General features: G+C 72.6%; 52 protein-coding genes (1 of these 52 running past the window's edge). 18 read left to right on the forward strand and 34 right to left on the reverse strand.

The features are described 5' to 3' along the window. Nucleotides 1-211 precede the first annotated feature (211 nt). The 4 genes from PSQ21_RS19555 to PSQ21_RS19570 all read right to left on the reverse strand — a co-directional run bounded on the left by PSQ21_RS19555 (nucleotide 212) and on the right by PSQ21_RS19570 (nucleotide 5287). Nucleotides 212-1636, reverse strand: a complete 1425-nt coding sequence (locus PSQ21_RS19555) for a GH1 family beta-glucosidase (protein ID WP_274031916.1) — start codon at nucleotides 1634-1636, stop codon at nucleotides 212-214. Between the two features lie 230 nt (nucleotides 1637-1866). After that, nucleotides 1867-2778 (reverse strand): carbohydrate ABC transporter permease, encoded by a 912-nt coding sequence (locus PSQ21_RS19560; RefSeq protein WP_274031917.1) that lies wholly within the window; start codon nucleotides 2776-2778, stop codon nucleotides 1867-1869. Next, the gene (locus PSQ21_RS19565; protein WP_274031918.1) at nucleotides 2775-3752 is read right to left on the reverse strand and encodes a carbohydrate ABC transporter permease; all 978 of its coding nucleotides are present in this window, start codon (nucleotides 3750-3752) and stop codon (nucleotides 2775-2777) included. Before PSQ21_RS19565 ends, PSQ21_RS19560 begins: the two co-directional genes overlap by 4 nt. 230 nt (nucleotides 3753-3982) lie before the next feature. Further along, nucleotides 3983-5287, reverse strand: a complete 1305-nt coding sequence (locus tag PSQ21_RS19570; protein WP_274031919.1) for an ABC transporter substrate-binding protein — start codon at nucleotides 5285-5287, stop codon at nucleotides 3983-3985. Between the two features lie 232 nt (nucleotides 5288-5519). On the opposite strand from PSQ21_RS19570, the gene PSQ21_RS19575 reads away from it, so the two are divergent. Beyond that, nucleotides 5520-8333: a glycosyl hydrolase gene (locus PSQ21_RS19575; protein ID WP_274031920.1), complete on the forward strand. Its 2814-nt coding sequence runs from the start codon at nucleotides 5520-5522 to the stop codon at nucleotides 8331-8333. A 247-nt stretch (nucleotides 8334-8580) separates the two neighbouring features. Here the strand turns inward: PSQ21_RS19575 and PSQ21_RS19580 are convergent, their stop codons facing one another. Beyond that, on the reverse strand, nucleotides 8581-9624 hold the full coding sequence (locus PSQ21_RS19580) for a LacI family DNA-binding transcriptional regulator (protein ID WP_274031921.1): 1044 nt from the start codon (nucleotides 9622-9624) through the stop codon (nucleotides 8581-8583). Between the two features lie 270 nt (nucleotides 9625-9894). On the opposite strand from PSQ21_RS19580, the gene PSQ21_RS19585 reads away from it, so the two are divergent. Both PSQ21_RS19585 and PSQ21_RS19590 read left to right on the forward strand, forming a co-directional pair. Beyond that, complete coding sequence (locus tag PSQ21_RS19585; RefSeq protein WP_274031922.1) at nucleotides 9895-10137, forward strand: hypothetical protein; 243 nt, start codon at nucleotides 9895-9897, stop codon at nucleotides 10135-10137. Beyond that, entirely contained in the window at nucleotides 10127-10360 is a 234-nt protein-coding gene (locus PSQ21_RS19590) for a hypothetical protein (RefSeq protein WP_274031923.1), read from the forward strand. The genes PSQ21_RS19585 and PSQ21_RS19590 overlap by 11 nt, the downstream gene beginning before the upstream one ends. A gap of 166 nt (nucleotides 10361-10526) precedes the next feature. On the opposite strand, the gene PSQ21_RS19595 is transcribed toward PSQ21_RS19590, so the two are convergent. Together PSQ21_RS19595 and PSQ21_RS19600 are read right to left on the reverse strand one after the other, a co-directional pair. Next, nucleotides 10527-10880, reverse strand: a complete 354-nt coding sequence (locus tag PSQ21_RS19595; RefSeq protein ID WP_274031924.1) for a PRC-barrel domain-containing protein — start codon at nucleotides 10878-10880, stop codon at nucleotides 10527-10529. Between the two features lie 220 nt (nucleotides 10881-11100). After that, nucleotides 11101-11271 (reverse strand): DUF5670 family protein, encoded by a 171-nt coding sequence (locus tag PSQ21_RS19600; RefSeq protein WP_097966984.1) that lies wholly within the window; start codon nucleotides 11269-11271, stop codon nucleotides 11101-11103. Between the two features lie 248 nt (nucleotides 11272-11519). On the opposite strand from PSQ21_RS19600, the gene PSQ21_RS19605 reads away from it, so the two are divergent. Then, nucleotides 11520-12134 carry a Uma2 family endonuclease gene (locus PSQ21_RS19605; protein WP_274031925.1) on the forward strand — a complete coding sequence of 205 codons (615 nt, stop codon included), beginning with the start codon at nucleotides 11520-11522 and terminating at the stop codon, nucleotides 12132-12134. Between the two features lie 39 nt (nucleotides 12135-12173). On the opposite strand, the gene PSQ21_RS19610 is transcribed toward PSQ21_RS19605, so the two are convergent. The 4 genes from PSQ21_RS19610 to PSQ21_RS19625 form a co-directional block, all read right to left on the reverse strand. Beyond that, nucleotides 12174-12794, reverse strand: coding sequence for an NADPH-dependent F420 reductase (locus PSQ21_RS19610; protein ID WP_274031926.1), 621 nt, complete (start codon nucleotides 12792-12794; stop codon nucleotides 12174-12176). A gap of 319 nt (nucleotides 12795-13113) precedes the next feature. Continuing rightward, a complete protein-coding gene (locus PSQ21_RS19615) occupies nucleotides 13114-14721 on the reverse strand; it encodes a PTS transporter subunit EIIC (RefSeq protein WP_274031927.1) in 1608 nt (535 codons plus the stop codon). Nucleotides 14722-14771: 50 nt separating this feature from the next. Next, on the reverse strand, nucleotides 14772-15743 hold the full coding sequence (murQ, locus tag PSQ21_RS19620) for an N-acetylmuramic acid 6-phosphate etherase (protein ID WP_274031928.1): 972 nt from the start codon (nucleotides 15741-15743) through the stop codon (nucleotides 14772-14774). A 68-nt stretch (nucleotides 15744-15811) separates the two neighbouring features. Next, nucleotides 15812-16729, reverse strand: a complete 918-nt coding sequence (locus PSQ21_RS19625; protein WP_274031929.1) for a MurR/RpiR family transcriptional regulator — start codon at nucleotides 16727-16729, stop codon at nucleotides 15812-15814. Between the two features lie 106 nt (nucleotides 16730-16835). Between PSQ21_RS19625 and PSQ21_RS19630 the strand changes: the two genes are divergently transcribed. Further along, nucleotides 16836-17201 (forward strand): hypothetical protein, encoded by a 366-nt coding sequence (locus tag PSQ21_RS19630; protein WP_274031930.1) that lies wholly within the window; start codon nucleotides 16836-16838, stop codon nucleotides 17199-17201. Continuing rightward, the gene (locus PSQ21_RS19635) at nucleotides 17198-17479 is read left to right on the forward strand and encodes a DUF4031 domain-containing protein (protein WP_274031931.1); all 282 of its coding nucleotides are present in this window, start codon (nucleotides 17198-17200) and stop codon (nucleotides 17477-17479) included. The genes PSQ21_RS19630 and PSQ21_RS19635 overlap by 4 nt, the downstream gene beginning before the upstream one ends. On the opposite strand, the gene PSQ21_RS19640 is transcribed toward PSQ21_RS19635, so the two are convergent. The 3 genes from PSQ21_RS19640 to PSQ21_RS19650 form a co-directional block, all read right to left on the reverse strand. Then, nucleotides 17421-18689, reverse strand: coding sequence for a Cmx/CmrA family chloramphenicol efflux MFS transporter (locus PSQ21_RS19640; RefSeq protein ID WP_274035842.1), 1269 nt, complete (start codon nucleotides 18687-18689; stop codon nucleotides 17421-17423). The two genes, PSQ21_RS19635 and PSQ21_RS19640, sit on opposite strands and share 59 nt — an antisense overlap. A 203-nt stretch (nucleotides 18690-18892) precedes the next feature. Further along, complete coding sequence (locus PSQ21_RS19645) at nucleotides 18893-20128, reverse strand: outer membrane protein assembly factor BamB family protein (protein ID WP_274031932.1); 1236 nt, start codon at nucleotides 20126-20128, stop codon at nucleotides 18893-18895. A gap of 302 nt (nucleotides 20129-20430) precedes the next feature. After that, on the reverse strand, nucleotides 20431-21216 hold the full coding sequence (locus PSQ21_RS19650) for an HD domain-containing protein (RefSeq protein WP_274031933.1): 786 nt from the start codon (nucleotides 21214-21216) through the stop codon (nucleotides 20431-20433). A gap of 189 nt (nucleotides 21217-21405) precedes the next feature. Here PSQ21_RS19650 and PSQ21_RS19655 point away from each other — a divergent pair, with 189 nt between their 5' ends. The 4 genes from PSQ21_RS19655 (at nucleotide 21406) to PSQ21_RS19670 (ending at nucleotide 24591) form a co-directional block, all read left to right on the forward strand. Then, on the forward strand, nucleotides 21406-22155 hold the full coding sequence (locus tag PSQ21_RS19655; RefSeq protein WP_274035845.1) for a LamB/YcsF family protein: 750 nt from the start codon (nucleotides 21406-21408) through the stop codon (nucleotides 22153-22155). Next, complete coding sequence (locus PSQ21_RS19660) at nucleotides 22152-22859, forward strand: 5-oxoprolinase subunit B family protein (protein ID WP_274031934.1); 708 nt, start codon at nucleotides 22152-22154, stop codon at nucleotides 22857-22859. The genes PSQ21_RS19655 and PSQ21_RS19660 overlap by 4 nt, the downstream gene beginning before the upstream one ends. Then, complete coding sequence (locus tag PSQ21_RS19665) at nucleotides 22856-23728, forward strand: biotin-dependent carboxyltransferase family protein (RefSeq protein WP_274031935.1); 873 nt, start codon at nucleotides 22856-22858, stop codon at nucleotides 23726-23728. Before PSQ21_RS19660 ends, PSQ21_RS19665 begins: the two co-directional genes overlap by 4 nt. 461 nt (nucleotides 23729-24189) lie before the next feature. Continuing rightward, entirely contained in the window at nucleotides 24190-24591 is a 402-nt protein-coding gene (locus PSQ21_RS19670) for a hypothetical protein (protein WP_274031936.1), read from the forward strand. 307 nt (nucleotides 24592-24898) lie between these two features. Here PSQ21_RS19670 and PSQ21_RS19675 read toward each other — a convergent pair whose 3' ends face one another. Beyond that, nucleotides 24899-27226 carry a heavy metal translocating P-type ATPase gene (locus tag PSQ21_RS19675; protein ID WP_274031937.1) on the reverse strand — a complete coding sequence of 776 codons (2328 nt, stop codon included), beginning with the start codon at nucleotides 27224-27226 and terminating at the stop codon, nucleotides 24899-24901. 273 nt (nucleotides 27227-27499) lie between these two features. Between PSQ21_RS19675 and PSQ21_RS19680 the strand changes: the two genes are divergently transcribed. Then, complete coding sequence (locus PSQ21_RS19680) at nucleotides 27500-28189, forward strand: copper homeostasis protein CutC (RefSeq protein WP_274031938.1); 690 nt, start codon at nucleotides 27500-27502, stop codon at nucleotides 28187-28189. Nucleotides 28190-28249: 60 nt separating this feature from the next. Here the strand turns inward: PSQ21_RS19680 and PSQ21_RS19685 are convergent, their stop codons facing one another. Then, nucleotides 28250-30340 (reverse strand): HelD family protein, encoded by a 2091-nt coding sequence (locus tag PSQ21_RS19685; protein ID WP_274031939.1) that lies wholly within the window; start codon nucleotides 30338-30340, stop codon nucleotides 28250-28252. A gap of 373 nt (nucleotides 30341-30713) precedes the next feature. Here PSQ21_RS19685 and PSQ21_RS19690 point away from each other — a divergent pair, with 373 nt between their 5' ends. Next, nucleotides 30714-30905: a hypothetical protein gene (locus PSQ21_RS19690; protein ID WP_069757591.1), complete on the forward strand. Its 192-nt coding sequence runs from the start codon at nucleotides 30714-30716 to the stop codon at nucleotides 30903-30905. 21 nt (nucleotides 30906-30926) lie between these two features. On the opposite strand, the gene PSQ21_RS19695 is transcribed toward PSQ21_RS19690, so the two are convergent. From PSQ21_RS19695 to PSQ21_RS19710, 4 genes are all read right to left on the reverse strand, one after another. After that, on the reverse strand, nucleotides 30927-32570 hold the full coding sequence (locus PSQ21_RS19695; RefSeq protein ID WP_274031940.1) for a DNA repair helicase XPB: 1644 nt from the start codon (nucleotides 32568-32570) through the stop codon (nucleotides 30927-30929). Between the two features lie 91 nt (nucleotides 32571-32661). Further along, nucleotides 32662-33438, reverse strand: coding sequence for a YqjF family protein (locus tag PSQ21_RS19700; protein ID WP_274031941.1), 777 nt, complete (start codon nucleotides 33436-33438; stop codon nucleotides 32662-32664). A gap of 65 nt (nucleotides 33439-33503) precedes the next feature. Further along, nucleotides 33504-33974, reverse strand: coding sequence for an NUDIX domain-containing protein (locus PSQ21_RS19705; RefSeq protein ID WP_274031942.1), 471 nt, complete (start codon nucleotides 33972-33974; stop codon nucleotides 33504-33506). 4 nt (nucleotides 33975-33978) lie between these two features. After that, a complete protein-coding gene (locus PSQ21_RS19710; protein WP_274031943.1) occupies nucleotides 33979-34719 on the reverse strand; it encodes an XRE family transcriptional regulator in 741 nt (246 codons plus the stop codon). A gap of 118 nt (nucleotides 34720-34837) precedes the next feature. Between PSQ21_RS19710 and PSQ21_RS19715 the strand changes: the two genes are divergently transcribed. Next, a complete protein-coding gene (locus PSQ21_RS19715; protein ID WP_274031944.1) occupies nucleotides 34838-35038 on the forward strand; it encodes a hypothetical protein in 201 nt (66 codons plus the stop codon). A 43-nt stretch (nucleotides 35039-35081) separates the two neighbouring features. Here PSQ21_RS19715 and PSQ21_RS19720 read toward each other — a convergent pair whose 3' ends face one another. Continuing rightward, entirely contained in the window at nucleotides 35082-37553 is a 2472-nt protein-coding gene (locus PSQ21_RS19720; RefSeq protein ID WP_274031945.1) for a helicase C-terminal domain-containing protein, read from the reverse strand. Between the two features lie 54 nt (nucleotides 37554-37607). Here PSQ21_RS19720 and PSQ21_RS19725 point away from each other — a divergent pair, with 54 nt between their 5' ends. Then, nucleotides 37608-39080, forward strand: coding sequence for a hypothetical protein (locus PSQ21_RS19725; protein WP_274031946.1), 1473 nt, complete (start codon nucleotides 37608-37610; stop codon nucleotides 39078-39080). A 110-nt stretch (nucleotides 39081-39190) separates the two neighbouring features. On the opposite strand, the gene PSQ21_RS19730 is transcribed toward PSQ21_RS19725, so the two are convergent. From PSQ21_RS19730 to PSQ21_RS19745, 4 genes are read right to left on the reverse strand one after another with little or no spacing between them, the layout of a single operon-like run. After that, nucleotides 39191-40165, reverse strand: coding sequence for an ABC transporter substrate-binding protein (locus PSQ21_RS19730; RefSeq protein WP_274031947.1), 975 nt, complete (start codon nucleotides 40163-40165; stop codon nucleotides 39191-39193). Nucleotide 40166: 1 nt separating this feature from the next. Next, a complete protein-coding gene (locus PSQ21_RS19735) occupies nucleotides 40167-41039 on the reverse strand; it encodes an ABC transporter ATP-binding protein (protein WP_274031948.1) in 873 nt (290 codons plus the stop codon). Then, nucleotides 41036-42112, reverse strand: coding sequence for a FecCD family ABC transporter permease (locus PSQ21_RS19740; RefSeq protein ID WP_274031949.1), 1077 nt, complete (start codon nucleotides 42110-42112; stop codon nucleotides 41036-41038). Before PSQ21_RS19740 ends, PSQ21_RS19735 begins: the two co-directional genes overlap by 4 nt. Beyond that, complete coding sequence (locus PSQ21_RS19745) at nucleotides 42109-43149, reverse strand: FecCD family ABC transporter permease (RefSeq protein ID WP_274031950.1); 1041 nt, start codon at nucleotides 43147-43149, stop codon at nucleotides 42109-42111. The genes PSQ21_RS19740 and PSQ21_RS19745 overlap by 4 nt, the downstream gene beginning before the upstream one ends. 212 nt (nucleotides 43150-43361) lie before the next feature. On the opposite strand from PSQ21_RS19745, the gene PSQ21_RS19750 reads away from it, so the two are divergent. Continuing rightward, nucleotides 43362-44036: an HAD family hydrolase gene (locus PSQ21_RS19750; RefSeq protein ID WP_274035846.1), complete on the forward strand. Its 675-nt coding sequence runs from the start codon at nucleotides 43362-43364 to the stop codon at nucleotides 44034-44036. A gap of 12 nt (nucleotides 44037-44048) precedes the next feature. Here PSQ21_RS19750 and PSQ21_RS19755 read toward each other — a convergent pair whose 3' ends face one another. Continuing rightward, the gene (locus PSQ21_RS19755; RefSeq protein ID WP_097868492.1) at nucleotides 44049-44288 is read right to left on the reverse strand and encodes a hypothetical protein; all 240 of its coding nucleotides are present in this window, start codon (nucleotides 44286-44288) and stop codon (nucleotides 44049-44051) included. A 186-nt stretch (nucleotides 44289-44474) separates the two neighbouring features. Here PSQ21_RS19755 and PSQ21_RS19760 point away from each other — a divergent pair, with 186 nt between their 5' ends. Further along, nucleotides 44475-44858: a cold-shock protein gene (locus PSQ21_RS19760; protein WP_015610403.1), complete on the forward strand. Its 384-nt coding sequence runs from the start codon at nucleotides 44475-44477 to the stop codon at nucleotides 44856-44858. Nucleotides 44859-45081: 223 nt separating this feature from the next. Here PSQ21_RS19760 and PSQ21_RS19765 read toward each other — a convergent pair whose 3' ends face one another. The 8 genes from PSQ21_RS19765 to PSQ21_RS19800 form a co-directional block, all read right to left on the reverse strand. Further along, on the reverse strand, nucleotides 45082-45921 hold the full coding sequence (locus tag PSQ21_RS19765; protein ID WP_274031951.1) for a histidine kinase: 840 nt from the start codon (nucleotides 45919-45921) through the stop codon (nucleotides 45082-45084). Nucleotides 45922-46101: 180 nt separating this feature from the next. Next, the gene (locus PSQ21_RS19770; RefSeq protein ID WP_274031952.1) at nucleotides 46102-46713 is read right to left on the reverse strand and encodes a hypothetical protein; all 612 of its coding nucleotides are present in this window, start codon (nucleotides 46711-46713) and stop codon (nucleotides 46102-46104) included. 9 nt (nucleotides 46714-46722) lie between these two features. Further along, nucleotides 46723-48174 carry a hypothetical protein gene (locus tag PSQ21_RS19775; protein ID WP_274031953.1) on the reverse strand — a complete coding sequence of 484 codons (1452 nt, stop codon included), beginning with the start codon at nucleotides 48172-48174 and terminating at the stop codon, nucleotides 46723-46725. Nucleotides 48175-48231: 57 nt separating this feature from the next. Next, nucleotides 48232-48675, reverse strand: coding sequence for a hypothetical protein (locus tag PSQ21_RS19780; RefSeq protein WP_274031954.1), 444 nt, complete (start codon nucleotides 48673-48675; stop codon nucleotides 48232-48234). A 149-nt stretch (nucleotides 48676-48824) separates the two neighbouring features. Continuing rightward, a complete protein-coding gene (locus PSQ21_RS19785; protein WP_274031955.1) occupies nucleotides 48825-49694 on the reverse strand; it encodes a 1,4-dihydroxy-6-naphthoate synthase in 870 nt (289 codons plus the stop codon). Beyond that, the gene (locus PSQ21_RS19790) at nucleotides 49684-50379 is read right to left on the reverse strand and encodes a futalosine hydrolase (RefSeq protein ID WP_274031956.1); all 696 of its coding nucleotides are present in this window, start codon (nucleotides 50377-50379) and stop codon (nucleotides 49684-49686) included. Before PSQ21_RS19790 ends, PSQ21_RS19785 begins: the two co-directional genes overlap by 11 nt. 52 nt (nucleotides 50380-50431) lie before the next feature. Continuing rightward, nucleotides 50432-50908 (reverse strand): DUF2771 domain-containing protein, encoded by a 477-nt coding sequence (locus PSQ21_RS19795; RefSeq protein ID WP_274031957.1) that lies wholly within the window; start codon nucleotides 50906-50908, stop codon nucleotides 50432-50434. A gap of 27 nt (nucleotides 50909-50935) precedes the next feature. Further along, entirely contained in the window at nucleotides 50936-52372 is a 1437-nt protein-coding gene (locus tag PSQ21_RS19800; RefSeq protein ID WP_274031958.1) for an MFS transporter, read from the reverse strand. A 474-nt stretch (nucleotides 52373-52846) separates the two neighbouring features. Here PSQ21_RS19800 and PSQ21_RS19805 point away from each other — a divergent pair, with 474 nt between their 5' ends. Then, complete coding sequence (locus tag PSQ21_RS19805; RefSeq protein WP_397990227.1) at nucleotides 52847-53722, forward strand: DUF3027 domain-containing protein; 876 nt, start codon at nucleotides 52847-52849, stop codon at nucleotides 53720-53722. 463 nt (nucleotides 53723-54185) lie between these two features. After that, a protein-coding gene (locus PSQ21_RS19810; RefSeq protein WP_274035849.1) for a sacsin N-terminal ATP-binding-like domain-containing protein crosses the window boundary here: on the forward strand, nucleotides 54186-55995 show its 5' portion. 1409 nt of this gene lie beyond the right edge of the window; only the first 1810 of its 3219 coding nucleotides appear in the window; it begins with the start codon at nucleotides 54186-54188; its stop codon lies off the right edge, out of view.

Here is a 55995-nt window from a genome sequence, read left to right on the forward strand (position 1 = left end):
GGCCGACCGGGCACTAGCGGGTGCTAGGCGGGCATCCCGTCGGGCGCGTCCCTGACACGCGTCGGGGCCCGGAGCGCGTGCCGCCCCGAGCCCCTGCGTAGCCCGTAGTCCGTAGCCGGTAGCCCGTAGTCCGTAGTCCGTAGCCGGTCATCCGTGACGTGCGACCGGCAGCCGGTACCGGTTTCCGGCAATCAGCCGCCCCGCCCCCGGTTCAGCGCTCCAGCCCGCCCCGCGCGATCACCTCCGCGTACCAGCGCGCGCTGTCCTTCGCCGTGCGGCGCTGGGACGCGAAGTCGACGTGCACGATGCCGAACCGCTTGCTGTAGCCGTACGCCCACTCGAAGTTGTCCAGCAGCGACCACAGGAAGTACCCGCGTACGTCCACCCCGTCCGCGATCGCCCGGTGCACGGCCGCCAGGTGGGCGTCCAGGTACGCCACCCGCTCCGGGTCGTGGACCGCGCCCTCCGGGTCGGCGTAGTCGTCGTACGCCGCCCCGTTCTCCGTCACCAGCAGCGGAACGGCGGGGAGTTCGTCGCGGAGGCGGGCCAGCAGCTCGTAGAGGCCGTTCGCGTCGACCGGCCAGTCCATCGCGGTGCGCGGACCGGCCGCCGGGGTGAACGCCACATGCCGCTCCGCGCCCGCCCACGGGGACGGGGACTCCGACGCGCCCGCCGAAACCACGCTGGGGGAGTAGTAGTTGATGCCCAGCGAGTCGATCGGCGTCGACGTCACCTCCAGGTCGCCGTCCCTCACGAACGACCAGTCCGTCACCTCCGCCGTGTCCTCGACCAGGTCCTGCGGCAGCCGGCCGTGGAAGACCGGGTCCAGGAAGATCCGGTTCGCCACCGCGTCGATCCGGCGCACCGCGTCCCGGTCCGCCTCCGTGTCCGCCAGCGGGCGCAGCGCGTGCAGGTTCAGGGTGAGGGAGATCTCGGCGGTGTCCGGCAGGAGGCCGCGCAGGACGCGGGCGCCCGCGCCGTGCGCCAGGTTCAGGTGGTGGGCGGCGCGCAGGGCCGCGAGGTCGCTGGTCCGGCCGGGGGCGTGGACCCCGTTCCCGTACCCGAGAAACGCCGCGCACCAGGGCTCGTTGAGCGTCGTCCAGGTCTCCACCCGGTCGCCCAGCGCCCCGGCCACCAGGCCCGCGTACTCCGCGAACCGGTGCGCCGTGTCCCGCTCCGGCCAGCCGCCCGCGTCCTCCAGCTCCTGCGGCAGGTCCCAGTGGTAGAGCGTGGCGACCGGTCTGACGCCGGCCGTCAGCAGCTCGTCCACCAGGCGGCGGTAGAAGTCCAGGCCGCGCTCCACGGCCGGGCCCCGGCCGGTCGGCTGGACCCGGGGCCAGGAGACGGAGAACCGGTAGTCGGTGACGCCCAGTTCCTTCATCAGGCGTACGTCGTCCGGCATCCGGTGCAGATGGTCGGCGGCGATGTCGCCGGTGTCGCCGTTGCGCACCTTGCCGGGTGTCCGGCTGAAGGTGTCCCAGATGGACGGCGTACGGCCGTCCTCGGTGGCGCCGCCCTCGATCTGATAGGCGGCGGTGGCGGTACCCCAGCGGAACGCGGTGGGGAAGCGGAGTTCCCCCACGGTCTCGGGGCGGGGCTCCGTGGAGTTCGCCGGACGGGCATCGACAGCGGTCATGAGACTGACACTCCAGAGGTGAGGGAGGGGCGGGACGGGGGCCCGTGGAAGGGGCGGGGCAGAGTCCGAGTCCCGCAGGGCGGGGCGGGAAGGGCGGTTCCCGCAGGTGGTCCCCGCAGGGAGGTTCCGCAGGGCGGGCGAGGGAGGGCGGTCCCTGCAGGTGGTTCCCACAGGGGGTCCCGCAGGCGGTCCCCGCCGGGGGTTCCCGCGGGGCGCTGCGGCGTACGGCGTCAGCCCTTGACCGCGCCCTGCATGATGCCGCCGACGATCTGCCGGCCCAGCAGGCCGAAGACCAGCAGCACGGGCAGCGTGCCGAGCAGCGTGCCGGCCATGATCACCGACTGGTCGTTGACGTAACCGCCGCCGAGCTGACGCAACGCGACCTGCACGGTCGGTTCCTGGGAGGACAGCGCGATGATCGGCCAGAAGAAGTCGTTCCACGCCGTCATGAACGTGAGCATCCCGAGCACCGCCATCCCGGGCCGCGCGATCGGGATCACGATCGACCAGAAGATCCGGGCCGTCGACGCCCCGTCGACCCGGGCCGCCTCGATCAGCTCGTCCGGCAGCGACTGCACCAGGTACTGGCGCATGAAGAACACCCCGAACGCCGAGACCAGACCCGGCAGGATCACCGCCTGGAGCTGGTTCACCCACTGGAGCTCGGCGATCAGCATGAAGAGCGGGATCACCCCGAGCTGCGGCGGGATCATCATCGTCCCGATCGTCAGCGTCAGCAGCGCGCCCCGGCCCCGGAACTTCAGCTTGGCGAAGGCGAATCCGGCCAGCGTGCAGCACAGGACCGTGCCGATCGTGATCGAGCCGGACACGATCAGCGAGTTCAGCAGGGCCTTGCCGATGTCGGCCTCTTCGAGGACCGCGTCGAAGTTCTTGATGAGGTTCGGCCCGGGCAGCAGGCTCGGCGGGACCTGCGCCAGGTCCGCGTTGGACCGGCTGGCCGCGACGATCGTCCAGTAGAACGGGAACGCGGAGATCAGCAGCGCGACACCGAGGATGAGGTAGGAGAGCCAGCCGCCCTTCATCGTCCGGCCCGCGCCCCCTTTACGTATCCGCTTGCGCGGGGGGTCCTGTGGCGGGCGGCCCTTGCCGGGCGAGGTCGGCGGTGCGGCGAGCGCGGTCATCGGCCGGCCTCCTTGCGTGCGCGGCGGCGCACGATCAGGGCGTTGACCCCGACGAGCACCACGATCAGGACGAACATCACCCAGGCGATGGCCGCGGCCCGGCCCAGGTGGAAGAAGCCCCAGCCCTGTTCGTACATGTACAGGCCGAGGGTCTGGTACTGGTGCGAGATGCCGCCGGAGATCGATCCCTCGAACAGCAGCGGCTCGCCGAAGAGCTGGGTCGCGCCGATCGTCGAGATGATCACCGTGAAGACGATCGTGGGGCGGAGGCCGGGCAGCGTCACGTGGATGAACTGCCGCCAGCGCGAAGCCCCGTCCATCTCCGCCGCCTCGTACAGCTCGTGCGGGATCGACTGCATGCCCGCCAGATAGATCAGCGCGTTGTATCCGGTCCAGCGCCAGATCACGATGGTGGAGACCGCGATCTGCGAGGCGACCGTGCCCGTCTGCCAGTCCACCGGGTCGAAGCCGACCAGCCCGATCACGTAGTTGATCAGCCCGAAGTCGCGGCCGAAGAGCTGCGCGAAGACGAGCGTGGCGGCGGCCACCGACGTCGCGTACGGGAGCAGGATCGCCGTCCGGATGAAGGTCCGGCCGCGCAGCTTGTAGTTGAGCAGGTGCGCGAGGCCGAGTGCCATCGCGAGCTGCGGGACCGTGGACAACACGCCGATCGTGAACGTGTTGCGCAGCGAGATCCAGAAGTACTCGTCGGTGAACAGCGCCGTGTAGTTGGCGATGCCCCGCCACTCCATCTCGCCGCTCGTCTGGAGCTCGACCCGGTAGAGCGAGACGAACGCCGTGTAGAGGAGCGGGAAGAGCCCGAAGGCCAGGAAGAGGGTGAAGAAGGGGGCGATATAGGCGTACGGGGAGGCCTTGCGCCAGGTGCGCCGGAGGGCGGCGGCCCGGCCGTCGTCGGGTCCGGGCCCGGTTCCGGACGGGCGGGGCCCGGCCTTCGCGGTGGCGGTGAGGGACACGGTGCGGCCCTTCGGGATCGGGAGCGGGATCGGGAGCGGGCAGGGTGCGCGGGAGAGGGCGCGGGAGAGGCGGAGGAGAGGGCGCGGGAGAGGCGGAGAAGGGAGGGGCAACGGGGGTGGGGTGACGGGGTGAGGTACGGGGGTGGGGCCGGACCGCCGCTGTGCGCGGGGCGGGCCGGCCCCGGGGAGGGAGGCGCGGGAGGAGGAGAGGGGGACAGTGGTGGGCGGCGTCAGCCGATCACGTTGTCCACGCCCTTCTTCGCCGTCTGCCACGCCTTGTCCGACGACGTCCCCTTGCGCTCGACCTCGCTCAGCGCGTTCGTGATCTGCTGCATCACGTTCTGGTCGTGCACACCCAGCACCTGGACCGGGGACTCCTTGGCCGCCTCACCGAAGATCTGGCCGATCGGGGCGCCCGAGAAATACTCGTCCTTGGCGTCCGCGATGGTCTCGATGGCGCCCGTCGAGGACGGGAAATTGCCCTGCTTCTGGAAGACCTTCGCCTGCTGCTCGGGGGCGGTCAGCCACTCGATCAGCTTGTACGCCTCCTCCTTGTGCTTGGCCGCACGCGGGATGGAGAGGTACGAGCCGCCCCAGTTGCCCGCGCCGCCGGGGAGCTTGGCGATGTCCCACTTGCCCTTGCCCGCGTCGCCGGCCTGACCCTTGACGTAGCCGAGCATCCAGGCCGGGCACGGGATCGTCGCGAACGAACCGGCCGCGAACGCCTGGTTCCACTGCGGGGACCACTGGTCGAGCTTGGCGCTCAGGCCCGCCTCGGCCGCCTCCACGGAGGTGTCCCAGGCCTTCTTGACCGCCGGGTTCTTCTCGTAGATCAGCTCGCCGGAGGCGTCGTAGTACCGCTCCTTCTCCTGGCCGATCATGATCCCGTAGAGCGAGCCGACGCTGTCCAGCCAGGCGCTCTTGGCGGGGGCCTTCTTCTTGTACTGCTTGCCCAGCTCCAGGTAGCCGTCCCAGGTGGCCCACCTCGCAGCGAGCTCCTCGCGGTCCGTGGGGAGGCCCGCCTGCTCGAAGAGGTCGGTGCGGTAGCACATCGCCTCGGGGCCGACGTCCGTGCCGAGGCCGAGGATCTTGCCGTCCTTCGTGGTCGCCGCCGACCACTTGGCCTCGGCGAACTCGTCCTTGAGCTTGTCGGCCCCGAACTCCTTCAGGTCCTGGAACTTGTCGGCCTGCTGCTGGGTGACCGACGCGATGCGGCCCACCTCGACGCCTTGCACGTCCGCGAGACCGCCGCCGCCCGCGAGGCGGGTCTGCAGCGACTTCCAGTAGTCCGCCTCGTCCTGGGTGTCGCTCTGCTTGATCGTGATGCCGGGGTTGAGCTTCTGGTACTCCTCGTACAGCCCGGCCTCCTTGAAGCCGAAGGACCCGAAGAGGTCGACGTTGAGGGTGACCTTTCCGCCCGCGCTGTCGGAGGAGTCCGACGAGTCGCTTGATCCACAGGCGGCGAGGAGGGCCCCGGCGAGGACGACCGCGCCGAGGCGGGCGGTGGCTCTCTTGGCGGCTCGGGCGATGGGCATGGGAAGCTCCCTTGGCTTCGGGATGAACCGAGCGCTTTGAGAGCGCTCTCAAAACCTGCGTCTGGAGCGTCCCCCACCACCCCCGTCCCGTCAAGACTCGAACACATAACGGCTTGGGGTCGCCCTGGGAGTCGCCCAACTGCCGTCTGTGTGCGATCTCTTGACACTTACGTTTCAGGAGTTTTACGTTCCTTGGCACTTGAGAGCGCTCTCGAAAGCGCTCTTCCCCCCCATGATCGAGGTGCTGCTCGTGCGAACCTCCCTCCCCAGACTCGCCTCCAGACCCGCCGCGGCGACGCTCCTCGCCATCGCCGTGGCCGCTGTGGGCCTGGGTCCCGCCGCTTCCCCCGCTGCCGCCGCCACCATCCCCGCCGGTGCCGGCAGCTACTCCGACTCCCGCCCCGCCGGTACCTCGGGCCCGACGACCAACACCGGCGCGCCCGTGACCCCGAAGGTCACCGCCGCCGCGCGGGACAAGCCGGTCCCCACCAACGACTGGTGGTCCTCGCTGGCCTTCCAGCGCTACGGCGACAACCCGTACAGCACCCCCATGTACGGTCACCCGCTCACGTACCAGGCCAAGGCCTCCGGGCTGGAGGTCGGCTATCCGACCACGCCCGCGATCGTCGGCGACGGCCGCCAGTACGAGTACGCCCACAAGGCCGACCTCACCGTCGGGCTCTCCGGCCTGAACTCGCCCGACACCAAGGCCGACGCCTGGTCCGACTGGACGGTCACGCCCTACTGGGCCGACGGCTCCCGCACCTTCCGGGCCACCATCGGCCACGGCATGCCCTTCGTGTACGCCAAGGGCTCCGGCGGCGACGCCCGCATCACCACCGCCTCCACGCCCACGGTCTTCTCCGACCAGGGCAACGTCCTCGGCATCACCGTCGCCGGGCACCACTACGCCCTCTTCGCCCCGACCGGCAGCGACTGGAACGTCTCCGGCACCGCGATCACCGCAGGTCTCGGCGGGAAGGACTACTTCTCGCTCGCCGTGCTGCCCTCCACGGACGCGCTCGCGACCTACCGGAAGTACGCCTTCAGCTTCGTCACCGGCTCCCAGGTGGCCTGGCAGTCCACCGGCGGCAACGTGCGGGCGACCTACAGCCTGACCACCGAGGCCAAGGAGGGCACCGAGCGCGGCACCCTCCAGGCCCTCTACCGCCACCAGTGGCTGCACACCACCGACGCGCTGACCCCGTACACGTACGTCTCACCGCGCGGCACGATGAAGGTGCGCGAGTCCGCCTCCTTCACCACCAGCCAGAAGAACAACGGCGTCGTGCCCGCGCTGCCCGCCTCCACCGGGGTCGACAAGGCCCGGCTGGCCGGCTATCTCAACGAGGTCGCGAACGCCTCCGACCCGTTCTCCGGAGCTGCCGACACCTACTGGACCGGCAAGGCGCTCGGCCGCCTCGCCCAGCTGGTGCCCGTCGCCGACCAGATCGGCCAGACCGCCACCCGCGACAAGCTCCTCGGCCTGATGAAGGGCCGGCTCCAGGAGTGGTTCACGGCGGGCGGGGCCAGTGAGTTCAGCTACGACAAGGACTGGAAGACCCTCACCGGCTACCCGGCCTCGTACGGCAGCGACACCGAGCTCAACGACCACCACTTCCACTACAGCTACTACGTCTACGCGGCGGCGGTCATCGCCCAGTACGACCAGGCCTGGGCCGCGGACTCCGCGTGGGGCACGATGGTCAAGCACCTGATCCGCGACACCGCCAACGCCAGCCGCACCGACTCCGCCTACCCGTTCCTGCGCGGCTTCGACGTGTACGCGGGCCACAGCTGGGCCTCCGGCCACCAGGGCTTCGCGGCGGGCAACAACCAGGAGTCCTCCTCCGAGTCGATCAACCTCAGCGCCGGCCTGGTCCTCTGGGGCGCGGCCACCGGTGACACCAGCCTCCGCGACCTCGGCAGCTACCTGCTGACCACCGAGTCCGAGGCGATCACCCAGTACTGGTTCGACGCCTCGCAGCAGGTCTTCCCCGCCTCCTTCGGCCACGACACGGTCGGCATGGTCTGGGGCAGCGGCGGCGCGTACTCCACCTGGTGGACCGCCAACCCGGAGGAGATCCACGGCATCAACGTCCTCCCGGTGACCGGCGGTTCGCTCCACCTGGCCCGCGAGAAGGCGGCCATCAAGCGGAACATCGCCGAGATGGAGCGGGAGAACGGCGGTCCCGCACAGGAGTGGCGCGACCTGCTCTGGCAGTTCGAGTCGCTGTCGGACCCGGCGGCGGCGAAGGCCAAGTGGGACGGGGCGAACGGGAACTACACCCCGGAGCAGGGCGAGTCCAAGGCGCACACCTACCACTGGATCAACACCCTGAACACGGTCGGCGCGCCCGACATGACGGTCAGCGGGGACCTGCCCACGTCCGCCGTGTTCTCGAAGGACGGCGTCCGCACCTACACCGCCCACAACCACGGCTCCACCGCCCGTACGGTCACCTTCTCCGACGGCAAGACCCTGTCGGTGCCGGCCCGTTCGACGGCGACGAGCACGGGCCCCGGCGGCGGCGACCCCGGCCCGGACCCGGACCCGGACCCGCCGACCGGCAACACCTTCCGGCTCAAGTCCGGCGGCGTCCTCACCACCGCCACCACCGACCCGGCGGGCGCGGACAGCATCGCCTCGGCCGACGGCGTCAACCGGGACGGCACCCCGTACCGGCCGACCGTCTACGAGGTGAAGAAGGTCAACGGCAAGGTCGCCTCCGGCGCGGCCACCGCGTTCCGCCTCCGGGTGGACGCGGGCACGAAGGTCGGTCTCGCCCCGCAGGTCCGGGTCAGCTACGACCTCACCGGCGACGGCACGTTCGACCGGGCCGAGACGTTCCGCTACTTCGCGACCGACCCGGTCAACGGGTGGGAGGAGTACACGCAGGCGGTCGGTACGAAGGCCGTCACCGGGAGCCTGGGCGAACTGAAGAACGGCACGGTCCGCCTGGAGATCTGGAACGCGCTCGGCAACGGCACGTCCCAGGTGCAGACCGGCACGGACGCGGCCGTGCTGAAGATCCCGTACGTGTAGAACACGCGATCCCGTACGGACAAGTATCCCGTACGGACAAGTACGGACAAGTGACGGCGGGATCTGTGTGTGGCGTGTAAAGGCGTGACCATACGGGCACGTTGTGTGCGGCGGGTCTCCGGTTCCTCAGGCGGAGGCCCGCCGCACTGCTGTGGGTGCGCTCCTGCGGGAGCACGGGGGTCGGCGGGCCCTCGGCCCCTCGGCCCCCTCTGTCCCCTCGGCCCCTCTGTCCCCTCGGCCCCGGCTCTCAGGCGGAGGCCCGCCGTACCAGTGTCGTCGGGGTGATCACCGAGTCGGGCGCCGGGCCGTTGCCCGTACGCTCCCGGTCCAGGCCGCGCAGCAGCAGACGGGCCATCAGCCGGCCCTGCGCCTCGATGTCCTGGTTGACCGTGGTCAGCGGCGGATCGGTGGTCCCGGCCACCGAATCCATGTCGTCGAACCCGACGACCGCCACCTGCTCCGGCACGGCCACTCCGCGCTCCCGCAGCACGCGCAGAGCACCCGTGGCCATCAGGTCGTTCGCCACGAACACCGCGTCCACGTCGGGCCGCCGCTCCAGCAGCTCCGCCATCGCCCGCGCTCCGCTCTCCACGGTGAACGCGCCCTGGGCGACCAGCGTCGGGTCCGCGTCCGGCAGGACGTCCCGGTAGCCGTCGAGGCGGTCCATCGCCGAGGTCTGGTCGGGCGGTCCGGCGATGTGCGCGATCCGCTCCCGCCCGAGGTCCCTCAGATACCGCACGGCCACCCGCGCGCCGCCCCGGTTGTCCGCGTCCACATACGGGACGGCCTGGTCCCCGGGGTCGGCGGTCCAGCTGGGCCGGCCCCCGTACACCGTGGGAATCCCCGCCCGCCGCGTGATCGCGGGCAGCGGGTCGTCGGTGTGCAGCGAGAACGCCAGCGCCCCGTCGACGTGCCCGCCGGACAGATACCGCGCGATCCGGTCGAAGTCGCCGGGGCCCTCCACCAGCAGCAGGACGAGCTGGGTGTCGTGGGCGGTCAACTCCTTGCTGATGCCCCGGATCTGCTGGGAGAAGAAGGGGTCCGAGAAGATCCGTATCTCCGGCTCCGCGATGACCACGGCCACCGCGCCCGTCCGCCGGGTGACCAGTGTCCTGGCCGCGTGGTTCGGGATGTAGCCCAGCTCGTCGACCGCCTTGAGCACCTTGTCCACGAGCGGCTGGCGGACTCCGTCGCCCCCGTTGACGACTCGCGAGGCGGTGGCCCGCGATACCCCCGCACGTGCCGCGACGGCTTCCAGGGTGGGCCGGGACCCGGGGGACTGCTCGGGCAAGGCGTTCGCTCCTCGTCGAGGGGGGGCGGCGGTAAGCGGGCTGGGTGCGTGCGGGCGCGCGGGGTGCTGCGCGTGCTCGGTGTCGCCGCCGGATCGTCTACAGCCTAGCGCCGGGCACCGACAGCTCTGAGAGCGCTTCCAGGCGAGCCCGTGCGAGGGTAACCGTCGGTAGTGACGACGTGGTTGCCCGAACCGCGCCTCTTCCGGGCCCACTGCGCGTTGGACACGCTGGGTATATATGGCCATCACTCAGAGTGGAAGGTGTGCGGCATGGAAGCGACGGAGCGGCGCAGGGCGGCGGCGGACCGCGTGCGGGCGGCGGAGGACGCTGTGGAGCAGCTGAGGCAGGGGCTCGCGGAGTTCGGGGTGAAGCTGCCGTCGTTGCGGATCGATCCGGTCTCGTGTGCGGGTGACGAACCGACACCCCTGGTCGACCTGGGCCGCTGCAACATCGACACCGCGTTGCGGCTGTCCGAGGTGCTGGCGGAGAAGGGGAGCGGTCATGACGGGTGAGGGATGCGAGCCGGTGCCCGAGGCGGGCGGGTTCGTGGTGGACGCGCGGGACGGGCGGGTCGGCCGGGTGACGGGCCGGGCCGGGCCGAACGTGCGGCTGCGGCCGCCCGGCGGAGGGCCGGAGTGGGAGTGCCCGCCGGAGGCGGTGCGGACGCCGTCGCCGGGAGTGGTGCTGCGCGCCCGGGTGACGGAGATCAACAGGGCGGGGCAGCTGCCGCGTTGAGGAGGCCGGGCGGAGGGGTGCCGCCGCACAGGCCGGGCCCGGCGGTCCGGTGGCCCGGCGGCCTCACGTTGGGGGGAGTCGCTTCCACGCGGGACACCACGTGAGGCGGCGGGGCCGGCCCCTCCTCGGGTCCGGGCCCGCCGCCGCTCGGGGGGCGTACGCCGGGTCACATGATGCGGTACGCCAGGTAGTACGCGGACAGCTGCTCGTGGTAGCCCGGGTCATCGGCCTGCCGGTGGCGGTCGAACTCCGGGGAGTCCTTGACCTGTTCCTTGGTGAGGTCGACGTAGACCTTCCGCTCCTCGACGTCGATGTGCTTCACCGTGCCCGCGGGCAGCAGGACGTCCTTGCCGAAGATCCAGACTCCGGTGTCGACGAGCAGATAGGCCGAACCCACCTCGTCGGAGTGCTTGTCGACCTTTCCGATACTGCCGTCGGTCGCCTCGACCGCATAGCCGGTCAGATCGGCGCCCGCGGTGTGACCGCTCGACGGCTGATATCCCCACAGGGTGTCGCTCATGATGGCTCCTTTCGCGAAGGTCGCCCAGCTCATTCTTGTGGCGGATCGGTAATGCGTTACGGATATATTCGCTGAATGATATTTCCGCTGAACTCCGTTGGACTCCGCTGAACTCCGTGTGCCCGGGGAGAGGTGGCGTACACCTGGGGGTGCGGTCGTTCTCCCGGGGCTGTTCGGGGGCGTTTCCGCCGGTCAGCGGCGGACGCTGGTCATGGTGTGACTACCAGCGGTACCAGCGGCCCCGTCGGCCGCCGCTCGCGGCGGGACGGACGAAGAAACCTATGAGCCACAGCACCAGCACGATCACGGCTATCCACCAGAGAGCCTTGACCGCGAACCCGATACCGAAGAGAACCAGGGCGAGCAGAAGAACGAGAAGCAGGGGGACCATGAATATCAACCTCCGGCAATTCAGGTTCCCGCTGACGCTCTGCTTACACGCGGCGGACGTCGATGATCTCTCCCCGGCCGGAAAGGGGGTCGGGCCGGGAATCGGGTCGGCAATCACGCGCAGTCGGTGCCCGCCGCGCGTTTTCCTGTGCGGGGCCACTCGTTCGTGGGACGCTGGGAGGAACGGCGGACAGCCGTGAAACCCCCGATCTAGCCTCTTCGGCAAGGCCACGGAAGAAGGGACCCGCGATGACCGCAGCGTTCGTCGAGAACGGCCAGGCTTCGTATGGGCGCGCGTGGGACTACCTGCTGCAGACATGGCGTGAACTGGACGTGCCCGAGGGGTGGCGCGCCGAGATCGACGAGGGGCAGATCGTCTTGGTACCACCGCCGCACGCGCATCACAACGGCATCGCCGAGTCGGTGCAGAGCCGCCTCTACCGCGGCCTCCCCGAAGGGCTGGGGATCTACCAGACCCTCGGCGTCCACGTCGCCCCGCTCGGCAAGCTGTACGTCCCCGATCTGGTCGTCATGCCGACCGAGCTGATCGCGGCGGCCGATCCGGAGATCAGCGATCCGATGGACGCCTCGGAGGCGCTGCTCGTCGTCGAGATCACCTCGCGGGGAAACGCGCGTGAGGACCGCACCAAGAAGTACCGCGCGTACGCCCGCGCGGGGGTCCCGATGTACCTGCTGATCGACCGGTTCGACACCCGGGGGCCGATGGCCACGCTGTTCACGGAACCGAACGAGGACGGCACGTACAAGCACACGGACGCGGTGCCGTTCGGCAAGCCGCTGGCCGTGCCGTCCCCGTTCGACGTGCGGCTGATGACGGGGGAGTTCCCGGGGCCCGTCGGCTGAGGGCTGTCGGGGCGGCCCTCAGCATCGGAGAGCGTCCGCCTACGGGCGGGTGACCACCTTGATGTTGAAGGTGTGGGACCCCACCCCGCCCGCGATCCCCATGAAGAGGAACGCGAAGTGTTCCTGACCGCGTGCCGTGGTGATGCCGCCGATGTCGAGCTGGGAGGACTCCGGCCACCCGAGGTCCGTGAGCAGCCGGCCGGCGGTGCGCTTGGCCTCGGCGTCGTCGCCGGAGAGGAAGACCGTGCCCGGTTCGGTGAGTTCGCCCGGGGCGGTCATGGTGGTGGAGTCCATCGTGCAGAGCGTCTTGACGACGGGCGTCAGCGGGAACGCCTCCTGGATCAGTTCGCCCAGGCTGCTGTTGGGGTGGGTGAGCGCGCTGAAGTCGTCGGAGAGGCCGACCCCGACGTCGATCAGCGGTGTGCCGGCCAGCGCCGGGGCTCCGATGGAGCGCAGCAGCTCCACGGAGACTCCGCCAGGAGTGGCGTTGACCAGCACCTGAGCGTGCGCGGCCGTCTCGTCGAGGCCGGCGACGGGCAGTCCGATGCCGGTGCGTTCTCCGGGCCGACGTGATCCGAGGAGGACGTCGTGTCCTGCGGCGCGCCAGCCGTGGGCCAGGGCGCGGGCGACGTTTCCGGTGCCGAGAATTCCTATACGCATGAGGTCGACGCTAAGGGCTGTCCCGCAATTCCCGGCGGGCGCGCGACGACAGCTACGGCACCTCGCCGCGTTGTCGGAACGTCCACATACATCCAGTATGCGGACGTCCCTCCGCCTTGCGATGCACCGCATCTGACGCCGCGCGCTTATCCACCGGGAATTACGGGACAGCCCTTAGTCAGCGGGGCCCCTGGGGCGTATCGGGCTGGAGACCGGGGCGGGCCGGCACCTGAGACGTAGTCCGGAGGACGCCCCGGCCCGCCACCCCCCCCAGGACGGGGGCGAGGACCGGGGGCGTGCCGGGCGGGCCGGGGCGGGGTCAGACTCCGGCCGGGGCCTTGGCCGGGGAGGCTCCGGGGTCCGTGCCGTCGGAGCCGGGGCCCGCGGAGCCGGGGCTCGCGGAGCCGGGGCTCGCCGGGGTGGCCGGAGTGGTGGTGGGCTGGGTGTTGCCCGTGGCGGCGACCGTGGACAGGGCCGGTTCCTGGGAGACGTTGAACTCGGCCAGCAGGTCCTTGCCGAAGCCGAAGAAGTACGTGGCGACGAACCCGGCCACGTAGCCGACGAGCAGGCCGCCCGCGTAGATCGCGACCGTCGAGCCCAGGCCGTGGTTGCCGTCGAGGAGGGGGAACAGGGCCCAGCCGGACGGGCCGATGGCCGTCGAGCCGACCGTGTCGCCGAGCTGGTTGAACAGGCCGACGAAGCCCGCGCCGAACGCGCCGCCGACGCACGCCGTGACGAACGGGCGGCCCAGGGGGAGCGAGACGCCGTAGATCAGGGGCTCGCCCACGCCCAGCAGGCCCGCCGGGAGCGCGGACTTGATGGTGCGGCGGATCGACTCGTTGCGGGGGAGGCGGAAGTAGACGGCCACGGCCGCGCCCACCTGGCCCGCACCGGCCATCGCGAGGATCGGCAGCAGGACCGTGTAGCCCTGCTGCTCGATGAGCGTGGTGTGGATCGGGATCAGCGCCTGGTGCAGACCCAGCATCACCAGGGGCAGGAACAGGCCGCCGAGCACGAAGCCCGCGCCCGCGCCGCCGTTGGACAGCAGCCAGTCGGCGAACGTGCCGATCGCGGAGGAGACCTCACCGGCCACGTACATCAGCCCGAAGATCGTCACCAGGCCGGAGATCAGCACCGTCAGGGTCGGGGTGACCAGGACGTCCAGTGCCTCCGGCACCCACCGGCGGCACCACTTCTCCACGTACACCGCGAGGACCGCCGCGCCCAGCGCGCCGAGCACACCGCCCTGGCCGGGGGAGAGCGTCTGGCCGAAGGCGTCGATGTTCGCGACGCCCGGGAAGACGATGATCGCCGCCACCGCGCCGCCCAGGATCGGCGTACCGCCGAACTCCTTCGCCGTGTTGTAGCCCACGAACACCGCGATCAGCGCCATGAAGCCGGACGCCATCGCCGCCAGCGCGGGCGTCACGGCGGGCAGCCACTGGAGGTTCACCAACAGGCCGTTGAGGCCCGCGATGATCCCGCAGCCGATGAGCGCCGGGATCAGCGGCACGAAGATGTTGGCGATCCTGCGCAGGAACAGCTTGAACGGGGTGGCGTTCTTCGCCTTCCGCTGGGCCTTGATCGCCGCGCCCTGGGCTGCCAGCTCCTCGGCGGAGACGGGGGCCGCACCGGGCGCGGGGGCCGGTTCGGGCGCGGCCTCGCGGGCCTCTTCGACCAGCTGCTCGAACTCCGGGGTGACCCGGGCGACGGTGCCCGGGCCCAGCACGATCTGGTACGTGTCGTCCTCGACGACGCCCATCACGGCGGGCAGGGCCTTCAGCGCCTCGTCGTCGACGAGGGACCGGTCGTGCAGACCGAGGCGGAGCCGGGTCATGCAGTGGGCGATGGTGGCGACGTTCGCCGCGCCGCCGACGAGCGGCAGGATCGCGGCGGCGGTGGCGCGGTTCTTGTCTTCTGTGGCCATGGTGCTCGGTGCCTTGCTGTGCGGGGGGTGGGGCGGATGACCCGGGTGGGTCAGGTGGTGCGTACGGCCGCGAGGGCGGCGCGGAGGTGGCCGTCCGCCTCGGTGAGGCGGGTGGCGGCGGTGGGGCCGTCGACCTGGCCGAGGATGACCAGGATCGCGTTCTTGACCTCGCCGTCGGTGGCGGCGAGCGCGGCCTCGATCTCGGCGTCGGACGCGCCGGTGGCCAGGGAGACGATGTGCCGGGAGCGGGCCCGCAGCTTCTCGTTGGAGGCGCGGACGTCGACCATGAGATTCCCGTACGTCTTGCCGAGCCGGATCATGGCGATCGTCGAGATCATGTTGAGGACGAGCTTCTGGGCCGTGCCCGCCTTCAGCCGGGTCGAGCCGGTGAGCAGCTCGGGGCCGACGACGACCTCCAGGCCGTGTTCGGCGGCGGCGCCGAGCGCGGAGCCGGCGTTGCAGGAGAGCCCGATGGTCAGGGCGCCCCGCTCGCGGGCGTGCTCGACGGCGCCGATCGCGTACGGCGTGCGGCCGGAGGCGGAGATGCCGACCACCGTGTCGTCGGTGCCCAGCTTCAGCGCGTCCAGGTCGGCGGCGGCCAGCTCCTTGCTGTCCTCCGCGCCCTCGACGGCCGTGACCATGGCGGAGGGGCCGCCCGCGATCAGGCCGATGACCTCGGACGGGTCGGTGTTGAAGGTGGGCGGGCACTCGCTGGCGTCCAGCACCCCGAGGCGGCCCGCGGTGCCCGCGCCCGCGTAGATCAGCCGGCCGCCGCGGGCCATGCGCTCGGCGGTGGCGTCGATGGCCGCCGCGATCTGCGGCAGCCGCTCGGCGACGGCGGCCGGGACGGTGGCGTCCTCGCCGTTCATGATCCGGGCGATCTCCTGCGTGTCCAGCCGGTCGATCTCGGCCAGCTCGGGGCGGAACGCCTCGGTGGTGAGGGTGGCCAGCTCGGCGCGGAGCTCGCCGTACGTGCCGGGGGTGCCGGTGGCGTCGGAGTGCGTGTCGGTGGAGGAGGTCATGGGTGCGGCTCTGCTTTCTCGGTCTCGTACGCCTACGGGTGGTGCGTGGCCGGCGGGGCGGTCAGCGGTCAGCGGGTGCGGGGGGTGTGGCGGTGCGCGAGCGCCTCGTAGGAAGCGGCCAGGGCGGGCGCCGCGGTCTCGTACGTCCGCTGCGCGACGCCTATGAACAGGCAGTCCACGACCAGCAGCTGGCTGGTGCGGCTCGACATGGCGGCGGGGCGCAGCTCGCTCTCGCGCGCGGTGGACGTGGTCAGCACGTGGTCCGCGTACTGCGAGACGGGCCCGTCGGGCCGCCCGGTGATCGCGATCGTGGTCGCCCCCCGGTCGAAGGCGACCCGCAACGGCTCGATGACGTCGCCGGTGGAGCCGGAGTGCGTGATCGCGATGGCCACGTCGCCGCTGCGCAGCTGCACGGCGTTGGTCACCGCGAGGTGCGGGTCCATGTGGGCGTGGGCGATGAGGCCGATCCGGAGCAGCTTCTGCGCCAGGTCCTGGCCGACGAGGGAGGAGGCCCCGACGCCGTAGACATCGATGCGGCGGGCGGTCGACGCGGCGGCGACGGCGGCCCCCAGCGTGACGGTGTCGAGCCCGGCGGCGGTGTCGGCGAGGGTCTGCTGCTCGTCGTGGGCGAGCTTGGCGACCACGTCGGCGATCGGGTCGTCCACCGCGATGTCGGCGGTGACGGCGGGGGCCCGGCCGGACTCCTGGTGCGCGGCGAGGCCGGCCAGGGCGAGGCGCAGATCCCGGTAGCCGGGGTAGCCGAGGAGCCGCGCGGTGCGGACGACGGTGGCCTCACTGGTGCCGGTGCGCTCGGCGAGACCGGTGACGGTGAGGGCGGCGCAGCCGGCCGGGTCGCCCGCCACGGCTTCGGCGACCAGCTGCATCGAGCGGGTCATGGAGGGGGCGAGGGTCCGGACCTTGGCGGCGAGGGCCGCCGGGGCCGGCGGGGACTCGCTGCTGAAACTTTCCTTCACGTCTTGGGTCACATCTGAAAGATATTTTCAACCCGGGGGCCCGTCAACCCCTCTTTGGTCCCTACCTCTGGCAGGACCTCCGGGGGGTGGCCCCCTCGTGCGGGCGCACAATGGGGGCATGGAGTCGAACCCCCTGGAGCAGGCCCTGCACACCGCCCGCGCGCTCGTCATGGCCGACCTGGCGGCGGGCGACGTCGCCGAGGCGGACATCGTCTCGCTGGTCGAGGACGCGGTGACCCACCGCCGGTGGTGGGTGGAGCAGTGGCCCGAGGGCGCGGAGTTCCTGGCCGGGCTGGTCGCCCAGGACGTGCAGGACGCGCTGCTGGACCGGTACGGGCGGTGGCCGGTGTGCCCCGTGTGCGCCGAGGAGCCGCACGCGCTGGACGTGGAGCCGGAGCTCGGGCCCGACCCGCACTGGGTCTGCGCCAAGGCGGCCGTCGCGGTGGCGCCGGTGGGGGCGCTGGGCGGGGTGCTGCGGCGGTGACGGTCTACATCGATCCGCCCACCTGGCCCGGACACGGCCGCCTGTGGTCGCACCTGGTCAGCGATGTGTCATTCGAGGAACTGCATGCCTTCGCCGCCGCGATCGGGTGTCCGCCGCGCGCCTTCGAGCGCGATCACTACGACGTGCCCCAGACGCACTACGCGGACGCGGTGCGGGCCGGGGCGCGGGAGATCGGCTCGAAGGAGCTGGTCCGGCGCCTCACGGACGCGGGGCTGAGAAGGCCGAAGGGGAGACCGGCGCCGGGCGGCCGCCCTTGAGGCTCTGCGCGCTCTTCGTGCCCTTCGAACTCTTCGCGATCAGCCGCGACCGGCCGCCCTCACCGCCGCCGCGCTGGAGGTGCAGCGCCACCCCCACCGCCGCCAGGGCCAGGACCGTCATCGCCGCGCCCGCCCAGGCCGTGGACGCGAAGCCGAAGTCCAGGTCGATCACCGTGCCGCCGAGCCACGGGCCGCTCGTGTTGCCCAGGTTGAACGCCGCCGTCGTGGTGGCCCCGGCCAGCGTCGGGGCGGCCCCGGCCACGTTGAACATGCGGGCGTTCAGCGCGGGCGCCGTGAAGAAGGCGGACAGGCCCAGCAGGAACGCCAGCGCGATGACCGCGACCTGACTGGAGGCGAACAGGGCCAGCGCCACCAGGAACACTGTGGACGCCGTGATACCGCTCAGCAGCACCCCGAAGAGGTGCGCGTCCGCGACCCGGCCGCCGATCATCGTGCCGATCAGCGCGCCCGCCCCGAACAGTCCGAGGATCCACGGCACCCAGCCCGAGTCGAGGCCCGCCACGTCCGTGAGCAGCGGCGCCAGGTAGCTGAAAGCACAGAACACCCCGCCCGCCGCGAGCGCGGTGATCACGATGGCCAGCCAGACCTGCCGGTCCCGGTAGATCGCCAGCTCCCGCTTCAGCTCCGGCTTCTTCTCGGGCAGCGGGATGTGCGGGATGCGCGTGGCGACGCCGACCAGGGCCACCGCCGAGGCCGCGCCGACCGCCCAGAACGCCGAACGCCAGCCGAGGTGCTCGCCGAGGAAGGCCCCCAGCGGCACGCCCAGCACGTTGGCGACGGACAGGCCGCCGATCATCACGGCCATCGCCCGCGCCCGCGCGTTCACCGGGACCATCGCGATGGCCACGGCCGCGCCGACCGCCCAGAAGCCCGCACAGGCGAGCGCGCTCACCACCCGGGAGACGAAGAGGATCTCGTACGTCGGGGCCAGCGCGCCGGCGATCTGGCCGAGGCCGAACACCGAGATCAGCGCGATCAGCGTGGTGCGGCGGGGGAGCCGGAGCGTGGCGACGGCCAGCAGCGGGGCGCCGACCACCATGCCGATCGCGAACGCGGATATGAGGAGCCCGGCCTGCGGGATCGACACGTTCATGTCGTCCGCGATCGGCGGGAGCAGGCCCGACAGCATGAACTCGCTGGTGCCGAGTGCGAAGACCGAGAGGCCGAGGATGTATACGGCCAGCGGCATGGGAGCGCGGCGGGAGGGAGAGTCGGGCATGACTCGTCCCAACACCGGAGAGCGCCTCCGCATTCCCGGCGTCGGGAGGAGGGCGTGTCCGCGCACGCCCCCGTCACGTCGGCGGCTTTCCGCCGGCCCCGTCAGCGGCTTCGTCAGTGGCTCCGTCGACGGCTCCCTCGGCCGCTCCCTCGGCCCCTCCGTCAACGGCTACGTCACGCGGGAAGCGCGTGCAGCTTCTTGCCGTGGAGGGCGAAGACGCGCTTGCCGTCGGTGGCCACCAGCCAGGCGTGGTAGTCGCCGGACTTGTCGTTGAACGTCCAGCGCAGGCCGCCGGTCTTCGCGTCGAAGGCGTGGATGCCGCCCTGCTTGTCGAGGTCGGTGGCTCCGAAGAGCGTGCCGCCCACCTTGACGAACTGCCGGGGCACCTGCCCGCCCGCGTCCTTGAGGGCCGTGGACTGCCAGATCTTCTTGCCGGTCCCCGGCTCAACGGCCCACAGCGTCCGGCCGCTGTCCGCGAGGTAGAGCACGTCCTCCAGGAGGGTCGGCTCCCGGAAGGTGGTGAACTCCTCGGCCCGCACGGACCACTTCTCGGACCCGTCGGACAGCGCGAAGGCCTGGAGCAGTCGGCCCTGCGGGACGATGACCAGATCCTGGTGGACGACGAAGGGCCCGTAGCTCGTCTTCGTCGTCTTCTGCGTCCACACCTGCTTGCCGGTGGCGGTGTCACGGACCGTGAGGTTCTTCTTGAAGTCGGTGTAGACGAGATAGCGGCCCCGCACGGCGGCGTGGATGCCGTTCTGCTCGGTGCCGAGGTCGCGCTGTTCCTTCCAGGCGACCTTGCCCGTGCCGCTGTTCAGCGCGGCGATCACATTGGTGTGGGACGAGCCGTCGGCCTCCAGGATCTCGGCGATGACGTACACCTGCTCCGCGTCCACCGCGACCGGCCGGGGCTGCCGGTACTCCTTGCCGAGGCGGCTGCGCCACGCCTCCTTGCCGGACCCCGGTACGTAGCCGGCGACGCTGCCGTCGTACTTGCCGCTCTCCAGGTACAGGGTGCCGTCGCCGAGCAGCAGCGGCGCACCGGGCACCGCCGCGTCCGGCAGCGACCACCGCTCCTCGCCGGTCGCTCCGTCGAAGGCGGCCAGCGGATCACCGCTCGCGATCACCACGCCGTCCACGGCCACGAGTTCGTCGTTGTCCCCGTAGGTCTGCGCCGACGTCGACTTCGTCCACAGCGGCTCGGGGGCCTTGCCGTCGGCGGGCGCCTTCCCGTTCTCGGGGGACGCGGTGCCCGGCGGCGGCGTGCTGCCTTCGCCGCCCGTCGCGAGCTCGTCCTCGCAGCCGGTCAGTCCGGCTCCGAGCGCTGCCACCGTGATCCCGCCTCCGGCCAGGCGCAGTATGCGCCGCCGGGAAGACCTGCCGACCGTCGTGCCGAGTCCCTTGGACATGTCGCTGTACCCCCGTGGAGTTCTCTGAGCAGAAGGATGCGTGGACAGACGCGCGGACAGGTGCGCGGTCGGATCCGTGGAAGGCTGAGCCGTCCGCGCTGACCGCGGGTGTGTGCATCTGCGATGCGAGACGTTATCGGTCGCCGGGCTTCACCGGTCGTGCTCGGGCGCGACCGGGACGACACCGTGAACGAACCGGAACATTCACCGGGCGATCATCACCGGGCAATCGTCACCGGGCAATCGTCATCGGGCGATCGCTACCGGGTGATCGTCATCGGGCGATCGTTGCCCTGTGATCGTCACCGTGCGGTGGGGCCGGACGAGGCCAGCAGCTCCAGCTCCGTCGCCAGGTTGTGCCGGGCCCGCGCCTCCCACACGGCCGCGCCGTGCGGGGTACGGAACAGTCTCGGCAGGTCGAGAAGTTGCCGCAGCACCGCCGCCCGGCCCTCCCGGAACGCCCCGTCCGGGACGAATCCGTACTCCTCCCGGACCCGGGCCGCGTACGCCCCGTACTCCTGCGGGTTACCCGCCAGGACCGCGAGGTCGGCGTCGCACAGCGCCTCGCCGTTGCGGTCGCCTTCGGCCGGGTCGTGCGTGAGGGTCAGGCGGACCAGCCGGGCGACCTCCGCCACCACCGCCTCCGGCACCCCTGCCTCGGGCAGCGCCCGCTCGGCGAGGGCGGCGCTGCGCTCCTCGTTCTCCGTCCGGTCGGGCCGGTACACCGCGTCGTGGAACCAGGCGGCGAGGCGTACGGCGTGCACATCGGCGGCGTGCCCGGCCAGGGTGTCGATGCCGTCCAGGACGGCGGCCAGGTGGGCGGTCGTGTGGTAACGGCGCTGCGGCTCGGCCCAGCGGGCGAGGAGATTCTCGGCGTACGGCAGCGGATCGGGGCCGTCCGCCCCGGCGCGCGCGGCGAGCAGCGTGTCGTGCCACCGGTCGCGGAGGCCGGCATCGCGCTCCGCGTCGTCGCGGGGGCCGGCATCGAGGAGACCCGCGTCGTCGCGGGGGCCGTGGTCGTCAGGGGCGGCGCCGTGGAGGTCGGCGTCGAGGGAGGGGGAGCCGTGCGGGCGGGGGCTGTCCGTCATGGGACGACTCTAGGACCGGCGGCTCCAGGGCGGACGGCTCCGGGACCGGCGGCTCCGGGACCGGCGGCTCCAGGGCGGACGGCTTAGGGACCGGCGGCTCCAGGGCGGGCGGCTCGACGTGGGGCCCGTCCGGCCCCCGGACCGCCCCTTGTCGCCCCGCTGGACTGTCATTACCGTGCGCCCGTGATGATGGATCTGAACGCGGACCTCGGCGAGGGCTTCGGCAACTGGACCCTGACCGACGACGACGCGCTCCTCGCGTGTGTCACCAGCGCCAACGTGGCCTGCGGCTTCCACGCGGGCGACGCCTCCGTCATGCGGCGGGTCTGCGACGCGGCGGCGGCCGGCGGGGTACGGATCGGGGCGCAGGTCTCCTACCGGGACCTGGCCGGGTTCGGGCGCCGTTCGATGGACGTGCCCCCCGCCGAGCTGACCGCCGAGATCGCCTACCAGATAGGCGCGCTGCGGGTCTTCGCGGAGGCCGCCGGGTCCGCCGTCTCGTACGTCAAGCCGCACGGCGCGCTCTACAACCGGGCGGTCTGGGACGACGAGCAGGCCGCCGCCGTCGTCGCGGGCGTCCGGCTCGCGGGCGGCAGCCCGGCCGTGCTCGGGCTGCCCGGATCGCGCCTGCTCGCCCATGCCGCCGATGCCGGGCTGCGCGCCGTGGAGGAGGCCTTCGCCGACCGCGCGTACACCCCGCGGGGCACTCTCGTCCCGCGCGGTGAGCCGGGCGCGGTGGTGCACGACCCGGACGACGTCGTACGCCGGAGCGTCGGCATGGCCGTCGAGCGGGCGGTGACCGGGGCGGACGGCAGCCGGATCCCCGTCTCGGCGCGCTCGCTCTGCGTCCACGGGGACACCCCGGGCGCTGCGGCCCTCGCCCGTCGGGTGCGGGCCGCGCTGGAGGAAGCGGGCGTCGAGGTACGGGCGTTCGCGTGAGCGCCCGCGAGGTCGGCCCCGGCCCCGGCCCCGGCCCCGTGCGCGTGCTTCCGGGGGAGGCGCGCGTCCTTCCCGCCGGGCCGCACGCGCTGCTCGTCGAGCTGGCCGACGGCGAGCACGCCGAGGCCTTCCACGCCGAGCTGCTCCGCCGCCGCGAGCGCGGTGAGCTGCCCGCCGTACGAGAGATCGTCCCGGCCGCCCGCACGGTGCTGCTCGACGGGATCGCGGAGAGCGGGCCCGGGGCCCGGGCCCGGTTCGCCCGCGACCTCGCCTCGTGGCGGGTGGGGCCGCCGCGGCGCGAAGACCACAATGTGGTGGAGATCCCCGTCGTCTACGACGGGCCCGACCTCGACGAGGTCGCCGCGCTCTGGGGCGTCGAGGCCGGGGAGGTGGCCGCCCTGCACTCCCGTACCGCGTTCCGGGTGGCGTTCTGCGGGTTCGCCCCCGGGTTCGGCTATCTCACGGGGCTGCCCGAACGGTTGCATGTGCCCCGGCGCACCACCCCTCGCACCCGGGTTCCGGCCGGGGCGGTGGCCCTTGCCGGGCCCTACACCGGGGTGTACCCGCGCGCCTCGCCCGGCGGCTGGCAGCTGATCGGGCGGGTGCCGGACCCGGGGGCCCTGTGGGACCCGGGCCGGGAACCGGCGGCGCTGCTCGCGCCGGGGACGTCGGTCGGCTTCGTGGCGGTGGGGGCGGGCACATGACCTCCGCCGTGTCCCGCCTGTACGTCGTCCGGGCCGGGGCGCTGACCACGGTGCAGGACGCGGGCCGTCCCGGCTGGGCGCACCTCGGGGTCGGGCGCGCCGGGGCGCTGGACGGGCCCGCCGCCCGGCTCGCCAACCGGCTGGTGGGCAATCCGCCGGACGCCGCCGTCCTGGAGACCACGCTCACCGGGTGCGCGGTCAGCCCGGACCGGCCGGCCGTGGCCGTCGTCGGCGGGGCGGGCTGCCGGGTGACGGTCGACGGGCGGCCGGTGGCGTGGGGCGCGCCGGTGCGGGTGCCCGCGGGCGCGGTGCTGGACGCCGGCCCCGCCGAGTGCGGGCTGCGCGGCTATCTGGCGTTCGCGGGCGGGCTGGTGCCGGAACCGGTGCTGGGCAGCCGCTCGGCGGACCTCCTCTCGGGGCTCGGCCCCGCCCCGCTGAGCGAGGGCGACGTGCTCCCGCTGGGCGACCCGGCGGGGTGTGGTCCGCCACCGCCCGCCGGTCCCGTTCCCTGGCCGGGGGTCCCCGCCGAGCTGGTCCTCCCGGTCCATCCCGGGCCCCGCCACGACTGGTTCACCGAGGCCGCGATCCGGACGCTGCTCACCGCCGCCTACCGGGTCTCGCCGCACAGCAACCGCATCGGCCTGCGCACGGAGGGCCCGGCGCTGGAGCGGTCCCGCACGGGGGAACTGCCCAGCGAGGGCATGGTCCTGGGCGCGGTCCAGGTGCCGCCGGACGGCCGCCCGGTCGTCTTCCTCAACGATCATCCGACGACCGGCGGCTATCCGGTCGTCGGCGTCGTCCCCGAGCGGGCCCTCGCCGCGGCGGCGCAGGCGGTGCCGGGGACCCGGCTGCGTTTCGTCCGCGCGTGACAGCCGCGTCCCCGACCTCACAGGGCATTAGCCCTCAGGGGCGAGAAGAACCCGGGCCATTCCCCGTCGGCCACGCGGCGCATACGGAATGATCCTGCTCGATCCGGCCGGTCCGAGAATGTATGCGACCGGGCTCACCTGTGAAAACGCCCGCATCCGGGGCTCGGTTTCGGCCCTGCCCTGCAAGGAGAATTCCGCGAAAAGGCGACCGGGATATGGCCGAATCCCCCGTTACTGCGGAGTGAAGAGTTCTGGTAAACGCGCGTTGATTTCGAACCGTCGCCTTACACGGAGTTCGTCTGTGGTTGTCAGCACACATTCCGCTCTCCGTGCCCCATTGCCTCGTCGCCGCTGCGGTGGAACCATCTATGGCGTCAACTTCGCCTGTCGGTCCAGGGTTTCATGATGTCCCGTCGAATATCGGCCCGTGGGCGTGAAATCATCGAGAAGTGGAGTAGGTCTTGAAGATACTGCAGTCCCGAATATTCCGCACCGCAGCCGTGGCTGTTGGTTCCACAGCCCTCACGATGATGATGGCGACTTCCGCTTCGGCGTCGAATCAGGGATACGCCTACGGTAAGAACGGTCTCGGGTACGGCTATTTCGAGAGTTACGGAGACTATTTCTACATCAACGACACCAAGGCGGACGGCCACTCCGCCGTCCTCGTCTGGCAAGCCAGTGGTGGGCGTGTCGGTGATGAGTGGGACAAGGACGGGGCGAACAACGGCTGGACCAAGGTGAACCGCAATCTCCCTGAAGAGGACAGCCTCCAGTACAAGGTCTGCTGGGGTGAGTGGAGCACGCAGTACATCAACCACAGCAGCTGTGGCGCTTGGGAAGCGGGCTCGGTCTCCGGATAGCCGCGGCGCAACAGTGCTCCCGTGCTGATCGCCGGCGGTCCGCCCCGCTCCCGGCCCATCGCCGAATCCGCGGCGCGCTGAGCGCCGCTCCCGAGCGCGGACCGGCCGTTGCCCGGGGCCGAACCGGTTCATCCGGACCACGAGACCGACGCGGCGGCGGCCCGGCAAGCCTGCCCGGAACCGCCGCCGCGCGTGTCTTCCGTACGTGTCTTCCGTACGCGTCTTCCGTACGCGTCCTTCGTACGCGTCTTCCGTACGCGTCCTTCGTACGCGTCTTCCGTATGTGTCTTCTGTACGTCCTGCTCCTTCACGCGCCCTTGAAGGTGCGCAGCCGCAGGGAGTTGCCGACCACGAAGACGGAGGAGAAGGCCATCGCCGCTCCGGCGATCATCGGGTTGAGGAGTCCGGCGGCGGCCAGCGGGAGGGCGCCGACGTTGTAGGCGAAGGCCCAGAAGAGGTTGGTGCGGATGGTGGAGAGGGTGCGACGGGAGAGGCGGATCGCGTCGGCGGCGGCGAGGAGGTCGCCGCGGACGAGCGTGAGGTCGCCGGCCTCGATGGCGGCGTCCGTGCCGGTGCCCATCGCCAGCCCCAGGTCGGCCTGGGCGAGGGCGGCGGCGTCGTTGACCCCGTCCCCGACCATCGCGACCGAACGGCCCTCGGACTGAAGGCGCTTGACCACGTCGACCTTGTCCTGCGGCATGACCTCCGCGTACACCTCGTCGATGCCGACCTCGGCCGCGACTGACTCCGCCACGGCCCGGTTGTCGCCGGTGAGGAGGATCGGGGTCAGACCGAGGGCGCGGAGCCGGCGGATGGCCTCGGCGCTCGTGTCCTTCACCGCGTCGGCGACCTCCAGCACCGCGCGCGCCTCACCGTCCCAGGCGACGGTGATCGCGGTGCGCCCGGCGGCCTCCGCGGCCTTCTTCGCCTCGGCGAGGTGGTCGGGGAGCCGGATCTCCCACTCGGCCAGGAGCTGTTCGCGCCCGACGAGGACGGCGTGGCCCTCGACGACTCCCTGGACGCCGAGTCCGGGGATGTTCTGGAAGTCCTCGGGGGTGGGGAGGGGGCCGGCGGCCTCGGCGGCGGCGGTGGCGACGGCTTGGGCGATGGGGTGTTCGGAGGCGTTCTCCAGGGCTCCGGCGAGGCGGAGGACTTCGGTTTCGGTGGTGGTGGGGGTGGTGTGGGTGGTCTGGAGGGTCATGCGGCCGGTGGTGACGGTGCCGGTCTTGTCGAGGACGATGGTGTCGGCGCGGCGGGTGGTTTCCAGGACTTCGGGGCCCTTGATGAGGATGCCGAGCTGGGCGCCGCGGCCGGTGCCGACCATGAGGGCGGTGGGTGTGGCGAGGCCGAGGGCGCAGGGGCAGGCGATGATGAGGACGGCGACGGCGGCGGTGAAGGCGGCGGTGAGTCCGGCGTCGTTGCCGAGCCAGAAGCCGAGGGTGCCCAGGGCGAGGGCGATGACGATGGGGACGAAGACGGCGGAGATGCGGTCGGCGAGGCGTTGGGCGGAGGCTTTGCCGTTCTGGGCGTCCTCGACGAGTCGGGCCATGCGGGCGAGCTGGGTGTCGGAGCCGACGCGGGTGGCTTCGACGACGAGGCGGCCTCCGGCGTTGAGGGTGGCCCCGGTGACGGAGTCGCCGGTGGTGACCTCGACGGGCACGGACTCACCCGTCAGCATGGAGGCGTCCACGGCGGAGGAGCCCTCGACCACGGTCCCGTCCGTCGCGATCTTCTCCCCGGGACGGACCAGGAAACGGTCCCCGACCTGCAGCGCGGCGGTCGGGATCGTCGTCTCGACGCCGTCACGCAGGACCGTGACCTCCTTCGCCCCCAGCTCCATCAGCGCCCTCAGCGCCGCCCCGGCCTTCCGCTTCGAGCGGGCCTCGAAGTAGCGTCCGGCGAGGATGAACGCCGTCACGCCGGCCGCGGCCTCCAGGTAGATGTTCGCGGCCCCGTCGCTGCGTGCGATGGTCAGCTCGAAGGGGTGCGTCATCCCGACCATGCCCGCTGTCCCGAAGAACAGCGCCCACAACGACCACAGGAACGCGGCCGACGTGCCGACGGAGATCAGGGTGTCCATCGTCGCCGCGCCGTGCTTCGCGTTCGTCCACGCGGCACGGTGGAACGGCCAGGCGGCGTAGACGACGACCGGGGCGGTCAGCGTCAGGGAGAGCCACTGCCAGTAGTCGAACTGGAGCGCGGGGACCATCGCCATCGCGATCACCGGTACGGCGAGGAGAACGGCGGTGATCAGGCGCTGGCGCAGGGAGGTGAGCCCGTCGTCCTCGCTCTCCGCCGCCGTGCCCGCAGTGCCCGTCGTGCCCGCCGTGTCCGTATCGTTGCTCCCGGGGGAGGCGGTGGACGCGGGTGGCGCGGGTGGCCGGGCGGTGTAGCCGGTGGCCTCGACGGTCGCGATCAGGTCCTGGACGGACACGTCGGCGCCCAGGTAGGTCACCTTCGCCTTCTCGGTGGCGTAGTTCACGGTGGCCTCGACGCCGTCCATCCGGTTGAGCTTTTTCTCGATACGGGCCGCGCACGAGGCGCAGGTCATCCCGCCGATCGCGAGCTCGACCGCGGTGGTGTCGGCGTCGGAGCCGGCGGCGGTGGTGTCGGTGGTGGCGGAGTGCGCGGACACGGGGTCCTCCCTGAAGCCGTCCTGATACCCCTAGGGGGTATCTCTTTCTCTCCCCATGTATACCCCCCGCCCCTATGAAGTGCAAGGGGTGATCGCGACGTATGCGCCCCGTTCCGCACCGGTGTGTGCGCGGCGCGCGTCACCCGACTGCGGGGTCGGCTCGCGCGCCGTCGTGGTCGTGCGTTCAGATAGAGGGCTGCGCTGCCCGTCTACCGACCCGTAGGCTGGCCATTGGACTAGACCTATAGCTGCGTATCGGAGGAATGGGGACCCATGAGCAACCGTGCAGTCCTGGAGGTGATCGCGCTCGACCCGGCGGACGCGGTCGCTGCCCAGGCCGGTGGTGCAGACCGCCTCGAACTGGTCACCGACATGGCCGCCGACGGTCTGACCCCGTCGCGGGAGACCTTCGCGGCGATCAGGTCCGCCGTGGACATCCCGCTGCGCGTGATGCTCAGGGTGGCGGACGGCTTCGCCGCCGGTGACATCGATGTACTGGTCGGCAGGGCCCGCGAGATGCGGGAGGCGGGGGCCGACGCGTTCGTGTTCGGCTTCCTCGACGCGGAGGGCCACGCCGACCTCGTCGCCGTCGAGCGGCTCGTCGCCGAGCTGGACGGCTGCCCGTGGACGTTCCACCGGGCGATCGACCGGGCCACCGACCGCGACGCCCTGCGCAAGCGGCTCGCGGACCTGCCCGGCCTCGACACGTTCCTCACGGCGGGCTCGCCGGCCGGGGTGGACGCCGGCATCCCGACCCTCCTGGCCGAGGCGGCCCGTACCGGCGAGCCGGGATACGAGGCGCAGGTCCTGGTCGGCGGCGGCCTCCACCTGCACCACCTGCCCCGGCTGCGGGCGGGCGGGATCGACGCCTTCCACATCGGCGGCGCCGCCCGGCCCGGGGGCTGGTCGGCCCCGGTGGACGCGGCAGCCGTACGGGAGTGGCGCGAGGCGCTGGACGCCTGACGGCGGAGGGGCGGGAGCGGAGCCGACCGTGTCCACGTGTCCCGCCCCTCCGCCGTACCGCTACGCCAGCGCCGCCGGCAACGGAGCCGCGTGCAGCACCGTGAGCCCGGAGACCGCACGGGTCAGCGCCACGTACAGCCGCCGCAGCCCGGTCCGCTCGTCCGGCTCGCCGTCGACCACGGCCGCCGGTTCGTCGAGCACCACGTAGTCGTACTCCAGGCCCTTCGCGAGCGACGCGGGCACCAGCGTCAGCCGGGACGCGGCGGTCGTCTCCTCACCGGGGGAGAGATACGCGTGGCCCGCCGCCGTCAGGGCCGCCGCCAGCGCCGGGATCCGGGCGTCGGCGGCGATCAGCCCGATCGACCCCTCGTGGCGCAACGACTCCTCGCAGGCGGCGACGGTGGCCGAGTCCAGCACCTCCGGGGACGGGATCTCCCGTACGACCAGCGAACCGGGCGACTCACGCACCGACTCCACCGCCGCGAGCCCCGGCGAGATCACGGGCAGCAGCCGGGACGCGTACGCGATGACCTCGCGCGGCACGCGGAAACCGGCGGTCAGCTCCTCCACCACGGCGTCCGCCTTGCCCAGGTGGAACAGCGCCTCGCCCCAGCTCTCCGTGGACCACGGGGTCGTCCCCTGGGCGAGATCCCCGAGCACGGTCGCCGAACCGGTCGAGCACCGCCGCCCCACCGCCCGGTACTGCATGGGGGAGAGGTCCTGCGCCTCGTCGAGCACGACATGGCCGAGCGAGTGCGTACGGGCGATGAGGTCCCCCGCCTCGTCGATCAGCACGGCGTCGGCAGCCGACCACTTCGCGGACTTCACGCTGCGGGCGGGCTTCGCCCACAGGAGCCGCTTCTGCTCGCCCTCGTCCAGCAGGCCCTCCGCGTGCGCGGCCAGGAACTCCGCGTCGGAGAGCAGCCGCAGCACCACCTTCGCCGGGTCCACGGCGGGCCAGACAGCCTTGACGGCCGCCTTCACCGCGGGGTTCCGGGCGACCGCGTTCTGCACCCGGTCGTCGGGCGCCTCCCCGGCCTCCTCCATCCGTACGAGGACGGCGTGCGCGATCCGCTGCGGCAGCGCCTCGTGCGCGGCCCCGTACCGCATGTCGCGGGCCAGCAGCTCGTCGACCATCTCCTGGACCTCGTACGCGGGCACGCGCCAGCGCCGGGACCCGCGCACCACGACGACGGGCTCGGCGGGCGGGGTGACGTGCGAGCGGATCGCCCGCCGCAGGACCTCGGCCATGCGGGCGTCGCCCTTGACGACGGCGGTGGCCGCCTCGTCCTCGCCCCGGACCTCGACGCCGGTGCGCACCAGGTCGTCGACGGTGGCCTGCTTCACCTCCAGCTCGCCGAGGGCGGGCAGGACCTGCTCGATGTAGTGCAGGAAGGAACGGTTCGGCCCGATGACGAGGGTGCCGGTGCGGGCGAGCCGCTCGCGGTGCGCGTACAGCAGGTACGCCACCCGGTGCAGACCGACGGCGGTCTTCCCGGTGCCGGGCCCGCCCTGCACGCAGACGGTCCCGCCGAGGCCGCTCCGTACGATCTCGTCCTGCTCGGGCTGGATGGTGGCGACGATGTCGCGCATCGGGCCGACGCGCGGCCGCTCGATCTCCGCCTGGAGGAGCCGGCTGGTGTGCTCGGCCTCGGCGGGGTCGGTGAGGTGCTCGTCCTCGTACGCGGTCAGCTCACCGCCGGTGTAGCCGAAGCGGCGGCGCAGCCCCACGTCCTGGGGGTTCGTGCGGGACGCCTGGTAGTACGGCTGGGAGACCGGCGCACGCCAGTCGATGACCATGGGGTCCCCGGCGGCGTCGTGGACGTGCCGGCGCCCGATGTAGAACCGTTCGCCCTCCGCGCCCTCGGCCAGCTCGCCGCCGACGGCGTGCAGATAGTCGAGGCGGCCGAAGAACAGCGGGGTGTGCGAGAGGTCGGCGAGCGCCTTGATGCGGTCGTCGATCTGGGCCTGGAGCACGGCGGCGTTGACCCAGTTCGCGGTGACGTCGCGGATGTCGAGGGCCTGCACGTCCTCGCGCATCCCGCGCAGGGCGGCACGGGACGCGGCGAGATGGGCGCGCTCGTGCGCCAGGGGGTCGGTGGCGCCGGTGGGATCGGGTGGGGAATCGCTTTCGCTTACGTGCGCGGGCACGGTGTTGCCTCCGGCTCTTCAACGCAGGACGGCGGACCGGACGCGCCGCGGTGCCATGGCGGCACGCGCGGCGGAGGGGTCCGCTGGGAAGGTACGTATCCGTCGGGTGTCGGCCGGTTTCCGTCCGGTCGGCGGCGCTCCCGGGGGCCGATGACACGGCGCGGGAGGCGGGCAGACCCGCGATTGTAGCCACGGAGCGGGGCGGCGGCGAACCGGAATACGGGCCGCCGGGCCCCTCCCCGGGGCGGAGACGCCAGGGATACCCGTAGGGGACGCGCGCGCCCGGAGCGGTACCGGAGGGCTACCCGCCCGCTCACCGGGTTCCGTCCGCGGGCCGACGCGCCCGAACGGGTGACGGGAGCACCATGGATGCATGAGCACAGCCACTCTGAACCCACGCAGGACCGGCCCCGCGCACGGCGCGACCGCGGCCACCGGTCACCACCGACCCCACCGCGTCGGCGACGCGGTGCGCGCCGTGAAGGTGTTCGTGACGGCGGCGTTCGGCGTCGTCGTCCTGGGGGAGTACGCGGAGGAGGCGGGCGTCGTCGGCCGGGGCCGCTGAACGCCCGCCCTCCCGGCAGCCTCAGCCGTCGGCGAGCAGCTCGTCCGCGTCGACGATGCGGTACGCGTACCCCTGCTCGGCCAGGAACCGCTGGCGGTGCGCCGCGAAGTCCTGGTCGATGGTGTCGCGGGCGACGACCGAGTAGAACCGGGCCTCGTGCCCGTCGGCCTTCGGACGCAGGACCCGCCCCAGCCGCTGGGCCTCCTCCTGCCGCGACCCGAAGGTCCCGGAGACCTGGATGGCGACGGTCGCCTCCGGCAGGTCGATGGAGAAGTTGGCGACCTTGGACACGACGAGAACACTGATCTCGCCCTGGCGGAACGCCTCGAAGAGCTTCTCGCGCTGGGCGTTGCTGGTCTCGCCCTTGATCACGGGGGCGTCCAGATGCTCGCCCAGCTCGTCGAGCTGGTCGATGTACTGGCCGATGACGAGGGTCTGCTCGCCCTGGTGCTTGCGCACCAGCGCCTCGGTCACCTTCCGCTTGGTCGCGGTGGTGGCGCAGAACCGGTACTTCTCCTCCGTCTCGGCGGTCGCGTAGGCGAGCCGCTCGGAGTCGGTGAGATTGACCCGGACCTCGACGCAGTCGGCGGGCGCGATGTAGCCCTGCGCCTCGATCTCCTTCCACGGGGCGTCGAACCTCTTCGGCCCGATGAGCGAGAACACGTCGGACTCCCGCCCGTCCTCCCGCACCAGCGTCGCGGTGAGCCCCAGCCGCCGCCGGGCCTGGAGGTCGGCGGTGAACTTGAAGACGGGCGCGGGCAGCAGGTGGACCTCGTCGTAGACGACCAGGCCCCAGTCGCGGGAGTCGAACAGCTCAAGGTGCGGGTAGACGCCCTTCCGGCGGGTGGTCAGCACCTGGTAGGTGGCGATGGTGACCGGCCGGATCTCCTTCCGCGTCCCGCTGTACTCGCCGATCTCGTCCTCGGTCAGCGAGGTCCGCTTCACCAGCTCGTGCTTCCACTGCCGGGCGGAGACGGTGTTGGTGACGAGGATCAGGGTGGTGGCCTTGGCCTCGGCCATGGCACCGGCCCCGACGAGGGTCTTCCCGGCCCCGCACGGCAGCACCACCACCCCCGACCCGCCGTGCCAGAACCCCTCGACGGCCTGCTTCTGGTACGGCCGCAGCGACCAGCCGTCCTCGGCCAGCTCGATCGGATGGGCCTCGCCGTCGACGTACCCCGCGAGGTCCTCGGCGGGCCACCCCAGCTTGAGCAGGGTCTGCTTGACCTGCCCCCGCTCGGAGGGGTGCACGGCCACGGTGTCCGGGTCGATCCGCGCCCCGACCAGCGGCTGCATCTTCTTCGACCGGAGGATCTCCTCCAGCACGGGCCGGTCGGTGCTGGTGAGCACGAGCCCGTGCACGGGGTGCTTGGACAGGGTGAGCCGCCCGTACCGCGCCATCGTCTCGGCGATGTCGACCAGGAGCGCGTGCGGCACGGGGTAGCGGGAGTGCTCGACCAGGGCGTCGACGACCTGCTCGGCGTCGTGCCCGGCGGCACGGGCGTTCCACAGCCCGAGCGGGGTGACCCGGTACGTGTGGATGTGCTCGGGCGCACGCTCCAGCTCCGCGAACGGCGCGATGGCACGACGGCAGGCGTCCGCCCGGTCGTGATCGACTTCGAGGAGCAGCGTCTTGTCGCTCTGGACGATGAGGGGTCCGGTCACGCGCTTCGGCCCTTTCTGCGGGGTACGGCCACGGCTGCGGCCAAACGTCCAGTGTGCCGCATCGGGGGGCGGGGCGGGGTGGGCGCTGCGGTCAGCCTCCGGCGCGGGGCCTGCGCTGCGGCCCGAAGCGCACCGGGACGCCCGGGGAGTACAGCACGCTCACCGGCTCCCCGGCCGGCGCGGGCAGCCCGCCCGCCGCCACCAGGTCCTCATCGCACTCCAGGAGCTCCGCCCGGTGCAGGGGCCACTGGGGGTGCGCGTTGGGAAGGTGGACGGTCCGCCCGAAGAAGTCACCGTGCAGGGCCCACCGTGCGGTGAGGAAGTGCTCCAGGGGTGTCGGCTCCTCGATCGGCTGCCCGGCGCGCAGCACGATCCTGCTCCGCGCACCGCGAGGACCGGGCCACCGCCGGGTGCTCGTGTACGTGAGGGTGTCGCCGGAGCGCTCGATGTCCATGCGGGACCACACGTACGGCAGCCGGAACGCGGCCCGCGCCACGAGGACCGGGATCAGCCGGGAGGCGTCGAGGGACCGGAAGACGACGCCGCGCCGCCCGTGCCCGTCCACGGAGTACAGCCGGACGTTGGTCTCGGGGAAGGACCCGAGGTACGGAATCCCCGGCAGCCCGAGCCCGCTCACCCGGTGCATCCGGAACGCCACGAGCCCCACGTAGGTCGTCGTCCCGTCGAAGGTGTCGGGCACGGTGCCCGGCGGCAGCAGCGGAGCGACGTCCGCCGGGTCGACGGCCCAGTGCAGGAACGCCAGGTCCAGCCAGGACTGGGTGAGCAGCGGGGGCATCGGCGCGGCGGGCGGGGCCGGCGACACGGGCTCGGGGGGAACCGGGCCGGGGGCGGGGCGGGCTGTGGCCATGCCCGCAGCATCGCAGACGGACACGAGGTCGGAGCCGGAACGGCAGAGAGCCGCGAGCCCAGGCCTCAGCCGAGATAGGGCCGGTCGCGGTCCTCCGCAAAGTGGCGCAGCCGGAGGCGCTGGGTGTGGTGCATGGGCAGGGCGTCCAGCTTGTCCGGAGCCACGAACCGGACCTCCGTGCTCTCCTCGGAGACGGTCAGGGAGCCGCCGGTCACCCGGGCGGTGAAGCAGACGTTGAACTGCCGACGGACCTCCCCGTCGCTGTACTCGATGATGTGCCGGGGGTCGGTGTATGTGCCGACGAGTCCGGTGATCTCGACATCGAGCCCGGTCTCCTCCTTGACCTCGCGCACAGCGGTGCCGGGGAGGGAATCCCCCAGGTCCATCCCGCCGCCCGGTAGCGCCCACAGGCCGTTGTCGCGGCGGCGCTGCAGCAGGATGCGTCCCTGATCGTCGGTGACGACGGCGGAAGCCGCGACGACCATGCTGTTGGGCTCGGGTGCGTTGGGGTCGTCGTAGTACTCGGTCCGTGCCATTGCGTCACCCTTCCACTGGCTGTGCGGACTTCCATACCGCCTCGAAGCTGTCCTCGTACGTGCCGAACATGCCTCCGCTGCCGCTGCTCCGGAGGTGCCACACAGGCGCGGCGTACGCGTTGACGCCCCAGACATGGGCGTTGACCAGAATCTCGTCGTCCGCGCGGTACAGGCTGTTGTAGAGCGTCGTCCCATGCGTACGGATCTCGATGCCCGGTTCGCTCGCCAAGGGGCGGTAGTGCATGAGCGCAAGCCGGCAGCGGGACTCGATGCCATGGCCGAAGCGCTCCTCCCGGCCCCGTTGCTGGACGTTGGCATCGTCCGCGTCCCCCACCGCGATCCGGATCGCGCACCCGTCCGCAGCCCGCTCCCGCAGCAGGTCGTTGAGCCGTGGGTAGGCCTCGTGCAGGAAGACGGCTCCGTACACGAGTACGTCGATCTGCCGACGCGCCTGGACGAGGAGATTGACGAAGGCGGACACCGGCAGGTCGGCCCGTTGCTCGTACAGCGCGACGAGTTCGGCACTGACGGCCCTGGCCGATCGCGCCTGCCTGAGCTGGGGCCACAGGGCGTGCACGTCCTCTCCCAGCGTCTCGGCGGCCCTGAGCGCGGTGCCGCGGCGAGGCGTGCGCCCGAGATTGACCCAACGCTCAACGGATTTGGGATCTACCTCGACGACGCGGGCGAGGTCTGTGTGCGTCCATCCTCCGGCGGCCATGACGGCACGTAAGCGCTCGTTCGTCATCCTGGTCTCCCCCCTCCACCTCCGGACGTGTCAGGGACGTTTTACAGGCTGTGGGACGTCCCGAAAGGGGAAACGTACGAGGTTCCGTCGTCCTGGTGACGAGTGTGACGATCACCGCATGAGTGAACCGATGCGATACAGCGCCCCGCCCGTCGAGCTGCCGCTGGGGATGGGCGTCGCGGACCCGGAGCCGGTCGAGGGGTGCGCCGGCTGCGGCGAACTGGCCGCCGTACGCAGCCGCGCGCGAGCCGTGGGCGACATGACCACCGTGTCCGATTGCAACGTCTATCTGCGCAGACACCCGCAGGGGCACGAGTGATCACGCGGAGCCGCACCAGAACGTCCGGGGGCAGGGTGGGCCCCTACCCCTTCCCGTCCTCCGCCAGCTCCGCGACCCCCGTGATCCGGTGCAGCGGGTACGTGCGGACCTCGTCGGCCGTGTGGTCGTACGCCGTGACGAAGCCGCCCTCCACGCGGACCGGGGCGATCACACGCTGGCTGGCCGCGCCGTCCGCGTTGACGTAGCCGATCCAGACCGCCGAGCCCGTCATCGCGGCCGCCTGGACCGTGGCCAGGGTCTCGGCGGAGGTGGTGCGGGGGAGGGAGCCGGGAGGCCTGGTGGACGACGGGTCCTCGGACGTGTCCTTGCGGATCACCGTGGCGGCCGTGTCGCCCGCGCGGATGGCCCGTACCGCCGCACCGAGCAGGGTGGCGTCCGGGACCGGCGGGCCCTCGGGGACCGGGACCGGAGGGGTGCGGGGCGGGGTGCGGCGGGCGCCGGCACGGGTGATCAGGACGTCGCCCTCGGCGGATTCGGCGGCCGGGGCGTAGCCCATGTCCCGCAGGGCCTCCAGGAGGGAGCCGGGGTCGGCCTGGGAGGCCAGGACCGTGGGGGCCAGGCGGCGGAGGCGGAGCCCGGTCGAGCGGCGGTCGGCCAGGATCTCGTTGAGGACCGCCTCGTCGTCGCAGCGTACGTACGCGGACGCGGACCCGATCCGCAGGTGCCCGTGGCGGCGGGCCACGTCGTCGATCAGATAGCTCAGCGGCTGCGGCACCGGCGTACGGCTGTGCGCGGCCAGGAACGCGTGCAGGTCGGCCGCCGCCTGCCCGGCGTCCAGGGCGCGGCGCACCGAACCGGGCGTGAAGCGGTACACCGTCGCCCCGCCCTTCGACTCCACGTCGGCCAGGACCGAGAGCGTCTCCGCCAGCGGGCGTTCCAGCGGGCCCGGCGCCACCGCCGTCAGGTCGGCCTGGAGCAGGACGTGGTCCAGGGGCTCGGGGACGAGCGGCGCGAGGAGGGCCGCCGCCGCGTCCGGGCCCTCGTCCAGGAGCGCGCGGGCCTGTGCGGAGAGCGCGCCCCGGCCCGTGATGCCCAGCAGCTCCGCCTCGTTGAGCGTCCACAGGGCGAGGCGGGAGCGGAGGTCCGTCCCCTCCGTCGAGGCCTCGGGAGTCGCCGCGCCCCGCAACGGGCGTTCCCAGCGCAGCCGTCGCAGCAGGGTTTCGGCGTCCGGCGCGGTGCCCGGCGGGAGTTCGGCGAACAGGGCCAGGACCCGGCGCCGTACGTCGGGGGCGGCCGAGCGGTCCAGCTCCGGGCCGAGTGCGGACAGCGCCCGGCCCTTGGCGTCCTGGCCGCCGACCAGGCCCGGGGTCCGGGTGGCGGCGAGCCAGGCGGCGGCGAGGTGTGTCCAGCGGTCCTCGGCGGACAGGTCGAGCCACTCGTCGGACGCCGGCGTCGGGGCGTACCGCTCCTCCGGCTCCCCATCGGAGGCCAACAGCCCCGCACCGTAAGCCAGTTCGACCCAGAACGCGGCGATCGGCTCCGTCACGTCGAGGGCGTTCGCGGTGCGCTTCAGCTCCCGTACGCTGAGCCCGCCCGCGCGCAGGATCGCGGGGCCGCCGCCGTTCCAGAGCTTCAGCAGCTCCTCGACGGTGGACAGCGCCGTGAACGCCTGCCCGGCCGCCGCCCTGTCCACAGCCTGTGGATCGCGTGTCGCCGCCGCCGCGACGGCCGGGGGGACCGGTTCCGGTACGCGGTGCGCGCGTCCGGCGCGCAGATGCAGGGCCGCCTCGCGCGGCAGGACCACCGTGCGGGTGGAGACCGGCAGCAGCAGGCCCCGGTCGCGCAGCCACTTCACGGGGGGAGTGGGGTTGGGCGTGACCTCCCCGTACGGCGGGCCCCACACCAGCCGGTCCAGGACCGACAGCGCCTCCGCCGGGGCCGTGTCCAGCAGTTCCGCCATCCGCGTCCGGTCCGTGAACAGGGCGGCGAGCGCGGCCACCGCGGACACCGGGTCGTGCGTGGCGGGCAGCCCGGTCGCCGTCAGGATCTCCTGGAGCCGGCCCGGCGACATCCCGGCCGTCGCTTCGGCGACCGTGGGGCCCAGGCCCGTCGGCGAGGGGTGCTGCGGGGACGGGACGAGCAGCTCGCGGGCGGTGCGCACCAGCCGCAGCCGGTCGTCCTCGCCCCACACCAGGGCCTGTTCGCGCAGCGTCGCGAGCGCGCCCGGCAGCGCGGTGGTGATCGCCGCCCCCGCGTCGTCGCGCTGGTCGCCGTCGTCCAGCCCGTCGCCGGTGAGCAGGGAGAGCAGCGTGCCGTACGGGGCCGGGTCCGGGGCCACCGCCAGCGCCTCGGCGGTCTGGAGCGCGAAACGGTCCAGGTGTTCCAGCGCGCGGACGACGGACGCCCGCGTGCCGGCCCGCGTGGCGAGCTGGGTGATGTCGTTCGGCACCGGGTTGAGGAGGTCGGGGCGGGCACGCAGCAGCCCGGCCAGCGATTCGTCGCCCCGGGCGCGCAGGGCTTCGGCGAGCGTGCGCGGTGGTGTGGTCGTCCCCATCCGTCCCACGGTAGCCGCTGGAACGCTACCGTCGGGGCAGGGCCGGTAGAGGGGATGCACCGCGTGGGGATCGAGAGTGACCAGCTCGTCTACGACTACCTGAGCCGGGTCGGCGACCTGGCCCAGCAGCAACAGCTGTCGTCGGGCGCCCGGATGCGCCTGGTTTCGACGCTTCGGGGCGAGATCGACCGGCAGCGCGGCACGGAGGGCGCGGACTCCCCGGCGACCGTGCGGCGCATCATCGGCCGACTGGGCAGCCCGGACGAACTGGTCGCCGCGGCGGCGGAGTCGGCCGACGGCACGGTCCCGCTGCCGTCCGCCCGGGCCGGGGCGGGGCCCGGCGGGCAGCAGCGGCGGACCTCCCTGCCCCGGCCCCGGGGCGGGCTCCTCCGCAAGGAGCCGAAGGAGCAGAAGGAGCCGAGGAAGCCGACGGAGCCCGCTCCGGGCGCGGGGGGCGGCCGGGAGGCGAAGGCCTTCAGGAAGCCGAAAGCCGGTTTCGGGTGGGGCGCGTCGCGCCGTGATCCCGAGGAGGGCGCCGGCGGTGCTCCCGGCGACGGTTCCGGCCGCGCTTCCGGTGGTGGTCCTGGTGATGTTTCCGGCCGTGATTTCGGGGACGTCTCCGGGAGCGCCACCGGTGGTTCTTTCGACGGTGCCTCCGAGGGGGCTTCCGGTGGTGTCTCCGAGGGGCCTTCCGGTGGTGTTTCCGGTGCTGCTTCCGGCGCGCGGTCCGCCGCCGTGCCCCGCCCGGCTCCCGCCCTCGACGACCGTGCGGCGGACGACGAACGCGTCCCCGTCCGCGACTGGCCCGACCCCTCCGCCCCGCACCTGCTCGGCCAGGACCAGCAGGCGGACGCGGACGGCGCGACCGACTGGTGGCGCCTGGAGCCGGGCCCCTTCGACGAGGGAACCGCCATCCCCGGGTTCCACGGCGGCATCGAGGCCCCGGAGCTGCTCGGGAGGCGGCGGCCGGGGCCCACCGAGAAGGACGCGGACGGCGAGAAGGACGCGGGCGGGGGGAGGAGCGAGGCCGAAGGCGCGGCCGGGGCCGGAGGGAAGGCCGGGGCGGAGGGTGAGGGGAGCGGGGCCGGGACCGCCGGGCGCCGCCGTGCCCTGCGCCTCGTGAAGCTCCGCCGCCGCAGGACCGCGGCGGTCGCCGAGCCCGAGGCCGCCGCCTCCGGCCCCCGCGGCGGCTTCGCCCACCCGCTGCTGCTCCTGGCCGCCGTCCTGCTCGTCGCCGGGGTGGTCACCGGATCCTGGCTGCCGCTGGCGGGCGGCTGGCTGATCGCGTACAGCTCGCGCACCCTCTCCCGTACGGAGGCGAAATGGGCGGCGCTCGGCCTGCCGGGCGTGGTGGCGGCCGGGGCCCTCGCATGGGTGTGGGGGCGGATGGAGGGGCGCTGGGGCGAGCCGATCCGCGAGGGCGCGATGCGCGACGTCCTGCTGGAGACCTGGCCGGTGGTCGTCCGTGTCGCCGCCGTCGCCTCCGCGCTCTACCTGGTGTGGCGGGCGCGGAGGCGGGCCGGCTGAGCCGGCCGCCCACGCCGCGCTCCCGGCGCCGGGCTGGACGAAGACCTCGCGGGCCGCCCCGGCGAAGAGCTGGGCGAAGGGCTGGGGGCTGGCGAGGGGCTGGGTGAGGGCTACTCCGTCATGCTGGTCTCGAACTCCTCCAGGATCTTGCCGGCGGCCGTGTAGCCGATGCCCGAGATCCACAAGCGGTCGTCGACCTTGAAGACCTTGTCGTTCTTGGCCGCCTTCAGCCCCTTCCACAGGCCGCTGTTCATCGTCTTCGTCGTCCCGGCCTTGCCCGGGTCGCCGTACGTCGACGTGAAGATGACATCCGCGTCCGCCAGGTCGATCTTCTCGGGCGACACGTCGTACGAGAACCCGTCCTTCGCCTTGTCCGTGATGGCGGGGCGGCCGGTGCCGATGTCGGCGAGGATCGAGCCGATGTAGTTCTGCTTGCCGTAGATACGGATCTCGGCACCCTCGACGAAGCGGACGAAGTTGACGTCCGTCGCGGCGGCCTTCTCCTTGCCGCCGAGCGCCTCCGTCACCTTCGCCACCTGGGTGTCGTAGGCGGCGAGGACCTTCTTGGCCTCGGCCTGCTTGCCGAGCGCCTCCGCGTGCACCTGGAAGTTCTCCTTCCAGGCACTGCCGGTCGCCTCCGTCATCACGGTCGGGGCGATCTTGCTGAGCTGCTCGTAGCGGTCCCCGTCACGGACCTTGCTGGTGAGGATCAGGTCCGGCTTCAGCGCGGCGACGGACTCCATGTTCGCGTTGGCGATCTCGCCGACCGGCGTGATGTCCTTCGTCTCGCTCGCGGGGAGGTAGGAGGGGAAGGCGTCCTCGGACGCCGAGTGCGTCGCGCCGACCGGCCGGACGCCGAGGGTGATCGCGGAGTCCAGCTCGCCGGAGTCCAGGACGACGACCCGCTTCGGAGACACGGGGACCTTGACGTCCCCGTTCGCGGTGGAGACGGTGCGCGTCTTCGCGGAAGAGCCGGAGGGCTCCGATGCCGGGTCGGAGGAGCCGCACCCGGCGAGGGCGAGCGCGGCGGTCACGGCGAGGGAGCCGGCGACGAGGGCTCGGCGGTCGCGGAGGAGGGGGGTCATGTCACAGATCCTTCTGGGAGGGGGAGGCCACCGGGGGCGGGGCCCAGGGGGCGCTCGGGACGACGAGTGGCGAACCTGTCACCGGGTCCGGGACGATCACCGCTTCCAGGCCGAAGACCTCGGCGACGAGCTCGGCGGTGACGACGTCCCCGGGCCGGCCCTCGGCGACGATCCGGCCCTCCTTCATGGCGACCAGACGGTCCGCGTACCGGGCGGCCTGGTTGAGGTCGTGGAGGACGGTGACGACGGTGCGGCCCCGGGTGCCGTCGGCCGAGGGGGAAGCCAACTGGCGTACCAGGTCGAGGACCTCCACCTGGTGCGCGATGTCGAGATACGTCGTCGGCTCGTCGAGCAGCAGCAGGTCCGTCTCCTGGGCCAGCGCCATCGCGATCCACACCCGCTGACGCTGACCGCCCGACAGCTCGTCCACCGACCGGTCGGCCAGCGCCGTGACGTCGGTACGGGCCATCGCGTCGGTCACCGCCCGCTCGTCCTCCTCCGACCACTGCTGCCACCAGCTCTGGTGCGGCTGGCGGCCCCGCGCGACCAGATCGGAGACGGTGATCGCCTCGGGCGCGACCGGGGTCTGCGGGAGCAGCCCGATGGACCGGGCGATCTGCTTCGTGGGAATCCGCGCCAGCTCCGTGCCGTCCAGCAGGACCGCCCCGCCGTGCGGCTTCAGCAGCCGGCCGAGCGCCCGCAGGGTGGTGGACTTGCCGCAGGCGTTCGGGCCGACGATGACGGTGACCTGCCCGTCGGGCACGGTGAGGTCCAGTTCGTGGACCACGGTGCGGTCCTCGTACGCGAGGGTCAGCGAGCGCGCGGCGAGCCTGCCGGTCCGCTGCGCCGTGTCGGTCGTCGGGCTCGGGCTCATGCGGTGCCTCCACTGCGGCCGCGGTGACCGCGGATGATCAGCCAGATCAGGTACGGGGCGCCGACCGCCGCCGTGAGGACGCCCACGGGCAGTTCGGTGGGCGAGAACAGCTTGCGGGCGAGCAGGTCGCCGAGGACGACGATCACCGCGCCCAGCAGCGCCGAGGACAGCAGCGGGATCTGCGCGGTCCGGGTCAGCCGGCGGGCGATCTGCGGGGCGAGCAGCGCCACGAAGTCCACCGGGCCCGCCGTGCCCGTCGCCACGGACGCCAGGACCACGCCGAGCGCGACCAGCCCGAGCCGTACGCGCCCCAGGCGCACGCCCAGCGCGGTGGCGGTGTCGTCGTCCATCGTGACGGTGCGCTGCGCGCGGGCCGCCCACGCGATGGCGGGCAGCAGGATCAGCAGCGCCCAGCCGATCGGGGCGGCCTCCGGCCAGCCGCGGCCGTTCAGCGAACCGGTCATCCAGATCTGCGCCTGCTGGGCGACGAGGTAGTCGCCCTTGGTCAGGAACAGCGTGGTCACCGACCGCAGCGCGATGGCGAAGCCGATGCCGATGAGCACGAAGCGGGTGGCGTGCAGGCCGCCGCGCCACGCGAAGACGTAGACGAGGGCCGCCGCCGCGATGCCGCCGGCGACGGAGAGGTAGGGCAGGACGGTGTACGAGGTGATGCCGAAGGTCATCGCGCCGACCGTGAGCGCGCTGGCGCCCTGGCTGATGCCGATGATGTCGGGGCTGGCCAGCGGGTTGCGGGCCACCGTCTGGATCAGCGCCCCGGCGATCCCGAACGCGGCGCCCACCAGCAGCCCGACGACCATGCGCGGCAGCCGCAGCGTGCCCACGACCAGCTCGGCCGAGGACGGCTGCCCGAGGATCACCTTCACGACCTCGCCGGGTGCGACGAAGCTCTCCCCGACGCAGAGGTAGCCGACGCAGACGGCGGCCAGCAGCACAACCAGGGCGATCGCCACGACGGAGGCCCGCCGGTGCAGCAGGAACCGGCCGCGCGGCCCGGCCCGCACGACGGAGTAGCCGGCGGGCCGGACCCGTACGGCCGTCGAGGTCTCGCTCATGCGGGCACCGCCTTCCGGCGTACGAGGGCGACCAGGAAAGGCACCCCGATCAGGGCCGTCATCACACCCGCCGGGACCTCGCCCGGCGGGAACACGATCCGGCCGACGACGTCCGAGACGAGCAGCATCACGGGCCCGATCAGCGCGGCCATGGGCAGCACCCAGCGGTGGTCGTTGCCGACGACGGCGCGGGCGATGTGCGGGACGGCGAGGCCGATGAACGCGATCGGCCCGGCGGCGGCGACCCCGACCCCGGTCAGCACGGTCGCCCCGAGGCCGCCGACGATCCGGACCGCCGCGACGTTCTGCCCGAGCCCCTTCGCCACGTCCTCGCCGAGCGCGAGCGCGTCCAGGCCTCGGGCGACGGAGAGCACGAGGGCCACGCCGAGGAGGAGGAACGGCCACACCTGCTGGACGACGTCCGACTCCCGCCCCGCGATCGAGCCCACCTGCCAGAAGCGGAACTCGTCCAGCGCGGCGGCGTTCGTCGTGAGGATCCCCACCGTCACCGACGCCAGCAGCGCGTTGATCGCCGCACCGCCGAGCGCGAGCTTCACCGGGGTCGCGCCGCCGCGCCCGCTGGAGGCGATGGCGTAGGCGCCGACCGAGGCGATCGCCGCGCCCCCGAAGGCGAACCACACATACCCGGTGAGCGTGTGGACCCCCGCGAACGCGATGGCCATCACCACCGCCACCGAGGCGCCCTGGCTGATGCCGAGGATGCCGGGGTCGGCGATGGGGTTACGGGTGATCCCCTGGAGCACCGTGCCCGCGAGGGCCAGTGCCGCGCCGACCATCAGCCCGATGAGGGTGCGCGGCACCCGCATCGAGCGGATCACCTCGGCGGCGTCGGAGTGCCCGCCGTGCAGCAGGACGTCGAACACCTCGCCCGGAGGGATGGAACGCGCCCCCACGGCGAGGCTCAGCAGGACCGCCAGCAGCAGGGCGAGCACGGCCGCGGCCACCGAGGCAGCGCGTCGGGAGAGGCGGGGCGTACGAGGTGGCGCGGCGGTCCGCACGGGCGCTGACGCTGACATTTCACCCAATCGGGACGGACGCGGACGTTATGGAACGGGAGGGGAAAGCTGGGGCGCGGAGCCAGGACGGTAAGGCTTGGCTAAGTGCGCACTTCAGTCTAGGCGGCTGGATTTCGAGCCCGACGGGGGCTTCGAGCCCAACGGGGGCTTTGGGGCCGACGGGGGCTTTGGGGCCGCCCCCGGCCGGTCGGCACAATGGCGGCATGTCTTCCATGGACCAGAACGCTCCCCGGCACCCGTTCGAGCGCGCACCTCAGCCCTCCTCCCGGCGCCCCTTGACGGTCGGCTTCGACCTCGACATGACGCTCGTCGACTCCCGGCCGGGCATCGCCGCAGCCTTCCGGGTCCTGTCCGCCGAGACGGGGGTGGAGATCGACGTCGACCTGGTGGTGAACCGGCTCGGCCCGCCGCTGGAGACGGAACTGGCGCACTGGTTCCCGGCCGACCGGGTGCCCGCCGTGGCGGACCGCTACCGGGAGCTCTACCCCGACCACGCGATAGCCCCGAGCACCGCCCTCGCCGGGGCGCGGGAGTCGGTGGCCGCGGTGCGGGCGCTCGGCGGCCGGGCGATCGTCGTCACGGCGAAGTACGAGCCGAACGCGAAGCTGCACCTGGCCCACCTCGGCATCGAGCCGGACACGGTGGTCGGCTGGCTGTGGGCGGAGGCCAAGGGCGAGGCGCTGCGCGAGCACGGCGCGCAGGTGTACGTCGGCGACCACACCGGGGACGTACGCGGGGCCCGGGCGGCCGGAGCGCTGTCGGTCGCCGTGACGACGGGCCCGTGCGACGCGGCGGAGCTGCGGACGGCGGGCGCGGATGTGGTGCTGGAGGACCTGACGGGCTTCCCGGCCTGGCTGGCGGCCTTCGAGGCGGACCGGGAGGCGTGACGCGGCGGGGTGTCAGGCGCGGTTCGCGGCCCGCTTCGGGGAGTTGATCCAGGCCGAGCGCACGACGCCCGCCCCGGCGATCAGGAACCCGACACCCATCAGCATGCAGACCGCGTACGCGATGGGAGGGAACGGGTCCGTGCCCAGGAAAAGTGGGGCGACTGTGACCAGAGTGGCCAGTGCGCCGACGAAAAAGACGATCGCGCCGACCTGAACCAGCCGGTCACCTGCGCCTGAAGGAGTAGTACTCACGCGACCAGGGTAGTTCCCAGCCCGGAGGAACTCTCCGGCGACGTCTTGTCACCGGCCCTGGGGCCATTAGCCTGGGACCGGGCGGGTCACGGTGACCCGCTGTACTGCTATCCGGAGCCGTTTTCCCTGGGAGACCGGGGAGACCGGCTCTTCCGCACACCGACGAGTACGAGGACGAGGACAGACGTGCCCACCGGCAAGGTCAAGTGGTTCAACAGCGAGAAGGGCTTCGGCTTTCTCTCCCGCGACGACGGCGGCGACGTCTTCGTCCACTCGTCGGTTCTCCCTGCCGGAGTCGACGCCCTCAAGCCCGGCCAGCGCGTGGAATTCGGCGTGGTCGCGGGCCAGCGCGGCGACCAGGCCCTTTCCGTGGTGGTCCTCGACCCCACCCCGTCCGTGGCGGCCGCGCAGCGCCGCAAGCCGGACGAGCTCGCGTCGATCGTGCAGGACCTGACGACGGTCCTGGAGAACATCACGCCGCAGCTGGAGCGGGGCCGCTACCCCGACAAGGCCTCCGGCGCGAAGATCGCGGGCCTGCTGAGGGCGGTCGCCGACCAGCTGGACGTATAAGCACAGGCGCCCCCGGGGGCTGAACAGCCACACCGCGTGAGCGGGATCTTCAGCCCCCGAGGCCCCTTCCCCACCCTGGACCCGGACGCCCGGGATCGGACCTGCTGAGTCCGGACGCCCGGGATCGGGTCTTCTGGACCCGGACGCCGGGGATACGGGTCTCCTGGGTCCGGACGCCCAGGGCCGGGCCTCCTGGGTCCGGACGCCCGGGGCCGGGTCTCGGCTAGAGCCCCGCCCTCCTGATCTCGCCCTCGGCCGGCAGAACGTCCGTGATCATTCCCCAGATCCGCTTCGCGTCGGTCCGGGCCAGACGTACCGGACTGCCGGGACCCACCTGTCCCTGCGCCACCGGTTCGGCGGGCAGCTCACGGTGCCAGTACCCCAGCGGTCCGCAGTCCCAGACGCCGAAGCCACGGGCCGTGACGCCGTCCTCGCCGCCGTCGCGGCCACGCCAGGCCGCCGTCAGCCGCCAGCTCGACCGCAGCTCGCCGATCATGTCCGCGAAGCGGACGAGCGCCGACCCCTCCAGATTCCCGGTCGACGCCAGGGCACGGCGGATGTGCTCCCGCTCCTGCTCCCCGGAGGCGTCGGCGGGGACGTCCGCCAGGCTTCCGATGCCCTCCTCCAACGTCTCCATCGTCGTTTCGACGAGAGCCGGACGCTCATCGGTCACACCGCCCGAGTGCTGGAGGCCCACCATGTTCGCGATGGCCCAGACCATCATCTTCGGCTCGACCAGCGCGTACTCGGCCTCTCGCTCGCCGGGCCAGGACTGGTGCGCCACCACGTGATCCTGGCCGATGATCAGCCCGTGGTTGAGGGTGCCCTGGCGGCCGGTGGATTCCAGGGAGACAACGACCACCGGGTCGATGAGCGTCTTCATCACGGGCACCAGCAGCACGGACAGGGTGTCGGCCCCGCTGAGCAGTCCGCACCGGCGCAGTTCCTCGCGGGCCGTGCCGTACCCCTCGGGAGCCGGCTGCCCGGTCGCCAGCTCGGTGAGAACGATGACGTGTTCGTCGGCGAGCCGGAAACGGGGCCGGGTGATGTCGTACGAAGGCATGAGGGCGGTCACTCGCTTACTGGTCGTCGGTCGTCAGTCATCGATCGTCAGTCATCGGTCATCGGTCATCGGTCATCGGACGGCGGGGTGCGTGGGCCGTGCCGGGCACGTCTCCCGGTTGCGTGTCGGTGTCGGTGTCGGTGTCGGCGTCGGAGTCGGTGTCGGTGTCGGCGGAGGCCGTCAGTACTGGCTCTCCGCGAAGAGCCGGGTGGACCTGCCCAGGGCCGACCGCACCGCCCCGCCGCGGGTCAGCGGGGCCCGGTCGACACCGGCGAACAGCGTGATGAGCGCGATGTCCGCGGCGACGGCCCGGCCCGTCGTCCGTACCGCCAGCCTGCGGCCGGAGCCGATCCCGGACTGCTTCGCCGTCAGGGAGACGCCGGGGTCCTCGTCGTCGGCCTCACGGACCAGCACGAACTGCTTCCGGTTCACCGCCCACAGCCGGTAGCGGTCGCCGCCGTACCTGAACCGCAGGGCGCGCGCCCGGTGCGTCAGACCGAAGCGGTCGCGCTCCAGCCGCACCAGGGCGTCGCCGACCCGCAGCGTCGCCCGGTTGAGCGTGGGAAGGTCAGCGGCTTCGGTGTGGATGCCGCGGGTCTCGAACGTCGCGGTGGGGATCGAGGGGCCGCGTACCTCGGAGACGATGCTGCCGGGGGTGGTCTTCCTCGGCAGCGGGGCGGTCAGGACGATGTCACCGAACTCCGGCACTGTGCCGCGGAATCCGGCGCGCCGCTCGTGGGTGCGGCCCTCCTTCCAGGACTCCAGGGTGAACGGGGCCGTGGTGCTGTGCATCGGTCTCCTTCAGTCGAACGGATTGAGGGCACTGCCCAGCTTCTTCGCCCCGTCGGTGATGCCGTCCTTGACGTCCGACGCCCGGTCGCCGACCCAGTCCCCGGCCTCCGAGAGGCCTTTGCCGATGGCCTCGTGGTTGTCCCAGATCAGCGCACCTCCATAGGCCAGCCCGGTGCCGACCGCCAGACCGAGTGTCACCGGGTTGGGCGCCACGGTCAGGGCGGTCATCGACGCGCTGAACGCGGTGCCGGTCAGGTCGGTCGCGAATTTCGACGGGTTCTCCTTGATCATGTCGGCGTCGTACGTCGCGAGGTTGGCGATGCCGTACGCGGTGGACGCGACACCGCCGACCACGCCGGCGCCGCGTATCCAGCCGGCCGCCTTCGCGGCGTTCGCCAAGCCGCCCTGCGAGGCCACCCGGGCCAGGTTGGCCTCGGACGCCGTGGGCATGAAGAAGGAACCGTTGCGCATGAAGCCGCCCAGCATCGCGGCCTCGTCCGACCCCGTCAGCGCCGTGACCATGCCCGGGGGGACGCGGCTGAGCATGCTTCCGGGCACCGCGCCCGCGAGACGCGTGTTGACGACGCGGCTGATGAGCGTGCCGGGCGCGTGGGTCTCCGCGCCCTTCAGCGCCTTGACCAACTTGTAGGAGTACAGACCGGACGCCGTGAGGGCGCCGGCGAACGCGCCCACCGTGATGGCGCCGTTCGACACCTGCGACACCAGCTTCGCCAGCTCGGCGTTGCCGGTCAGACGTGTCATCCCGTCGCGTTGCAGGCGCTTGATGTAGTCGTCGAGGGTCTCGTTGTCCCGCTTCTCCAGCCATGCCAGGTCGAGGCGGTCCTGCTTCTGCTGCCCGTCGGCCTTCGCCACCGCTTCGGCACCGCCGTTGAAGCCGGTGCCGGGTGTCGCGTCGTTCTTGCCGCCCTTGCCGTCCTTGACCACCGCCTCCAGATCCTTCTTGAGGTCGGTGTCGGCGTCGTCGACGGCCTTGACACAGGCTTTGATGTGGTCGGCCCAGGACTGTTCGCTCTCGCGGATACTCGCCGCGTAGTCGGGATCGTTGCGGGTCGCGGCGCGCTCCCCCTCGGTGAGCGTGGTGTAGTCGAACGCGACGTTGCCCTGTTCCGAGACCTTCATGCCCGCCCGGATCGCGTCGGCGCGAGCGGTCTTCAGCTGCTTCACGAGTTCGACGAACTGCGTGTGGGCGTTGCGCAGAAGGGTGGCGGTGGCCTTCGCCTGGATCTGCGCGGCCTGGTACTCGTAGCGCGTCGCGGTGAACTTGATCTGCGCCCGCGCGGAACTCTCGCCGAGCCAGGAGTCGTCCAGGGTGATCTTCTGCACGCTGTCGCGGTAGCGCTTCTCGACCTTGCCGAACTCCGTGGCCGTTTCGTCCCACTTGTCGGCGGCGGAGTTCAGCCCGCCGAGGTCGGTGGTCATGATCTCGTAGTACGTCAGCATGCTGGTTCGTCCCCCGGAAGGCATGGGCGCGTCACGTGGTGTGGAAACTCGTCCGTGTCAGTACGAGTTGAGGCTCGACGGGATGCTGCTGATGCTCGTACCGCGGTCGACGTCCGTGGTGACGAGGATGCTCGCCGCCGAACCGAGCGCGCTCTTCTCCGAGTTCAGGCGTCCCAGGAGTGTCTTGACCTGGCTCTCCCAGGTGGTGTGTACCTTCTTCAGCCCCGAACCCGTCGCCCAGCCGGAGAACGCGCTGATCGCGGTGGTCATCGACTCGTCGGGCCGGTTGCCCGCCTTCTTGGTGTCGGGCTGGAGCTCCGTCGCGATGGTGCCCGCCGCGGCGCGCTTCTGGGCCGGTGTCGACGCCAGGTCGGGGCGGCTGCCCGGAGCCTGCGGAGAGGGACCGCGGTCCTCTTCGGGGATCCCGTTGAGCCGCATGGACGTCGACGTTCCGTCGCCGTGCTCGTCGATCGGCCCGACTCCGGCTTGTCCCCATCCCATCCCGGTGCCCCCATGGTGCGTCGTTGTACGTCATGCGTCGGGTGCCAGAGTCTATGTTCGACGACGAGTTCAGGCCACGGCCGTTCGGCGATCAGTTCGACATGTGGACGATGTGACGATGTGGCCGTGCGGCGACGCGTGTGCGGGAATCAGCCGGCAGGGGGAAACGCCAGCGCGTCCGGGCCCAGCGGCGGTACCAGTCCCTCGGCCGCCGCGCGGGTCAGCAGGCCGCGGATCGCCGCGTAGCCGTCCTCGCCGAGGTCGGCGGTGAACTCGTTCACGTACAGCCCGATGTGCTGGTCCGCCACGGCCGGGTCCATCTCCTGGGCGTGCTCCAGGACGTAGGGCCGGGAGACCTCCGGGTGGTCCCAGGCCAGCCGGACCGAGCTGCGGATCGTGTCGGCCAGGCGTCGCAGGGTCTCCTCGCCGAGGGAGCGTTTGGCGATGATCGCGCCGAGGGGGATCGGGAGTCCCGTGGTGTCCTCCCAGTGCCGGCCCATGTCGGCGAGGTTGTGCAGACCGAAGTTCCGGTACGTGAAACGGGCCTCGTGGATGACCAGGCCGGCGTCGACCTTGCCGTCCCGTACGGCGGGCATGATCTCGTCGAACGGCATCACCACGACCTCGCCGACGCCGCCCGGCACCATCTCGGCCGCCCAGAGCCGGAACAGCAGGTACGCCGTCGAGCGCTCGCTCGGCACGGCGACGGTCCGGCCGGTCAGGTCGAGGCCCAGCTCCTTGGTGAGGACCAGCGGACCGCAGCCCCGGCCCAGCGCCCCGCCGCACGGCAGCAGCGCGTAGTCGTCGAGCACCCACGGCAGCACGGCGTAGGACACCTTCAGGACGTCCAGCTCACCGCGCTCGGCCATGCCGTTGGTGACGTCGATGTCGGCGAAGGTCACGGCGGGCGCGGGCGCGCCGGGGACCCTGCCGTGCGCCCAGGCGTCGAAGACGAAGGTGTCGTTGGGGCAGGGGGAGAAGGCGATCTCGATCGGGTCCGGGTTCGCTTCAGTGGTCATGCCGGTTCCAACCTTCCAGTACGAGTGCGCTCTTCCCGAACGCGTCCGTGAGCGCCGCCAGCGCGTCGCCGATGCGCCAGGCGTCCCGGTCACGGGGGCCCACGGCGTTCGACACGGCCCGCAGCTCCAGTGCGGGCACATCGGCCCGGGCCGCGGCCTCCGCGACCCCGAAGCCCTCCATCGCCTCGGCCAGCGCCCCCGGGTGCGCGGCGAGGAGGTCCCCGGCGCGTTCGGCGGTGCCGGTCACGGTGGAGACGGTGAGCACGGGCCCCGCGGCGCCGCCCGTCGCGGCAGCCACCCGCCGTACGAGCGCGGGCGGCGGGGCGAAGCGGTCCCGGCCGAAGCCGAGCGCGGTGACCGGCAGGAAACCGCCCGGGGTGTCGGCGCCCAGGTCGGCGGCCACGATGCCGCTCGCCACCACCAGCGAGCCGAGCGGCGTCAACGGGGTGAACGCCCCGCCGATCCCGGCGGAGACGACGAGCCCGTACGGCGCGGACGCCGACGCCAGCGCGAAGGCGGTGGCCGCCGCGGCGGCGGCCGGGCCCGCACCGCCCGCCAGGACGTCGAACGCACCGGCGCGGTGCAGCTCGCCCCCCGGCAGCGCCACGGTCTCCGGCGTGCCCCCGAACGCACGCGTGACCGCGTCCCGTTCCACGGGGACAGCGGTCACGACCAGCACACGCACGGATACAGCCTCAGGGTCGAGGACGGGGAAAGGTCGCTCTCGGTCGAGCGGGTCAGTCCTTCTTGAGCTCGAACTGCCAGATGCCCGTGAGCTTCTTGCCCTTGGTCTCCACGATGGAGATGTTCGTCTTCTCGGACGGCTTGCCCATCTGGCTGGCGAAGAAGGCGCTGCCGGGGATCGTCCGGTAGGTCTTCTCGTACGGCTCCTGCTCGGCCTGCTGGCCGTTGATGAAGAGCGTCCAGCCGTTCTCGGCGATCTCGGGGTCGACGCCGAAGCGGACCTTGTCGTCCATGGAGACCTTGATGGTCTTCTCGGCCTTCTTGTTCAGGCAGCCCTGGATCAGGGACTCCTTGATCGCATCGCCGTCGTTGTAGCAGGCGGCCTCGCTGTTCACCGAGTCGCTGCCGACCGTCACGGTGGCGAGCGGCGTCGGCTTGTCGCAGGCGGACAGGACAAGGAGTCCCGCGGACACGGCACCAAGAGCGACGCCGATTCGACGGCCCTTACCGGAGAAGAACGCAACGGTCATGGGCCGAAGGCTATCGGTCGCCTCCGCTCATGCCGCGCGGGGGTGCGGCGTGCCGCGCCGCGCGGTGCCCAGGAGGCCCCGTACGGACGTGGCCGCGCCGAGCGCGAGAATGCCCGCGGCGACCGACATCCCGAGCACCGCGTTGAGCGGCAGGGCGATGCCGATGCCGCCGCCGGCCACCCACGCCATCTGGAGCAACGTCTCGGACCGGGCGAACGCGGAGGTGCGGACCTCCTCGGGCACGTCCCGCTGGATCATCGCGTCGAGCGACAGCTTGGACAGGGCCTGGGTGAACCCGGCGACCGCGCCGAGCGCGGCGACCAGCACGGTGGAGAAGAAGACCGCGGTCAGGACCGCCACGCTCAGCGCGAGCCCCAGCACCGTCGCGATGATGACCTCGGGGCCGCGCGCCCGGAGCCAGGAGCCCACCGCCGTGCCGCAGGCGTTGCCGACGCCCGCCGCCACGCCGACGATGCCGAGCGAGACGGCCGCGCTCTGCCCGGCCAGCGGGTGCTCCCGCAGCAGGAACGCCAGGAAGAAGATGAGGAAGCCGGAGAGGGCCCGGTGCGCGGCGTTGGCCTGGAGCCCGTGCAGGACGGACCCGCCGACGGACCGCAGACCCGGCGGCCGTTCCCTGGCCGGCTTCTCCCCGTTGCCGCGCCCGCGGAGGCCGGCGCGGGTGCTGCCCTTGCCGGGGGCGGGCCCCGGCACGGCCTCCTCGTGGTGCGGGTCGATCAGCCGCGCCCGGCGCTCGCCCTTCGCGGAGTCGACCTTGGGCGGCAGGGTGAAGGCGAGGAAGGTGCCCGCGACGAAGATCGCGCAGGCGCCGTAGAGCGGCCAGGCCGAGCCGATGGTCTGGAGGCCGGCCCCGATCGGGGCCGCCACCCCGGTGGCCAGCAGCCCGGCCAGGGTGACCCGGGAATTGGCCTTCACCAGGGAAAACTTGGGTGGCAGCAGGCGTGGCACGACCGCGCTGCGCACCACGCCGTACGCCTTCGAGGAGACCAGGACGCCCAGCGCGGCCGGATACAGCTCCAGGCCTCCCGTGGCGACCGCGCCCGACATGGTGATCGCCAGCAGCGCACGGGCCAGCATCGCGCCCGCCATCGCGGCGCGGCGGCCGTGCGGCAGCCGGTCCAGGAGCGGGCCGATCACCGGGGCGAGGAGGGTGAAGGGAGCCATGGTGATGGCGAGATAGAGGGCCACCCTGCCCCGCGCCTCGTCCGTGGGCACCGAGAAGAAGACCGTGGAGGCGAGGGCGACCGTGATCATGACATCGCCCGCGCCGTTCACCGCGTGCAGTTCGATCAGTTTTCCGAGGCCGGATTCGCCCGCGCCGTGGGCGTGCGTCGCCCTGCGGATACCGCGCGCCGTGCCGGTGAACGGGGCGCGCAGGGCACGGCCCGTCGCCCGTCCCGCCCTGCGGAGCGGGCCGGGACCGTCGTGCGACCTGGCGGCAGTCACCCCGTCATAGTGCCCCAACCCTGGCCGGTATGAACGGTGATCGGCCACGGACGCGCGCATGACGTCCTGTCGGGCGAGCCCGCCGGCACCGTCCGGGGCCCCGCCGCCACCCCCGTCCGCTCGGCGTCGGCGGTCACCCGGGCGGGAACGGATACGGCACGTTTGGGACGGGCAGGTGGGCGCGGAGCGGCGGAGAGGGTAGCGTGCGTAACGCGCCACCGGCGGTTGTTCTTGGCCGCGCGCCTCTCGGCGATCCCGCAGAATGGGTGGCAGAAGGCGCGCCCGAGGCAGGCACAACGGGTGTGGACGTCGACGCGGCCCCCAGGTCCGCTCCGCCCGCACTTGTCTGGCCGAAACGGCAATCGTGCAGCAGCTGGCGCGCTCGTGAGACTGGCGTATGGAGAGAAGCGAAGACCTGTGAGTGCTGCGACGACGACGCGAAGCCGTACGGCCCGGACCCCCGTTCCCGACCGCCTGTGTGCCGAGGCGGTGGACCTCGCGCGCGCGGCTGCGGAGGAGGCCGCCGCGCCCGGTGTGATCGGTGAGCACATCGGCCTGGTCTCCGAGGGGGACCGGGTCGTCACCCACTACTTCGAGGCCAGGGAGCCCGGGTACCGGGGCTGGCGCTGGGCGGTGACGGTGGCGCGGGCCTCCCGCGCGAAGAACGTCACCCTGGACGAGACGGTGCTGCTGCCGGGGGACGACGCGCTCCTGGCGCCGGAGTGGGTGCCGTGGAGCGAGCGGCTGCGCCCCGGCGACATGGGCCCCGGCGACCTGCTGCCCACCGAGGCGGAGGACCTGCGGCTGGAGCCCGGCTGGACCGGCGAGGACGAGCCGCCGCCGAACTCCGTGGTCTCCGAGGAGCTGGCGCAGCTGGCCGACTCCGAGGACGCGGAGCTGACGGACCGGCCGGTGGCCGCCACCAGCCGGGGGTCCATCGCCGCGGTCGCGGAGGAGCTGGGTACGCGCCGGGCGCGGGTGCTGTCCCGGTACGGTCTGTACGCGGCGGCCGACCGCTGGGACGAGGCGTTCGGCCCGAAGACGCCGATGGCCCAGGCGGCCCCGGCGACGTGCGTCAGCTGCGCGTTCCTGATCCCGATGGCGGGCTCCCTGAAACAGGCCTTCGGGGTGTGCGCGAACGAGTTCGGCCCGGCGGACGGGCATGTGGTGTCGCTGGCGTACGGCTGCGGCGGGCACTCGGAGGCCGCGGTGATGCCGGTGCCGCCGAAACCGGCTCCGCACGCGATGGACACGATGCGGGTGGACACGTATGCGCTGCGGCCGGAGCGGGACGGGGGCTCCGTGCCGGACGAGGCGGACGGGGCGTCCGAGGGCCTCGGCCACTCCTGACGCTCCTGCCCGCTGTGGGGTCCGGGCTCGCGGTGCCCGGGCATCGCGGGGCGCCCCTCCTGCCTCGGAGCCCGTTCGGCGGCCTTTGCGGCCCTTCAGGCATATTTCCGGCCAGTACGGCACCTTTGCAGCACTTCCGGCGCCTTTCAGCCCGTCCTGCGCTCTTTCCAGCCGGTCCGGCGTTTGAGGACGGAACCCTCGTCCGGGTGGGCGGCTTCCAGAACAGGTGCCTGGCGCGCAGGGCCCTGCAGAGGTTCGCGACACCGCGTCGACGGGTCCGTCCTCAAACGCCGGACGGGCTGGGAACGCCGGGCTTGCCGGTCGCCGGGAGGGCGCCGGGCGGGGTGGGCCGGCCGGGCTCGGCGGTACGGCGGAGGCGGCGCGCGCGGTACCTTCGGGCGCACACTGGGCCGCACAGGCATACGCGCCCACCCACCCAGCGGACGGAGTCGAGAGCGTGAGCATGAAGGCGACCGAGGGGGCCGATCCGTTCGGGACGGCACGGCTGCGGCGCGGCGTGCTCGACGCCTGGGGTGCCGGGCCCGCCCGGTTCCGGGAGGACGCCAACGCCGAGGAGGACCTCGCGCTCGGCGGCTACCGCGACCGCCTCGTCGTCGAGCTGGCCCAGAACGCCGCCGACGCCGCCGCCCGCGCCCGCGTCCCCGGCAGGCTCCGCCTCACCCTGCACCCCGCGGCCCCCGGCGACCCGGACGACCGCTGCGTGCTGGCCGCCGCGAACACCGGCGCGCCGCTCGACGCCACCGGTGTGGAGTCCCTGAGCACCCTGCGGGCCTCCGCCAAGCGCGAGGGCCACGAGTCCTCCGTCGGCCGCTTCGGCGTCGGGTTCGCCGCCGTCCTCGCGGTCAGCGACGAGCCCGCCGTGCTCGGCCTCCACGGCGGTGTGCGCTGGTCCCTGGCCGAGGCGCGCGAACTGGCCCGCCAGGCGGCCGTCGGCAGCCCCGGCCTCGGGGACGAGCTGCGCCGCCGCGACGGACACGTACCGCTGCTGCGCCTGCCGCTGCCCGCCGAGGGCTCCGCGCCCGAGGGGTACGACACCGTCGTCGTGCTGCCGCTGCGCGACGGCACCGCCGAGGACCTGGTGGCCCGGCTGCTGGCCGCCGTGGACGACGCGCTGCTGCTCACCCTGCCCGGCCTGGACGAGGTCGTCATCGAGACCCCGGACGGGACGCGGACCCTGAGCCGTTCGGCCCACGGCCCGTACACGCACATCGACGACTCCGCACGCGGTCTGGGCCGCTGGCGCACCGTGCTCCACCACGGGCCCATCGAGCCCGCCCTGCTCGCCGACCGCCCGGTCGAGGAGCGGCTGCGCCCGCACTGGTCGGTGACCTGGGCGGTCCCGGTCGACGGGACGGGCGCCCCGCTCCACCCCCGTACCGCCCCCGTCGTGCACGCCCCGACGCCCACCGACGAACCGCTCGGCATCCCCGCCCTGCTCATCGCCTCCCTCCCGCTGGACACCGCCCGCAGGCACCCCGCGCCGGGGCCGCTGACCGACTTCCTGGTGGAGCGGGCGGCCGACGCGTACGCGGAGCTGCTGGGCTCCTGGCGGCCCGTGTCGACCGGGACCATCGACCTGGTGCCGGGGCCGCTGGGCAAGGGCGGCCTGGACGGGGCCCTGCGCGGGGCGATCCTGGCCCGGCTGCCCCGGGTCGCGTTCCTGGAGCCCGCCGCGCCCCGGGACCCCGAGGCCGGGCAGAGCTGGGCGGACGACGACTGGGACCGCGAGGACCGGGACGTCGCCACCGACGCCCCCGACACCGGCGCCCTGCGGCCCGTGGAGGCCGAGGTCGTCGAGGGCGTCGGGGCCGAAACCGTACGGGTCCTCGCCGAGGTGCTGCCCTGTCTGCTGCCCGCGGGCCTGGAGCGGCGCACCGAGCTGCGCACCCTCGGCGTCGCCCGCGTCCCCCTGACCGAGGCCATCGACCGCCTCGCCGGTCTGGAGCGCGACCCCGCCTGGTGGCACCGGCTCTACGACAGCCTCGCCGGCACCGACCCGGACCGGCTCACCGGCCTCCCGGTCCCGCTCGCCGGTGATCCGGACGCCGAGCGGGCGGGCCGCCCGCCGCGCACCACGATCGGACCGCGCCAGGTCCTGCTGCCGCTTCCGGACGCGCTCACCGGCCCCGTCCTCGCCCGGCTCTCCCGCCTCGGCCTCAAGGTCGCCCACCCGGACGCCGCGCACCCGCTGCTGGAGAAGCTCGGGGCCCTGCCCGCCACACCGCGCGCCGTGCTGAGGACCCCTCAGGTCC

It is taken from the genome of Streptomyces sp. MMBL 11-1 (genome assembly GCF_028622875.1).
GTDB lineage: Bacteria > Actinomycetota > Actinomycetes > Streptomycetales > Streptomycetaceae > Streptomyces.

Coding starts and splice junctions, on each gene's coding strand:
- PSQ21_RS19795 (WP_274031957.1), bottom strand. CDS start 50,908: ATGACCGTTGCGTTCTTCTCCGGTAAGGGCCGTCGAATCGGCGTCGCT.
- PSQ21_RS19615 (WP_274031927.1), bottom strand. CDS start 14,721: ATGGCCACAGAAGACAAGAACCGCGCCACCGCCGCCGCGATCCTGCCG.
- PSQ21_RS19690 (WP_069757591.1), top strand. CDS start 30,714: ATGAGCACAGCCACTCTGAACCCACGCAGGACCGGCCCCGCGCACGGC.
- PSQ21_RS19560 (WP_274031917.1), bottom strand. CDS start 2,778: ATGACCGCGCTCGCCGCACCGCCGACCTCGCCCGGCAAGGGCCGCCCG.
- PSQ21_RS19570 (WP_274031919.1), bottom strand. CDS start 5,287: ATGCCCATCGCCCGAGCCGCCAAGAGAGCCACCGCCCGCCTCGGCGCG.
- PSQ21_RS19645 (WP_274031932.1), bottom strand. CDS start 20,128: ATGTCCAAGGGACTCGGCACGACGGTCGGCAGGTCTTCCCGGCGGCGC.
- PSQ21_RS19680 (WP_274031938.1), top strand. CDS start 27,500: ATGAGCAACCGTGCAGTCCTGGAGGTGATCGCGCTCGACCCGGCGGAC.
- PSQ21_RS19585 (WP_274031922.1), top strand. CDS start 9,895: ATGGAAGCGACGGAGCGGCGCAGGGCGGCGGCGGACCGCGTGCGGGCG.
- PSQ21_RS19710 (WP_274031943.1), bottom strand. CDS start 34,719: ATGACGAACGAGCGCTTACGTGCCGTCATGGCCGCCGGAGGATGGACG.
- PSQ21_RS19785 (WP_274031955.1), bottom strand. CDS start 49,694: ATGACCACTGAAGCGAACCCGGACCCGATCGAGATCGCCTTCTCCCCC.
- PSQ21_RS19665 (WP_274031935.1), top strand. CDS start 22,856: ATGACCTCCGCCGTGTCCCGCCTGTACGTCGTCCGGGCCGGGGCGCTG.
- PSQ21_RS19750 (WP_274035846.1), top strand. CDS start 43,362: ATGGACCAGAACGCTCCCCGGCACCCGTTCGAGCGCGCACCTCAGCCC.
- PSQ21_RS19715 (WP_274031944.1), top strand. CDS start 34,838: ATGAGTGAACCGATGCGATACAGCGCCCCGCCCGTCGAGCTGCCGCTG.
- PSQ21_RS19705 (WP_274031942.1), bottom strand. CDS start 33,974: ATGGCACGGACCGAGTACTACGACGACCCCAACGCACCCGAGCCCAAC.
- PSQ21_RS19775 (WP_274031953.1), bottom strand. CDS start 48,174: ATGCTGACGTACTACGAGATCATGACCACCGACCTCGGCGGGCTGAAC.
- PSQ21_RS19780 (WP_274031954.1), bottom strand. CDS start 48,675: ATGGGATGGGGACAAGCCGGAGTCGGGCCGATCGACGAGCACGGCGAC.
- PSQ21_RS19600 (WP_097966984.1), bottom strand. CDS start 11,271: ATGGTCCCCCTGCTTCTCGTTCTTCTGCTCGCCCTGGTTCTCTTCGGT.
- PSQ21_RS19700 (WP_274031941.1), bottom strand. CDS start 33,438: ATGGCCACAGCCCGCCCCGCCCCCGGCCCGGTTCCCCCCGAGCCCGTG.
- PSQ21_RS19575 (WP_274031920.1), top strand. CDS start 5,520: ATGATCGAGGTGCTGCTCGTGCGAACCTCCCTCCCCAGACTCGCCTCC.
- PSQ21_RS19640 (WP_274035842.1), bottom strand. CDS start 18,689: ATGCCGCTGGCCGTATACATCCTCGGCCTCTCGGTCTTCGCACTCGGC.
- PSQ21_RS19610 (WP_274031926.1), bottom strand. CDS start 12,794: ATGCGTATAGGAATTCTCGGCACCGGAAACGTCGCCCGCGCCCTGGCC.
- PSQ21_RS19745 (WP_274031950.1), bottom strand. CDS start 43,149: ATGTCAGCGTCAGCGCCCGTGCGGACCGCCGCGCCACCTCGTACGCCC.
- PSQ21_RS19730 (WP_274031947.1), bottom strand. CDS start 40,165: ATGACCCCCCTCCTCCGCGACCGCCGAGCCCTCGTCGCCGGCTCCCTC.
- PSQ21_RS19595 (WP_274031924.1), bottom strand. CDS start 10,880: ATGAGCGACACCCTGTGGGGATATCAGCCGTCGAGCGGTCACACCGCG.
- PSQ21_RS19590 (WP_274031923.1), top strand. CDS start 10,127: ATGACGGGTGAGGGATGCGAGCCGGTGCCCGAGGCGGGCGGGTTCGTG.
- PSQ21_RS19740 (WP_274031949.1), bottom strand. CDS start 42,112: ATGAGCGAGACCTCGACGGCCGTACGGGTCCGGCCCGCCGGCTACTCC.
- PSQ21_RS19725 (WP_274031946.1), top strand. CDS start 37,608: ATGCACCGCGTGGGGATCGAGAGTGACCAGCTCGTCTACGACTACCTG.
- PSQ21_RS19650 (WP_274031933.1), bottom strand. CDS start 21,216: ATGACGGACAGCCCCCGCCCGCACGGCTCCCCCTCCCTCGACGCCGAC.
- murQ (WP_274031928.1), bottom strand. CDS start 15,743: ATGACCTCCTCCACCGACACGCACTCCGACGCCACCGGCACCCCCGGC.
- PSQ21_RS19655 (WP_274035845.1), top strand. CDS start 21,406: ATGGATCTGAACGCGGACCTCGGCGAGGGCTTCGGCAACTGGACCCTG.
- PSQ21_RS19555 (WP_274031916.1), bottom strand. CDS start 1,636: ATGACCGCTGTCGATGCCCGTCCGGCGAACTCCACGGAGCCCCGCCCC.
- PSQ21_RS19630 (WP_274031930.1), top strand. CDS start 16,836: ATGGAGTCGAACCCCCTGGAGCAGGCCCTGCACACCGCCCGCGCGCTC.
- PSQ21_RS19770 (WP_274031952.1), bottom strand. CDS start 46,713: ATGCACAGCACCACGGCCCCGTTCACCCTGGAGTCCTGGAAGGAGGGC.
- PSQ21_RS19720 (WP_274031945.1), bottom strand. CDS start 37,553: ATGGGGACGACCACACCACCGCGCACGCTCGCCGAAGCCCTGCGCGCC.
- PSQ21_RS19735 (WP_274031948.1), bottom strand. CDS start 41,039: ATGAGCCCGAGCCCGACGACCGACACGGCGCAGCGGACCGGCAGGCTC.
- PSQ21_RS19605 (WP_274031925.1), top strand. CDS start 11,520: ATGACCGCAGCGTTCGTCGAGAACGGCCAGGCTTCGTATGGGCGCGCG.
- PSQ21_RS19765 (WP_274031951.1), bottom strand. CDS start 45,921: ATGCCTTCGTACGACATCACCCGGCCCCGTTTCCGGCTCGCCGACGAA.